Raw genomic sequence first — 57,671 nt, 5'->3', positions numbered from 1 at the left:
CGCTGAGCTCGGTCGACGCGTTTGAGAAGGTGATAAACCACGCGTGTTACGCGTGATTCGTTGCCAAAATCGAAGGAGCCGTGTTCATCACTGTCTAGTACAAGCGAGTCGCCCATATCAAGGAGCACATTGATGAACACCGGAATGTGCGTATCGGGGATGTCCTCTTCAACGTGATCCATGAGTCGTTCAAGTAGCGCTCGTGCTTTTGACAGACCATCAGGGCGTTTTTCGCTCGTGGCTTGAATCAGCGCGTCGCCCAATGCGGCAGGCGCTTCTGCCAAGCTCAAAAGCGCCAGCATTTCGCTGCGTCGGACAGCGCCAGGAGGAACGGTCATTCGAAAGTAAGTGGGAAACACGTCGGGGTGGCAGGCGCGCAAACTCCTCCGCCATTGCGCCAACCAATCGGCTCCGTAGCCCATTTGTCCAACTTTCGGGAAAATGCGCTCAAGTAGATCTCTTGTGCTGGATCGTAGCGGCTCTGGTAGTGCTTGTGCCCATTGTTCATGAAAGGCTGCTTTGGCCTTTTGATCACCGTCATACCTGCTCTCACGAGTATGGCCAGAAAACTGGTCCTGATTTGTGCGAATGACGCCATAAAGTCCGGGCAGGAAAACACGAAGTGCCTCAAGTGCAATGAAATCCACTGGATTAACCTCTCCACGTACCGCTGGATAGGTTACTGACAATGTATTCGTGAAACGGACGACATCACGCGGCACCTGAATCAGAGGATCAATGCCGTCGTGGAAGACATTCGTCCAATAGGACTGATCGAAAAGACCGTCTGGGGTGTCACCGAGAATCTCATCAAGGCGTTTGAACAAAGCGGCCCGTAGAGCCACTCGGTCGACTGGGGGTAACTCAAACGGTACCTGAATAATCTTCTCCAGATACCGCTCGCCAGGCATACCACTTTGTTGCTCAATAGCCTGCGCGGCGACTTCACGATCGAAGGCGAGCAGGTAGACTACATTGGGAAAGTCACCCAATGCCTTAATGACAGTAAATAGCTGACGGGTCTCTTCTGGAGTAAGACGGTCAATATCATCGACTACAACCAAAATTCGCCTCCCAGCCTCCCGCAATATTGAGCTGATTTTAGACTTAAGAGCGGGAACGTCTTTAGGCTTACTCCTGGTAACCATCCCGACCAGTTTTCCGATCTTACTTCCTGCGCCACCGGTCATGCCACTTAAGTCGATTAGTCCACCAACGCCCTCGGCAAAATCACCCAACAGTTCTCCCAGTTTTTTGAACTTCTCGCTTTTGGCGGGCAGTACAGCCTGTAGTTGACCAAGAAAAGCACGAGCGAGGTTTTCTTGTCCAGAGAACCACCAAGGATTGAAAGTCACAATTATGAGCTGTTCAGTCTCGGATCGATGCTCCAGGAAGTGTCGCACATAGCTCAGTACCGTGGACTTACCCGACCCCCAAGGACCATAGAGAGCCAGCACCAAGCCATCATTGCCCGGGTAGCGACAAATACTATTGGCAAGGCTTTCGGCAAAAGGAGCATGCCCAAATAGATCGTCTTGGGGATTGGAGCTCGGGCGGTCGGCAGACAGCGCGGTCATCCATTATCTCCGGAAAATAAATCCTTTTGAGGTACAGGTGATGCAGCTTTCGAACGGCGTCCGCGTTTGGCTGGACCAGGTGCAGCGGCCTGCGCCTGCGAAAATTTCTCAAAGCGCTGGCGGTTTAAAACCGTTAGACGATGCATCAGCTCAGCGGTTACGACTTCCGATAGTGCCCAACGCCAAGGATCATTAACAGAGCCTCCGGCAAATTCCCGAAAGTCATAGGTGATTTTAATATCCGTCCAGCCATAAGCCGCAGCAACTTGAGCATCAACGGTAGCCAGTAGATTCCTTAACTCAACAGCTATGGTGTCGATATTGGTGGGGGTATGCACCGCATTCATGACATCAGTAAGCCCGCATTTATTTTCGGAGCTGTACTGGACTGCCAACTTATTGAAGACAGCTGCGGCAGATTTCCCCTCATCCGAAACCTCAAGTGTCGGCAACGGATATTTGCTAACTGATTCGGTAATAGAAAGCCGAAGCCGTCCCTCAAGCTTCCCACCAGAGAATGCCTGGAGCCACCCCCTGAAGAAACTGCTTAGGCAGATTGTATAAATATCTGGCGACTCTCCTCAATTAGCAAGACCTGATTCGTGTAAATCCAATCAGAAGGCGCGGGCATGCATATCGGATACTTTGTAACCTTTGAGAACGCGACGAAGGTTTCCTGCCTGCGAAGTCGTCGCATCAACTCTGCACGGTGATTCCAGAATTGCCACCACCGATCAACTAGCCCTTTGTAGCTCTTGAGTGCCGCAATAGTGCGGGTTGGAAGACCTTCTTCCATCAAAAAGAGATAAGCCTCTGGCCAAGTGCTTCGAACTTCATCCAAATTGCGATCTGCAATGTCGAGAGCCCACCGTTCAATCCGGTTGAGGGCCGAGCTTGTGATGTCGTCCCCTGTTATGTATGGCCGAAGCAAGGAGTTGGTCTCGCTTCTCAAGCGCTCAAACCAAGGACTTTCGCTAGTTATTACAAATGCAAGTCCTTTGCTGTTATCGACCCCGGCGAATGAAAACATACCGTTCGGAAGCTTCTTTGGCTCCCACACGTCACCAAATTCCGGCTCAAGCCGTGAGCCGATGCGAGGGCAATCAGCGCCATCTGCATTTCGTACTCCGTTCCAGTCGCCCTTACGGAAACACACAATGGCAATGTCTACGGCAGCAGTTCCGGGCCATGGCATGGCTTTGCGGGCGAAGTAGATCTCACCTTGCTGTGCAACAACGCCAAGGCCTACCGTGATTGCACTGCCCTCAGCTATGTTGCTTGTGGCGAGTAAGCCGTAACAGCCCTCTTGACGAATCAGATCAACTGCTCGGCGATGGAAAACGACACACAAATCCACTTTCCCTGGCGGAGAACCAAGGATCATTTGACATTGCCATTGCAATTTATCGCCAAGCGTTCCTTTCCAGAGACGATTGCCGATAAATGGCGGGTTTCCCACGAACACATCGAAACCTGAGCGCTCACTTACGAACACCTCAGGGAATTCCAATGGCCAATGAAAAGGACGACGGCGTGACTGTTCAGGCGTCAAGTCGTTAAACAAAGTACGGCAAATACGATTCGCAATTGATTGAGTTGCTTCAATGCTTCCATCAACTGCCTGGCCTGCCAGAATGGTGAGCGACGCAAGATCGTTCTCGATTGCAGACACATTGCCCCCGGAAGCCAATACGTCTCCAATAAACGCATCGGCAATCCACTCGGGAACTTCAAGACGAGTACGGGATTCGGCATCCAGTCGTGCCATAGCTTCTACATCACGAATATCTCTGATCGGCACGGCACGTAACTGCTGTCGCAACTCAATCGCTGTTTTAACCGCATTCTCGATATTTTGCCCAAACAAACGCTGCTGACCTTTACCTGTTGGCGACATCGTGAGCTCAGTTAACTGATCCAGTCGATGAATCCCGAGTAAGCTGTCGCCGCAGCGCAAGTTATGATCAAGAAAGCCAAACGGACGGCCTTTGGCCAGCGTTATCAACCAGATCGAGAGTTTGGCGAGTTCGACCGCCAGCGGGTTCAGATCTACGCCGTACAGACAACGCTCGGCGATTAGTCGACGCGCGATCACCGTTCGGGCTTCGCTGTCGCAAGGCAGGGGTTCTTTGGCAGCTCCTGCTTCCAGAACTTCACCATCTACGCTCACGGTTTTGCCCGTAGCCTCGACCTGTGACCACGCTTCGACTAGGCGTTCAGACAGCCAGCGGCATACTTGCACCAGGAATGCACCCGAGCCCATGGCTGGGTCGCAAATCTTGAGGTCGAGTAGTTCGGCGGGTGATTTCAGTGCCCATTGCTCGCGTGGAGTTCCTTCAGCAGGACCAACATAAGCCACTGGCGTAAGCGTCTCTGTGACGATGGCTTCGGTCAGGGATTTCGGAGTGTAGTGGGTACCGGTTTCACGCCTGTCGGAACCGGTGGTGACGATAAAAGCACCAGTGGGATAGACCAGCGGGTAGCCCCATGGATCGGTCCGAAGTAGATGAGCGTAGGGTTTGACGTGGTCACGCAGCTTGGTATCGCCTTGGCAAGCGGTTAGCAGGCGATCCGCCAACGTGTCGTCGATAGTTTTATTTAAAGTGGTTTTGATCTTAGTTACTTTGCTTCCTGAACGCTCTTTCAATACCCCAGCCAACTGCTCAGCACCATCCAAACGAGCCGAATCTAACTCGGCCAGCTTGACCCAAGGTGATTTAGCCCCCTTGGTGGCATCCAGTTCCAGGGTAACGTCATCGGTACGTTTGACTGTGCGCTCAAGCAGACCTTCGTACACATAGCCGATCTGTTCAACATCCAGCGCACGATATGACAAAGTGCGCCCTTGGAATTGCTGAATAGCCTCCAACAGCAACAGCACAGTGCGATTGTCAATGGGCAGTGGTGTGGAAGCATCTATGCGCCAGTTCGAACCCTTGGCCCTTCCCTCAAGGAAGGCGAAGCGATCAGGGTCAAACAGTGAGCCGCCCAGCGCAGGCAGCCGGATATTTTCGTGCTCAATACCGCCGAATACGGCGCGGAAGATCGCCAGCAGGCGCGACCAGGCATCCCAGCGGCGCTCCAGAATTTCCTCGGACTCTTTACGCAACTGCATACGCAAGGTGGAGAGCGCGTAGTTGGCTTCGTAGCGCTCGTCGCCCATCAACAGCAGGCCTCGCTCCTCGGCAGAGAGCAGAAACACCAAGCGCATCATTACCGTCAGCGCGGCCTCATACAACTCAGTTTCTTTGACGTCGTGCAGCAGCTCTCGATTGCGGTCTTGGTCGGCTTTATCAAGGGTTTGAACCAAAACTTCGACGGCGCGGCGGACTTGCTCTCCAAGGGCGTCGGTGACCTCATCCTGAAACTTCAGGGAGCGATCGAACAGTTCGGGCAGTTGTTCGGATTCATCGACAAAGAAACGACGAATGCCGAGCAGGTGCACGAATGCCTGCAGGGTGATGGGCTCTTGGCTCCAGATGCGGGCATACCAACTGGCAAAAGTGGTGACGGCACCCACCGGGGCATCTACCAGCATCCAACGCTCGCCGTTGGTCACAAGGCCAAGTCGACAACCGAGTGAGCGGCACAACTGAACCATGCGATCGGCAGGCGTGGCGGCCCAGCCGTCTTGCTTTAGGGTGGCATCAAGATCGATATGCTGCGCATAGGTTTGGATCAGCAGCAATGGCTTGTTAGCGCGTTGCTCGTCGACTACTGCAAGATCAGGCGACAGAGTCACGCCGTGTTCGGGTAAGTTGGCTTTGAGGTTAGAGGCGCACCAGTCGGCGCGCTTGAGCACGTCACCTTTGCCATCTTCATCAAGCTCAAGGCCACGGGACAGCACCTCGTCGATCCAGGCCACGTGCAACTCAGCGAATTGTGCGTCTTCAAGCTCTAGCGCTTCGCGCCATTCCTCGTAGGCTTGGCGCAGACGTTTGCGCTTGGTGGCATCAAGTTCTTCCAGCCTTGTGGAAAGGCTTCTTTCAGAACGGGAACGGCGAGGAAAGGACCGGAGATTTCGATTAGCGATAGCCAATCGTGATAATTGTCGTAACTCATGCGGCACCCCCCTGAATAAAGAATTCTGGCACCAGAAAAATCACAGCAACCGGGAAAGTACGATCATTGAGTTTGGCGTAGCGAGTTTCGATTGCTTCAGCCTCCTGCTGGCGCTCTGCCGGAATACGAGCAAGGCGCGTTTCCAGTGCGACGGTATCTCGCCTAAGCTGCGCTCGCTCATCTTCTGAGAACAAGGAAAGCTGTGAGGGTTGTTGATCTTTATTCAGCTCGGTCCGGATAGCTTTTTCCAGCTCATCCAGAACAGCGCTGATATCTTGCACTTCCTGTTGCTTGCGTGACTGCAGAGTGTTGGTGAGAAACTTCAAGCGATCCTTCGATCGAGCATCAACCGTTTGCAAGATGGAGCTTTGCGCACGATCGAAACGCACACGGACGGCATCAAACATAGAGTCTTCAGCTTTAATTGGCTTGGCCTGATCAAGCCATTGCTGAACTTTGGTGACGCCATCTTCGCGGCGAAAAGATTTGTCGCCCAGATAACCGCCGGCCACCGTCAGTTCTTCATGAAGGCGATGATGATTACCACCGGTGACGACCAGTCGCGATATAACGACCACGGCAGGTCCGTCAATCAGCGCATCAGGCACCGAACGCACGGTGACGCGGTGCAGCTTCTTCACGTCGTCTTGTGCCCAGACCTCGGCGCGTAGCAAACGCAAGCACATCTGCACCAGTCGGTGGTTCAGGTGAACCAGCACCACGTCGTCACGCCCGGTGGCGACAGCGTGATCGAAGGTGATAGGCCGGATTTGCAGTGTGTGGGGGTGACGCAGTCCCTCAAGGCAGCGAGCCCACGAGCCCGACAACGCGGGCATCTTGAATACAGTTCCTGCTGGAACATCAGCCAAGTGAAAGGGCTCAAGCGGTGGTCGGCCTGCCAACACAAGGCCCGTCTTGACCGCCATCAAGATGTGCTCTGGTGTGAGGTGGAAATCCTGCTGTGTGGTCAGAAGTCGTTCGTGCAGCTTGGCGACCCGGTCTTTCAGTTCGCGCTCGGCGCGTACAAAGCGTCTAGCTTTGGCGATCTTGGCTTCGGCGAGACGGGTGTCGAGGTCTTTAAGTGAGCCTTCAATCAAACCCGACATTTGCGGCGCAATGACAGGGTTAACGCTACCCATGTCTGCCCGCATGGATTCGAGTTTGCGCAGCGCTCGGATGATGTCGTCGCCGTGGCCACCAACAGTTGCTTTACCCTGTTCGCCGCCGTCGACGGGGTGCCAAATCAATACTTCCTTTTGCCGCTGACCGTGACGGTCGATACGACCGTTGCGCTGCTCCATTACATTAGGATTGTAAGGGATTTCCAGATGGATGAGGCAGTTACAGTGGTTCTGCAAGTCGATACCTTCGGACGCGGCATCGGTGGCCAGCAGAATACGCACTGCTGAATCTTTGGGCGAAGTCTGGAAGGCCGCTTTGACCTTCTCGCGCGCGTCCTGCGGCATGCCACCATGGAGGATGGCCAATCGATCACCACCGAAACCGTGGCTGGCAAGGTTTTCGTGCATCCACTGATGGGTGGTGCGATACTCCGTGAACAATATGACCCTACGATCATTCCACTGGCCATCAGTCTTGAGATTGGTAGCGAGCCAATCAAGGACAGCCTTGGCTTTGGCATCGACCTGGTTCTTGGCCGTCTGTGCCCACGACCGCAGTTCGCTCAGCATTTGTTTCTGCTCCGCTGTCAGCGGTTGCGCACGGCGCGAAGCTTCTTCAACGGCTTCGGATTGGGCGTTTTCGACCTCGTGGTCATCTGCATAGTCTTCCTCAACCCGTAAGATGGCTTTGCGTAAAATACGCTCGGCCATTGCATCTTTATCTTTGCGTTGGCTGCCATTAGCCAGGCTGGCTATGTGCTTTTCCAATGTGGATGCGAACGCGGCGGGTGAAGAAAAGAGTCGCTTCTTGAGCAGCTGGTTAACGAATGATGTTCCGAACGCATTGCCAACCTTTTTGGCATCCTGCTCGCGGCTCGCGCAGTAGTCGTTCAGCTTTTGGTGAATAGCACGCTCTTGTGCAGAGTATGAGGCCAGCAGCGATTGCAACTTGCGCTGCGCATAGATCGGCTTACCTTCTGCATCGACCAGATCGCTTTTTAGGCGGCGGATCATCACCTGACTCAATTGCTTTTCATCCGGCAGGATGTTGCGGGCGAAACGCTGGTCGTCCAATAACTCCAACAGCGATGTGAAGGATTCGGTATAGCCGTTGTGGGGAGTGGCTGTAAGAAACAGGCGATGCTGAAAGTGTGGACTGATGGAGCGAATGAAGCGCGTGCGCTGGCTCTCCAGTGCGTAATTCGCCCCAGCGGCGGGCGCGATGTTGTGCGCTTCGTCGACGACCAGCATGTCGAACTTGCGCGGGTAGCTTGTATGCGCAGGCAGAACGTCGCGCATGGCGCGCAGCCCTTCACCGCTTTTGACCCAGTCCATGGAAGCGATCAAGCGCGGATGCGACGTCCATGGGCTGGCGTGGATTCCACGCTCTCGACGCAATTGCTTGATGTAGGCCGTGTCGACGACTCGGAACTCTAGGCCGAATTTTTCCAGCATCTCGACGCGCCACTTCTCTTGCAGCGACGCTGGGCAAATGATTAAAACGGTCCTCGCTCGATGGCGCAGGAGCATTTCCTGAATAACTAGACCCGCCTCAATGGTCTTACCCAAACCGACGTCGTCAGCGATAAGTAGGTTAACACGCGCCATATCAATGGCGCGCACAAGAGGATCAAGTTGAAAGTCCTCAATGCTGACTCCGCTCCGGAACGGCGCCTGCAGAAACCCTCGGTCAGCATTGGTGGCGGCACCCCATCGCACTGCATCCAGGAAGGCTTCAAGGGTATCCGAGTCATCCTGGCCTGTGATCGAAGGCAAGCCTGCACGCTCAATGATTTGAGCGCCGGGCTCAATCTCCCAGATAACCTCCAGCTCTTCCCCGAGACCATCCTCATCAATAGATGAGAGGGTAACCAAATTCTGTTGCATTGAAGTTGGTGTAAGTATAGATGAGACGACTTCTGCAACAACCCATTGACGCCTCCTGACTTCGACTAGTTGTCCGGGTTCAGGGCGGGCACGGTAGGCCTGAGTATTATGTGTATTGGGTATTTCCATATAGCGTACCGATATCCTCATCTGTAATTTTTAAGTATCCTTAAAAAGAACGCGCAATAGTTATTGATTTAATTATTGTATTTGTTTTATCTCAGTGATGTGTAATTTGATGCTGCGTGCTATAGCACGGCCAAGCTCAACAGGAACAGCGTTACCAATGAGGCGGCCCAGCATTCTGACACTTACTTCGCCGTTTTTTGGAACAAACACATAGTCACGCGGAAAGCTCTGAATAATCGCCGCTTCTCTCAAGGTGATCGCGCGGTCTTGTTCGGGGTGCCCAAATCGACCATTACCAAATCCATAACATTGAGTTGTCATAGTGGGAGCTGGCTTATCCCACTCCATGCGGCCATATACACTCGGATAGGACTTACCACTTGCTGCGCGATGACAATTAGCAACAAGGTGTTCCGGCCAATCACGCCAGGTCCCACCGGGTTTGGAAACTTTGATGCGCTGTAGGTTTATATCCGATAGGGTTGACGAAACATGCAGCTTATCTCTGGGAGCAGCTTCCCCCGCACTCAGAGAACGCAAGCGACCAATTGCCTGCCGTACTGTTTTGGGTTTTTTGACTGTAGGCTGTATCATTGCAATTTCGCCATGACGCGAAGCCAGTAGAACCATGCGTTTGCGAGTCTGTGGAACTCCGTATTGAGTGCTATCGACCACACCAAACCATACTTTGTAGCCATGTTGCTTTAGAGTATCCACGAAGTCATGAAAAACCTCGTGTTTGGCAACAGTTGGCACGTTCTCCATAGTGATAACATCTGGAAGGATGGCCTTTGCTAGACGGGAAAACTCATATAAAAGACCCCATTTTCCGTCTTTGCCATCAAGCTCATAACGTTGTGCGTAGGTGGAAAAAGGCTGACAAGGCGCACAACCAGCCAAAACCTTTAGGTCAGCATCTCCGAACAAGGCGCTTAAATCGGTTGCAGTAACTTTACTAATATCTTTTTCTACAAACTTGGCGCTGTTGTTAGCCTCATATGGGAAGCGGCAAGCTGGATCCATATCTATTCCAGCGACAACTGGCATGCCTTCAAGCACAAAACCATGTGTCAGCCCACCAGCCCCACAAAACAAATCAACGCAGGATATCTTATTCATTTCAAAAAGCCTTATTTAGTTTCAACCATTGAATAAAGCGATCAAAACTCGTCGTTAGCAAGCCCTTCATTCTTTGCCTCGACCACCATGTTTAGCTGCTCCACCCAACTTCACCTATTCATTAACATCATCAGATTTAACCTTCTAAAGCCGACCGAGTCGATGTGCTGGGATAGCATGATATTCATTTGAAAGAGGGAGATGGGGCAATTTACGAATGGTTACACGGTTTAAGTTCCCAGTAAACCTAAACAGCCATTTTTTAGAAGGAACGAGACAACCAGCCTGATTAAGTGCCACCTGAACTAAACTTAGATGCATTTAAAGCTGAGCTTTATATATTTTTACGAGCCAATCCCAACTCTAACGGAATCAGGACTGGCAACTCACTCATTCAGGCACGTCCTCCTTCCACCACACAGAGCGATTGAGCCGCTCGTGTCACAGCCGTGTACAACCAACGCAATCCAGTATCCTCGCACATCCTGACGCCGCTGATATCAATGATAACCTGATCCCATTCCCCGCCCTGGGCTTTATGGCAAGTTAAGGCATAACCAAACTTCACCTGCAGAGCATTGTAGTAAGGATCTTCCATCATTAGCTGGTGGTACTCATCGCTATCTGGATCTTGGTATGGGTAACGTTGGTGGAAATACCTTACCATAGCGGTCTGTTCATCATCGCTAAGATCGCGATTCTTTGCAAAAAGCAGGTTTTCCAGAATGAGACACTCAATGCCCTGCCCCAAAATCATGTCAGTCTGGAAAACGACCAGCCTAAATTTAAGCTCCACCTCTGTTCCGTCGGAAAGCACCACCACTTTTATGATGGGCTTCAAAGCAGCTGACTTCAGCATGATGATGTCACCATTGCTAACACCAAGCTTCGCAGAGTTTCTTGTCACCAGCAGCTGATCACCTGATTTAACAGCACGCCAACCATTACCCCACAGCCTGTGACGCACAGCCACATTGTACTTCAGCGCTTTTTCATTGCTGTAAACAACGGCTGCCGAGGATTGCAACATGTTAATATTACTTACAATGATACTCACAGCATCGATCTGATCCGCTACCAGGATGTCGTTATTGTTAGATTCAATGTTTATAGCGTTACCAGTTGGCTCAAATATTTCTTTTCGGATGCTATTTGCAAGATCAAGGATTCCGCTCTTCGCAGCCTGTCGCATGACCATCGTCAGCTCATAACGCTGCACGTTCATATTGAAGCGCTTCTGCAGGTACTCAGGCGATAATGCTGGTGAGTTCTCTGAACCCACAGGTGATAACTGCGCCAAGTCACCAACAAACATCAGCTTGATTGGACGCTGTCCTGGATTATTTTCCTGAACACGATTAAGAAAGTAGACCAAATCACTCAGCAGTCTTCCGGACCCAAAGCGCATGGTGTTTTGGGGTATTTTCATATCACCAACCATCGATGCTTCATCCACTATCACTAAGTCGAAGGAGTCACCCTGCTTCTTGATTGGGAAATGCATTTGTAGAGCACTTTGCCCATATTCAGCGCGTGTTTCATCCAAAGACATCTCTGCCAGGTAGTAAATGGCTCCATGCAAGGTACTAACAAGTAAAGGCCCCATATCGACCGGCAGCATCTTATTCAGCTTGCTTTGTAGTATTCGAGCTGCCCGGCCCGTCGGCGCTACCATCATGCAGCCTAAGCCCATTCCGCGTAAAAGCTCGATAATTTTAGCTACCAGAGTGGTCTTGCCAGTACCGGCACTGCCACACAAAATGAAGGCATCCTGCTCTGGATCTTTCATAAACTGTTTAATCGCATCAATAGCTGTTTTTTGGTCTGCATTCAGCTCAAAATCTTTACTCATCTGCTGTATTTCCTGTACGTAGCTAAACGCCAACCTTGGGTGTTGCTCCCCAATGCCACCGCTGTCATATTGATTAGTATTGGTGTAGTAGTGCTTCAATGAAGCACTACCTGATTTGAGATGCTCTACACAGGTCTTTCACATGTATCTGTGTGAGCTCAAATCTGACCGGAGTCGATCATTTCCAATAAGCCCTGTATGCCAAACCCTGAAACCTCTTTATTACGTGAGGTCCAGCGACCGGTTCCAGGCCAGAAATCGATTAACTGGTAATTCCCGGCAACCATTAGGTGAACGCCTTCATTGTGACTCCAGTAGGCAATTCCATGACGCTCCAATAGGTGGCGAGCATTATCACGATTAAAGTGACGCGCTCTTTTTTTAGCAGTAAGTTTTGGGGGGTGTTCGCTTTCGTTGAATAGATCGTCTGACATGGCACTTCTCCTGGGGATACTGGATTCTTTCCATGTATTGATGCGAACGTCCTTGTCCGTATCATGTGTCAGACCCGTAAAAAATTACTGCAATGACGGCTACCTCATGGGATGCGTAGGACCAAGCTTTAGCACTTCAACTTCTTTTTAGTGCACGGCTAGCTGACTTCAGCCGATCAGGACTATCCACCACCCAAATCAATAAGGTGCGTGCTGCACCACTAGGCCTTCGCTTCCCCTGCTCCCACTCACCCAGTGTTCGTGGACTAATATCCAGACACCTCGCAAATTTTGCCTGAGTCAGCCTAAGCGATTTGCGTATCTCTATGGCTGCAGCAACGACAGGATCAATATGGGGTTGATCAGCATGCTCATCGCATTGCCGTGATTGATCTGTCCAAAGATGCGCATTACCCTGCTTTTTCGACGGCTGTGACGGATTTTTTACAATGGGTGGCATAGTGAACTGTGTTGACTGTAATGCAGTCCTTCCGTTGTTCAGTAGCACCTCAGGATGATTTTGCTCGTACTCATGCTTCCAGCGGTCTGATATATATTGATATGCATCTGACATATTTATCACTCCTACTTAGTTTTTTATTCATGGCAAGTGCCATAGCATGTGTAGGAGTTGACCGATGGCTATTACAGGGGAACCTGAGAGCCGCCAAAGGTCTGAATACCTTGGCCGAAGCACTTAGTGTGCACTTTGCATAAATAGCTGCTTCTAAAAAACAAAGCCGGTAACGCAGCAAATTGTTCTTTTGCTTAAGCAAATAGACCGCATTCTTGGTACATGTACAACCCGGTGTGCAGATCAGCTGGAATCTTTAAGGCTGAATTCCAAGCACCCTGGATCATCTTCATCAAGCTGCCAGACTGTGCGTGATACTCACCCAGGCTGTGAAAGACATCCTGGTTGAATAGCAGGAGTAGATGAAAGTGCGGTACGCCAGAGGTCTTTTGCTCGCGTGCCCAAATCCACATCACTTTGCAGGGGTAGGTACGCTTGCTTTGAACTTTTCGCCGATTCAGGTATGCAGCAATACGTGCATCCAGGGCATCTTTAAAGTCCTGCATGATACGATTACTGTGAACGACTGAAGGCTTGTCAAATGGGCAATGCAGGTCAATACGCACAGCCATCACTCTGGGCGTGTGCTGGGTGTAATGCATGAGTACACTCCATAGCTTTTCCAGGTACTGCTTCACTAAAGGCTGATCGGTTGTGCATTGCACGTTCAACCCCTGATACTCTGATAATAGCCAGTAGTTGAGGTTGTGGTTTTCAGGGATGTACTTCAGGTGCATGGGGGGTACTCCTATTCGGTAGCTCCCTAACTGTGAGGCATAGCGACTCATTAGGTATCTTTTGATCCTATTTAATGCCTATAGTATGAAGAACTTGGCAGTGTTAAATGCCTAAGGAAGGGGGAAGGGTTTTATATTATTATACAGGCACGAAAAATCATCGTTTGACTGTACTTTGCCCTTACTTCCCGGCATTTCAGCTGCATCACAGCTAGGGTAATCTAGAAAAGTGTGACTGATAAAAAACTGCTGAAGCACTTCAGCAGATAGATGGGATGTTTAGATGGATGGCCTCTGCGGCAGCTCCCGCTCGTTGAAGCGTTGCTGAATCCACTGCTGCACCTCTTCTTCGCTCCAGGCTACGGATCGTTGACTGATGCGTATTGATTTTGGGAAGGATCCAGCATCAATTTTACGGTATAAGCTTGAGCGTGAAAGCCCGGTGGCATTGATAACAGCAGGTAGTCTTAATAGTTTCATGATTTTTGCTCCATCGCAGATTAACTCATGCCATGTCGCAACCCAGTAAGAAATTACTGTAGACGTCCTGGAATCTGATTTAAAAAAATTTCAGCCATATATCACTACCCTGAGAACAGCACTGACTGTCCTTGTGAGCATTATTGCTCGCTAACGCTGATAATTCAGGAGATAAATATATGTCTATCCAATGCCCGTCATGCGGGTCAACTCAGATTATGTCACGCCACCTGGGGCGTAAGGTTGCTGCAACGGCAGGGGGTGTTGCCGGAACGGCTAGTGGCGTCGCTGGCGCTGCCTCTGGAGCTAAGGCTGGTGCTGCTGTGGGTTTTGTTGGAGGACCGTTGGCGTCGCCTTAGGGTCGCTATCAGGTGCCATCATTGGGGGCTTGATCGGGTGTGTCACTGGCAGCTTAGCTGGCTCCAAAATTGGTGATAGCCTGGATGAGCGTGTGCTGGATAACTGCGTCTGTGCTGATTGTGGTGAAACCTTCCGTATAGAGTAGTCAACACCTACCCAGCTGATTCATCCTCATACCACCCTATTCATTTATTGCTTAACACCCTCACAAGTACAGCCTGGCATTAGCTGGGCTTTATACCGTCTGCTTAGGCGACCGTCCGCATTTAAACCCTCAAACCCCTAGATTTCATGGAGGCTCATCATGCTCAAAGGTCTAGCTATTACTCCGCCGATTCTCGGTCGCATCACCATTGGCAAGGTGGTCGAAAAAGACGGCAAACGCTTACCGCAAAAAGACGATCAGTTTACCCTGACATCCCAGATACAAACCCGCAACGGCTGGTTACCACATCCCTTGGATGAACAGCTGCGCGAAACCCAGCAAGGCAAACTGCGGCGTATCCCGATCCGGTTTTTATTCAATGATCCTAGTCTGAACCTGCGTGCTGAATATACGCTGTTTGATCGCAAAACGGCACGACCACTCTGTGTTGGAGATGGGGTGCAATGCCGTCGCCGATCAAAAGGTGAAATGCAAACCTTGCCCTGCCCTGGACCTGATGTGTGTGAGTTGGCTCAGGGTGGGCAATGTAAGCCCTATGCCCGCCTGAATGCACTGATTGGCACAGAAGATCCCCTTGGGACCTTTATTTTCAGAACAGCCGGGTTTAATTCTATTCGTACCCTAGCCGCACGACTAGCCTACTTTCAGGCCATATCAAATAACCAGTTGGCATGTCTGCCGCTGGAGTTACGCTTACGTGGCAAGTCCACACGTCAAAGCCATGGCACACCGATCTACTATGTCGATATCACCCTGCGTGAAGACATGGATCTGGAGGCTACCTTGGCAAGTGCTCAGCAAATGACCCAAGACCGTCAGGCGGTTGGATTTGACCAGGTGGCATTGGATAAGGCGGCTCAGCAAGGATTTGCCAATGGAGATTTTGAAGAGCAGGAAGAGGATGCCCCTGCCATCGTGGAAGAGTTCTATCCAGATCAAAGCGCAGCGTCTACTACTACGCAGGTATCAGGGGTTCGACATAAACGCAGTAATTCTACTAACACGCTGACTCAAAAACTCACCGACAAATCTAACCAGCTCAGCGTAACTCATACTTAAACCACCTCCACAAATTTTCCAATCAACAATCAACCTGAAAACAACGCCCCTGATGGATCTTTTCCACAGGGGCTTTTTTATGCCCTTTTCACCCAGGAGAAAGACACAGGGATGCATACTTTATCAAGAGAGCAACTTAACACCCTAGCGCCAGCTATTTTTGCTACTGCACCCGATCAAGCGGTATCAGATCGCTATGGCTTTGTGCCCACCTGTGCAGTCGTGGATGCCCTGCAAGGGGAAGGCTGGTTTCCGGTGCGTGCACAGCAAACCCGTGTCAGAGATCCCCAGCAACGCGATACAACTCGCCATATGGTCAGGTTTCGTCAAGATCCCGCCAGACAAATCCATGTCGGTGACAGCGTGGCTGAATTGGTATTAACCAACAGCCATAACCGAACAGCCGCCTATCAGCTGGATCTAGGTCTGTTCAGGTTGGTTTGCAGTAACGGCATGGTGACCCCTGTAGGCGATATGGGTGGTATCCGTGTACGCCATGGCAACAAGGTCGTCGATCAGATTCTCGAAGGTTCTTTGGCCTTGATTGATGAAGCCCCGTCTATCGCTGAAAGTGTTGAGCGGTTTCAAGCAATGCGCTTGACCGAAGCCGAATCCCAGCTATACGCACAATCAGCTCTGACCCTGCGCTACGGGGAAGACTGGAAGGAACTCAGCCCGGTGACACCGGAGGCCATTCTGCAAGCACGCAGGCCTGAAGACCGTGATGGCAATCTCTGGCGTGTGTTTAACCGGACCCAAGAAAACCTGATGAAAGGTGGACTATCTGGTCGCTCTGCAACAGGCCGTCATACCCGCACCCGTGCCATTCGCTCCGTTACCGAGGATGTGCGCCTTAACCGTGCCCTTTGGCAGCTGACTGAGCACTTTGCCCTACTCAAATCCGGGTCCATCGCCGCCTGATTAAGACCAGGCTCAGATCCTACCCACATTCCGTAAAAATAATGGAGCCATTCAATGAACATTACCAATTTACGTGCCGGTGAAATACCTGGCACTTACATCGTCACAGAACCCGTGACTGAAACTGAACTGATGCGCTTGGCTAAACTACTGGCTAAGCGTCGTTTAGCTCGCGGACGTAAAGTCGGCTCACCAGATGAAGTACACCGCTGCCTACAAACCCTGCTGATGGACTATGAGCATGAAGTGTTTGGGGTGTTGATGCTGGATAACCGTCACCGGATTATCCAGTTTGCCGAGATGTTTCGGGGCACCATCAATAGCGCCAGCGTCTACCCACGTGAAGTAGTGAAAGAGGCCTTAGCCAATAATGCTGCTGCCGTGATACTGGTGCACAACCACCCTTCGGGCGAACCTGAACCCAGCCAGGCAGACCGGCAGATTACCGATCGTATCAAGCTGGCGCTCGATACTGTTGATGTCAGAGTGCTGGATCATGTGGTGGTTGGGCATGAGGGGACTGTATCGTTTGCAGAGCGGGGTTGGGTTTAAAGTTGTGACACCTACAGTATGAATTATGAGCTCTCTACTGAAATGTAGGGGGCAAATTCAATTTTTTCGTATTAATCACCTGCGAGTCCTTTTCAACTACATCAATTGGGTTTAGTGGTTGGTATCCAACAAAAACAGGGTTGCCAAGGTTCCTAGCTTTTTGTTTTATCGCTTCATCAATGAAGCAAAATGAGCAGCGCAGATCTACAGTTAACTCCTCGTGTTCTTCATAGTAAATCCTATGATTTTTAGATACTTGTTCGATACATTTGTAGTTAGCTGAAGATTTACCAGTAGTGCTTGTAGGCAGAAGTTCAGCAGCAAACGCATATCTAGGCCTGCTGTAAATATAACCAACCGGAAGTACAACCAAGTCATAGTCACCGACATCTAGCTTATACTCTTCTAATATTTTCAGGATTCGCCTATAGATTTCTTTAGAGCGGAGTGTTGCTATGGATGCTATAGCCTTTAACCTTTCTTTGCACAGCTCTAGCGATTTATAGTCTGTAGTGGTCAAGTAAAACTGGCCACCGGTTTATAGTTAATCCAGTACTGTTCTTCTGCCTGATTCGGACTCACTCCATTATTATGCTGGTGTGGTCGAAGCTGGCTATAATACCCGATTAAATACTTCACTACGTGATGCTGAGCCTGAACGAATGAACGGTAGCCGTAGGTAGGCACCCATTCAATTTTCAAGCTTCTAAAAAAGCGCTCCATTGGAGCATTATCCCAGCAGTTACCGCGTCGGCTTAGGCTTTGCTTTATCTGGTACTTCCAGAGCGTCTGACGGAATTTACGGCTCGTATAATGGCTACCTTGGTCACTATGAAACATCACTCCTTTGGGTCGTCCACGGCTCTCATACGCCATTTTTAGTGCATTGCTGGTAAGCTCACTGTCTGGCGATAGCGACATCGCCCAGCCCACTGGCTTGCGTGCAAATAGGTCCATCACAACCGCTAAATAAGCCCAGCGACTGCCTGTCCATATGTACGTGACATCGCCACACCAGACATGGTTCGGCGCATCAACGTCAAACTGGCGGTCTAAATAATTTGGTATCTCAACATGTTCATTACCTGTTTTCTTATATGTATGACCGGGTACCTGGCAACTAGTAAGCCCAAGCTTTTTCATCAAGCGTCCGGCTCGATAGCGGCTTAGTGGCACGTTCTGATTGGTTGCCATTTCCGCAATGCTACGTGCACCCGCAGAGCCTTCGCTCGCGCGAAAGAGTTCTCTAACGACGGCCTGTTCTGCGGTCTTTTTCGCACATGCAGGCTTTTTTGAACATTGTCTCCAGTACTTGAAGCTGCTGCGGTGCACGCCAAACACCTCACACAGCTTCGTTACCGGATAGCTCGTCTTGAGTTTCTCGATTATCGAGAATTGTTCAGAGAGTCCGACATCAAGAGAGCGGTAGCCTTTTTTAATATATCTTTTTCCATTTCAACTTCGCGGATGCGTTTCTCAAGCTCGCGTATTCTTAGTTGATCTGGCGTCATGGGTGTTGCTTTTGGACTCTCACCACTACGTTCTTTCCGTAGCTGGCGAACCCATTTATCCATCGTCGAATGTCCGACATTCATGGCTTCAGCCGCATCTCTAATAGAGTAATTTTGGTCGACTACCAGCTGTGCTGATTCGAGTCTAAATTCAGGGCTGAAATTACGCTTTGGTCTTCTGGTCATGTTGTCACCTAATCATATCTTGGTGCATGATAGCACCTCTAATTAGGTGGCCAAATTAACTATGCCACTACAGTCATCATCTAACTCAACTGCTAAGCCTATTTGGATACTCTGGTACAAATTTATATCCGATAGTTCTAATGTATTGTTATTCAATTTAGTCCAGTGCTTATTAAGCACCTCTGTTGCTAATCTACTGATTAGACCTTCTAGGAATACAAAGTCTGCGCTTTGGTGTCTGATTCCTGTAAGGTTTGTTACCTTGAAAAAGTCGAGGCTCCTAACGCTTTCAAGGCTAGCCACCGGATTTTCAATTCTTGTTATTTTGTCTTGTGTACGCTGCAATCTCTCTATATCAGTTAGTTCATTGTAATGATCTATATCTAGATAGCGCATCAACAGCGTTAAGCCTGGAGGTCTAGCTGCTTTATAGTAGGGATGCATGATATTCAGGTGATAAGCAGGCCACTGGGTTCCCAGAAAATTTTTGTTTTTAGTACCAGGTGACACGCTATGCACAAAACCTAAACATTGTAGATGATTAAGCTGAGTTCTCAAACGAGTCCTTGTCATACCAGTGAGTGACATCAGTAGCGGATTACTCAGGCAATGCACAACTCCCAGGTCATCAGCAAACTCCAATAAAACACACAAAAGCCAGCGATTTGATCTTGAGAAGCCCCCACGCTTTTGCTTGTCTGCATTAAAGCCCTCCGCTGGCAATAGAATTTTTTTTTGCAAGGGTTGTAACTTGGGGACATGAAAAGATGGCTGACGTTGACGAAGCAGGTGCAGAAAATCTGAAGTTAACACTTTTGGGACGCGAGAGGCATGCGAGATCCTACCTATTGGGTTCGTAGCTATCAGTTCCCACAGCCTTAGTTTTTTTAGTAGACGAGCAACCGATGCGATGTTGGAGTCACTGAGCTGAGCAATTTGGTGAACAGACCACTCTACCGCATCTGAACCTTCAGCATGCAATTTGTACACAATGAGAAAAAGCACCAACCGCTCTTCCGGGGATAGAATGACCCCTTCGGGTAACTTTCGCACCACTGGCTGAGGAGCGGTATTTGAATGCAACTCTACATCATGCACAACAAATCGTAGCGTAGAAAATGGATCTATCTGCTCGTTTCCCATGTAATCAGCTACCCCAAATACAAAGATCGCCGAAGCTTAACATCATGCATACGGCATGACCATTTTCTGGATCAATTTTACTTTTTATTAAATATCCATCTAATGATAGCTTATCCAATTCACTATCAAATAAGAAAAAATCAATATGGAAAAGAACGGATTTTCCGGATTATTATTACAAATATTAGTATTATTTGTAATACGTTATAGTAACGTTACAATCTTAAACTCGAATGAAGCCTATTGTAAAAGTATTTTTATTAATTTTTTTATAACTAAATATCGAAACGTATGGTAACGTTACTATAACGTAACTAAAAAATAATTAACGATTGGCACCTCTGCGATGTAAAGCAATCCCTCCAGAGAATAGCAACGGGACCTGACATATGAACGACTCATTACCTGCGCGCCACCGTCACAAAATAAAGGAACTTTCAGCTCGGATCGATGACTGGTTTTTGCAACATAACGATGAAGCCAACCAAGGCAACTGGGCCCATGATTATTTAAAAAAACGCCCATTAAGGGATGCAGATTTACGGATTCTTGATTCAACAAAGCAAGGTGTTACTGCCTATCTAGCAAGCGCAAGGAATAAATCGGAGCTTGACGCTCTTGTAACCAAAATGAAGGGAGCCTGGAGAATTCACAAGCTCAGACAGAGGTATACTAATGTAAGCATTTTTATTTCAAAGCAAGACAACCAAATCCTCAGAAAAGCATGCAAAGACAGACAAAAATCCCCTTCTGATATCATTAGCGATCTTCTGACGGGCTTTCTTGACGATTACAAACAGATCAAACGTGAAGAAAAACTAAACCATGAAGAGCGCGAAACTAAACTTAGACTCAGGCTTGAACGCCAAATTAGTGATAAAGAATGTAAAATAAAATCCATTGAATTCAAACACAAATGGCAACTAGCAGAAGACCATAGGAAGCTAACAGCAGCTATTTTGGATCTACGCTCACTCGCCAATGACATTATCCAAACCCTCCCCACCAAAAATGCTTCAGATAGCGCAGTTGCTTCTAGTTACAAGGCGCGCGTCCAATTGTGTATAAAAGGTGTTAATAAGTATCTAGAGCCACCAGAAGAAGTAGAAACCGCAACAGGACATGAGCCCCACGCCAGCCTGACCAAGACTAGAAGGAACCAGTGAGTCTAATCTGCCCACTCCATATAGGCTTGAATAATTTCTAACAAGACCGGTAATAGACTGCTTTCAATTAGGCTCCGGAATCAGTAAAGCTTCATCAAATATGACTTCATTTTCCGTATGCTTACAGCACTCTCCTTCGTGCCGATAGTTCTTGCACCCCCAAAACTGACCATATCGTCCTTTCCGACGGACCATTTCTGCACCGCACTGAGGACAAACCGGGACCCAGCTTGAGCAATCAGGTTGATACAGATCTTGAAGCGCCCAGCACGCCACATTTGTGACCCACACAACTCACAACCTCGCTCCTTGTGAGTGCAGAGCGGGTATTTATTGCAGCTAAAAAAGCGTCCAAACTGGCCCTGCCTTGGAACCATGGTGCCAGTCTTACACTTCATGCATTTGAGCATATGAAGCAGTTGCTGGCTGAGCGAAGTCGAAAACTCGTTTAGATCGATATCATATTCACCTTTGAGCAGCTCCACAACAAAACCAGACGCTACAGCCATATCAGCGATCAGGTACACCCGACATCTGGCTCTTGTCAGAGCCACATACAACAAGCGCCTTTCTTCAGCGTGCGGGTAGCTCTCTAAGGGCGGGAGCAGTGCTTCCAGGAGAGGATGCGTAGTTTTTCCGGTAGGAAAACCAAACCTTCCTGTTTCCAGTCCAAGAACGACAACGTAGTCTGCCTCTTTGCCCTTGGACGCGTGTACTGTGTGACACTCCATCGCTATCGAAGGGTAACGAACTGCAAGCCGCTGCAATTCACTCCTATCTGGAAGGTTGAATCCATAACGCCCTAGCAGATAGACGCTACTGCCTGGCTCAGCAATATCAGCTATGCGAGAGATTACCTTCTCCAGACGACTGAGCTCGTCAGCACTCCGCAAGGGTCGGTTATCCTCCCGCAGAAGCGATACTGTAGGATGTTTAACTGTACTCAGGGTATTAAGCTGTTTTTTTAGCTGCACCGGATTTTGCAACACAAAGCGCGTTGCCACATCACTGATACCATTGTTGAAGCGGAAAGTAAGATCAAGGGCGATTATTTTTGTGGCACCGAATTTTTCCCGAAATGCTGTTGTGAAACTCAAATCACTGCCGGTAAAACGATAAACAGCCTGCCAATCGTCCCCGACACAAAACAGCGAGCACTCCTTTGCAGCATCTCGCAGGTATCGTATCAACCGAGCACGGGCTTCGGATATATCCTGAAACTCATCCACGAGAATATAGCGCCAGGGGCTGCGGAAACGCCCCTCACGAACATACTGAATAGCCTTGCCGATCATGTCATCAAAGTCTATCTGCTCTTCACGATCCAACAGTGCCTGATAGTCGTTCAAGATGGGTTGTAGAAGTCTCAGCGCTGCCGCCACCTGCTCCGGATTGCTAGCGTTAGCGATGGCAGCCTCTACTTGCCCTTGCTCGTAGCAATTGGCGCGATAGCGTTTCAGCATATCTGCCAGCAGAGTAGCAAAACTACTTATGGCGCCAAACTCACGCAAGGTCGCCAATACCGCTTCTGGCGGGAGTGGCTGGTACTCCACATTCAACGCGGCCAGTTGCGTATCAATAGCGTCAAACAGCCCGCCTTCTTGCAGCTCATAGTGATACAGCTCTATCAGGCGAGTACCTTTTTCGGCATGCAGCTGGCGCTTCCAGGCCATAGTTTCATGGTACCTTTCACGGTCCACATAGGGTGCAGTATGCCCTTCCCGGTCAATGCCATAATACTCTATGTATACCCTATGCTCAGGCAGGTAGAAATCCGGCTTATACTGCCGATAAATCGGACTGGCCGTTCTATGCTCATAGGTGGGCTCATACTGGTATTCAATGCCCTGCTTAAACAGATAGTTTGCGAGTAGACATTCGCCCAGGCTTTTAACCACCTCGCCTTTCAACGTGCGAATATCATTGGCCAGAATATAGTCGAAATACTCTCCCTCCGACTCAAAATCAAAGGGATTAACCACCGGGTAGAGATGGTGCTGAAAATATTTGATCGCCAGTTGCTGATAAGTTGACGTCTGCAGATGTTCCTCAAACCACTGGTTAACCTGCAAGGCCAACGCCTTATCATCTTCTGCCAGTGAGGTCAGGGAGGGCTGCTGCCCCTCAACTGAAGCAATGATCTCTTTACCTAGCTTATGGAAAGTACTGGCGGTAATACCACACTTCCCCAACCGGTGATTGATGCGCTCCTGCATTTCTGCCGCAGCCTTGTTGGCAAATGCCAGCATCAAAATCTCACTGGCCTTGGCCTGACCACTTTTGATTAGATAACCCGCACGGCCAACCATGACACTTGTCTTGCCCGTACCCGCACCGGCCAGCACCAGATTATTATCCTCATCCACTACGCAGGCTTCTCGCTGGCGCTCAGTAAGTGGCTTACTTTCCACTGCATCAAAAAAATCTGTGTAGCGTTGCAGTTGACGAGCAACATAGCTTTGCCGAAGTTGCTCAAGGTCCTCATCCTGCCATTGAGCGACAACCGCCACCCACTTGAAAGGTACGCCTTGGACATCCGAACACCACTCAGGCTCTGGAACTCGAACAAAACGCGACAACGCTTGCTGTGCAATTGCCCTGGCCATTTCCAACCGAGTCTGCCGGGGGTAGCCTCGGGTCAGCAAGGCACGGATGTCATCTGCTGTCTTTACCACTTCTGGTGCCAGCTGTCTGAGCCAGCTCACACGCAACCACCAGAACAGCGTTTGAGCATCTTTCTTTCGCAAACCGGTAAAGGTTTTAAGCCCGGTACTGGTTTGCAACTCTAACTTGGTGAAGAATACTCCCTCCCGAAGACTTTCCTCATTGGCCAGCGAATCCCCCAAGATCTGATAGTTATCATCATTCTTGGTCATTACCTGCAAGCCATCACGGGTCAACTGGAAAGTCGCAGACTCAGCGCCAAAGAAACGCATCAGCCAGTGAGGAGCAACATGTAGGGAAGCATTCTGTGGGTTCATATATCGTAAGGTATCATTACTTTGATTCACTCGTCACGACATCAAACTCATAAGAAGATAAGCTAATCTCAAACGGTCACAGAACGGGCACCAGAAAGGCCATAAACCCCAGAAAGCAAAAAATCGCCAAGCGGCGATTCATGTAAGTCTTTGAATTAATTGGTCGGGACGGCAGGATTTGAACCTGCGACCCCTTGCACCCCATGCAAGTGCGCTACCAGGCTGCGCTACGCCCCGACTAAGGCGGGATCAGTGTTGCACTGATCCGATTGAGGTTGCAAATAGTACACTAAGCTTTTGAATCTGTGAAGCAATTATTTAACCGATTTTAGCGCTTTTAGTATCTCTTCCAGCTCTTTTACGGTCTGGCGAAGTAGCTGTTGGTAGCGTGCGGTATCGTCATTGGCTTCATCACCACTGAGCCATTGCCTGGCACCTGTGATGGTAAAACCCTGTTCGTAAAGCAGGCTACGTATCTGACGGATCAGCAACAGGTCCTGACGCTGATAATAGCGGCGGTTATTCCGTTTGACCGGCTGTATCTGCTGGAATTCCTGTTCCCAATAACGCAACACATGCGGTTTGAGGTCGCAAAGTTTGGCGGCCTCACCGATGGTAAAATAGCGTTTGCTCGGAATGGGCTCCAGCTCAGGATTCTTCTCTCCGGCTGCCGGCATAGATGTCCACACGCTCCTTCAGTTTCTGGCCTGGCCTGAATGTAACTACCCGGCGCGCCGAAATAGGCACTTCCTCTCCGGTTTTCGGATTACGGCCAGGACGCTGGCGCTTGTCGCGCAGGTCAAAGTTGCCGAAGCCTGAGAGTTTCACCTGCTCATTGGATGCCAGACATTCTCGTATTTCGTTAAAAAAAGATTCAACCATCTCTTTAGCTTCACGCTTATTCAAACCCAGTTCGTCGAACAAACGCTCAGCCATCTCGGCTTTGGTCAAAGAGCCCATGACAATCACCCTGTCTTTAATCTCTTAACGATGCACCGCAATGTGTCGTCAGTGCTGCCACAACAGCTGATACGCTATTGTTTATTTCTTCATCAGTAAGAGTGCGCGAAGGATGCTGCCAGGTCAAGCCCAAAGCGAGACTTTTTCTACCTGCTTCAATGCCTTGTCCCTGGTAAAGGTCAAAAAGCGTGACCTTTTTCAGTGCATCACCCGCCGATTGGGTAACCACTTCACGGATAGCATCGTAGCTGACATGCTCATCCACCAGCAGTGACAGATCACGGCGCATCTCCGGGAATTTCGACAAAACGCTATAGCGTGGCAGGCGCCCTGCTGTAACAATATCCTGTTTTAATTCAAATAGATAAACAGGGCCATTCAGGTCGAGTTTTTTCAGCAATAAGGGATGTAGCGCACCGATGTAACCCAGTGTTTCACCCTCACGCTCGATTCTTGCTGACTGCCCAGGATGCAGTGCCGGGTGCTCTGCTGCGACAAAGCGGAAGCTCTCGGCACTACCACCCAGCGCCAGCAGGGTTTCAACATCGCCTTTGATGTCAAAAAAGTCGACTTTATCTTTACTGGCCATCCAGCTTCGGCATCACGCGTGCCGGTAATAACACCGGCAATGGCATTTTCCTGCACCAGGGTATCGCCCTGAGGTACAAAACGCTGCCCCGTCTCAAACATACGAATACGTGACTGCTGACGGTTTTGATTATACTGCACCGCTTTGATCAGACCCGGCCAGAGAGTGGTACGCATCACCGCCATTTCGGCTGAAATGGGGTTTGCCAGCGCCAGAGGCTGGGTATCCGGATCAAACAGGGCAGACAAACCGGCTTCAATGAAGCTATAGGTAACCGCTTCCTGATAGTTACGGCTGATCAGATGACGACGAATACGTGCCAGCTCAACCCGCGCTTCAGCAATAGGCGGCAGCGGTAACTGGGCAATGGGAATACGTACCGGTAAATTGTCATAACCGTACACCCGCGCTATCTCTTCAATCAGATCAACTTCCAGGGTGATATCGAAACGCCAGGACGGTACTTGCACATCCCAGGCGGCCTGCTCGGCTTTGCGAGTCAGGGTCATACCCAGACGCGTCAGGATATCTTCAACGGTAGCACTGGGCATTTCCATCGCCAGCATGGCGTTGATTTTGGCATCCCGCAGACGCACCACCGGTGTAACAGGTAAATCAGTTTCACTCACCGCTTCGGTCACAGGACCTGGCTCACCACCGACGATGTCGAGCAGCAAGGCGGTGGCACGCTCAATGGCCACACGCTGTAACTGCCAGTCTACGCCGCGCTCAAAGCGGTGCGAGGAATCTGTGTGCAGGCCGTAGTTGCGTGCTCTACCCACAATAGACAGGGGGTTGAAGTAGGCGCTTTCGAGGAAGATGTCACGGGTTTCAGCGGTCACACCACTGGCATCGCCACCCATGATTCCGGCCATGGCCAACGGACCTTTTGCATCGGTGATCAACAGGGTGTCTGCATTTAATGTTACTTCGGTCTCATCCAGCAGCACCAGGGTTTCACCCGCTTGCGCCATGCGCACTTCAATACCCTGGCTTAGCTTCTGCAGGTCGAAGGCATGCATCGGCTGCCCCAGCTCCAGCAGGATATAGTTGGTTACATCCACGACCGGATCAATACTGCGAATCCCGGAGCGGCGCAGTTTTTCCTGCATCCACAGTGGCGTTTTCGCACCGGGATTGATATTGCGAATCACCCGGCCAACATAACGTGGGCAGGCATCGGGGCAGTGAGCGTGACGGGGAAGGTAGCCTCACACACAGCTGCAACTGGCTGAATGCTGAGCTGATTAACCGGCACCTTATTCAACACACCCACTTCACGGGCCAGCCCGGCAATGCTCAGACAGTCGCCACGGTTCGGGGTCAGATCAACATCGATCAGGCTATCGTTCAGATTCAGGTAGTCACGCAGATCAGCACCGACAGGGGCATCAACCGCCAGTTCCATGATGCCGCCATGATCGTCAGACAAGCCCAGTTCATCTTCAGCACAGAGCATGCCCATAGACTCAACGCCACGTAACTTGGCACGCTTGATACGGAAATCACCCGGTAAGGTGGCTCCAACACGGGCAAAGGCGGTTTTCAGGCCTGCGCGGGCATTGGCTGCACCACACACGACCTGAAAGGTCTCGCTACCATCACTAACCTGACAGAGTTTGAGCTTATCGGCATCTGGATGCTGCTCCGCCGAAATGATTTCAGCCACGACCACACCGTTGAATTCACCTGCAACGCTACTGACGTCATCGACTTCCAAGCCAGCCAGGCTCAACTGATCGGCCAGCGCCTGTGTTGCCAGGGCGGGCTCTACCCATTCACGTAACCACTGTTCACTGAATTTCATTGTTCTTTCCTGTTAATCCTTAAAGCTGACGATGACGGCGACTTAGCGAAACTGACCTAAAAAACGCAGATCATTTTCGAAGAACAGACGCAGGTCGTTGACGCCGTAACGCAGCATCGCCAGACGCTCCACCCCCATACCAAAGGCAAAGCCGGTGTAGACTTCGGGGTCGATACCGGAATATTCGAATACTTTCGGGTGTACCATGCCGCAACCCAGAACTTCTAACCACTTGCCATCACCCCGGTCGATATCCACTTCGATAGACGGCTCGGTAAAGGGGAAATAAGAGGGGCGGAAGCGCACTTTGACATCTTCTTCAAAGAACTCACGCAGAAACTCTTCCAGCGTGCCTTTCAGATCGGCAAAACTGACATTTTTATCTATCAGCAACCCTTCTACCTGATGAAACATGGGTGAGTGAGTCTGGTCATAATCACAGCGGTACACACGGCCCGGACAGATGATCCGGATTGGTGGCTGCTTGGTTTCCATGGTACGCACCTGCACAGGTGAGGTATGCGTGCGCAACAAGGTGTGGGCATCAAAATAGAAGGTATCGTGCATGGCACGCGCCGGGTGATGCGCCGGAATATTCAGTGCTTCAAAGTTGTGGTAGTCATCTTCCACTTCCGGGCCTTCGGCGACACTGAAGCCGATGCTACCGAAAAAGGCCTCGATACGCTCCAGCGTGCGGGTGACTGGGTGCATGCCTCCCAGGCCCTGTCCACGACCCGGCAGGGTTACGTCGATCTGCTCAGCCGCGAGTTTTGCACTCAGCGCATCCGCTTCCAGCGCATCGCGACGTTGATCCAGTTCGGCCTGCAAGACGTCTTTAGCTTCGTTGATCTTTGCACCAGCCGCGGGACGGTCTTCTGCCGAGAGCTTACCCAGGCCTTTCAATAACTGGGTAAGCTCACCTTTCTTACCCAGGTACTGAACGCGCACCTCATCCAGCAGCCTGACATTATCAGCCTGCGCTACCGCTTGCTTGCCCTGTTCTAACAGTTGTGCAAGATTTTCCATTGTTTCAACTCCGCATAAAAAAGGGGAAGGTATACACCCCTCCCCTTATCTGTCAGTTTCTAACCTACCAATAGGTGGGTGTTGGCTTACGCCAGCGCTACTTTGGCCTTTTCAACCACGGCAGCGAAGGCATTCTGCTGATTCACAGCCAGATCAGCCAGCACTTTACGGTCGATTTCAATGTTGGCTTTTTTCAGACCAGCAATGAAACGGCTGTAAGACAGACCATTAATACGTGCGGCCGCATTGATACGAGCGATCCACAGAGCACGGAACTGACGCTTACGTTGACGACGGTCACGGTAAGCATACTGACCGGCTTTGATAACCGCCTGTTTGGCTACACGGAATACACGGCTACGGGCACCATAGTAACCCTTGGCCAGTTTCAGAATTTTCTTATGACGACGACGCGCCACAACACCACGTTTTACGCGAGGCATAACATTTCCTTCCTATAAAATTTCAGTCTTGACTCAAGTAACACTTAAAGTGTCGGGAGCATACGTTTAACAAGTTTCACATCACTCTCGTGAACCTGCATCATCGGGCGCAGCTGACGCTTACGCTTGGTGCTCTTCTTGGTCAGAATGTGGCTTTTAAAGGACTGCTTGTGCTTGATGCCATTCGCAGTTTTTTTGAAACGCTTTGCCGCACCGCGGACAGTTTTAATCTTTGGCATTACTTTCACTCCACGCATTCGTTTATTAATCAGTCACACGCGAAACAACAAAACCCGCCCGCCACTCAGATGACTGTGTGGCGGGCGGGTCTGCAGCCTGGATGACTATTTCTTCTTCGGAGCAACAACCATGACCATTTGACGACCTTCCATTTTCGGATGCTGTTCTACAATGCCGAATTCAGACAGATCAGCTTCGATCCGCTGCAACAATTGCATACCCAGCTCCTGGTGAGCCATCTCACGACCACGAAACCTAAGGGTTACCTTGGTTTTGTCTCCGCTTTCAAGGAAACGTATCAGGTTGCGCAGTTTTACCTGATAATCCCCTTCATCCGTACCGGGACGGAATTTCACTTCCTTGACCTGCATCTGAGTCTGTTTTTTCTTAGCCTCATTTGCTTTTTTCTTCAGTTCATACTGATGCTTACCATAGTCCATGATCTTACAGACGATGGGATCAGAATCAGAGATCTGAACCAGGTCAAGTTCAGACGCGAGAGCGAGCTCAAGCGCCTGATCAATCGTTACGATACCAACCTGTGCACCGTCTGCGGCAATTAAGCGCAGTTCGGTTGCACGGATATTTTCATTAATGGGTGGCAACGGCGCACGGCCACCTCTTTTGTTATCACGCCTGATAGCACTATCTCCTGACGAATTCTTTATTCTTGAGCCGACTTGCGGCTGATGTCTGATTTCAGTAGTTCGATCAGCGCATCAACGGGAAGACTGCCTAGATCCTGACCGGAGCGCGTACGCACTGCTACGGTTCCGGATTCCACTTCTTTATCGCCCATTACCAAGAGGTAAGGGACTTTCTGCAAAGTGTGCTCGCGGATTTTAAAGCCGATCTTCTCGTTTCTCAAGTCTATCTGTGAACGTATTCCTGCTTCTTGCAGTTTTTCGTTCACTTTCTGGCAAAAATCTGCCTGTTTATCGGTAATATTCAACAACACCGCTTGAACAGGACTCAACCAAACTGGCAAAGCACCTGCATAGTGTTCGATCAGAATACCGATAAACCGCTCGAAGGAGCCTAGGATAGCACGATGTAACATAACAGGCACTTCTCTATCGCCTACTTCGTTAACAAATTGTGCTCCAAGGCGCCCTGGCATGGAGAAATCCACCTGAATCGTGCCACATTGCCACACACGCCCCAGGCAATCCTTGAGCGAAAATTCGATTTTCGGTCCGTAAAAAGCACCTTCACCAGGTAACTCATCCCAATCCAGACCGGCCGCATTCAGCGCATCTGCCAGAGCCTTTTCAGCTTTATCCCAGCTTTCATCCGAACCCACACGTTTTTCCGGACGGGTGGATAGCTTATAGATGACATTGGTGAAGCCAAAATCGTTATAGACTTCATGCAGGAAATTGATGAAATCGGCCACTTCTTTCTGAATGGTGTTTTCCGCACAGAAAATATGCGCGTCATCCTGCACAAATCCCCGTACACGCATAATGCCATGCAGCGCACCGGAGGGTTCATTACGATGACAGGAACCAAACTCAGCCAAACGCAGCGGCAGATCACGATACGAACGCAGCCCCTGATTGAACACCTGCACATGGCAGGGACAGTTCATTGGCTTGATGGCAAAGTCGCGACTTTCGGAATGCGTGGTGAACATTTCTTCGTGGAATTTATCCCAGTGTCCGGATTTTTCCCATAGGGAACGCTCAACCACCATCGGCGTTTTGATTTCCTGATAGCCATGTTTGATCTGCTTGGCACGCATGTACTGTTCAATCTGCTGATACACTGTCCAGCCATGCGGATGCCAAAACACCATACCCGGCGCTTCTTCCTGCATATGGAACAGATGCAGTGACTTACCCAGCTTGCGGTGGTCACGCTTCTCCGCTTCTTCTAACCGGAACAGGTAGTCTTTCAGATCTTTCTTATCGCCCCAGGCGGTACCATAAATACGCTGCAGCATTTCATTGTCAGAATTACCACGCCAGTAGGCACCCGCAACCTTCATCAGCTTGAAGACTTTAATGTGACCGGTTGAAGGCACGTGTGGACCACGACACAGGTCGAGGAATTCACCCTGCTTATAGAAGGACAGCGGCTGGTCTGAAGGGATATCACTGATGATCTCAACCTTGTAGGACTCGCCCATCTCTTCAAACAGTGCCACCGCTTCATCACGGCTCATCAAGGAACGTTCGACCGGCAGATTCTGCTTCGACAGCGCATGCATGCGCGCTTCGATTTTCTCCAGATCTTCCGGGGTAAACGGACGTTCATAGGCAAAGTCATAGTAGAAGCCGTTGTCGATCACCGGACCGATGGTGACCTGGGCACCCGGAAACAGATCCTGTACTGCCATAGCCATCAAGTGGGCACACGAATGGCGGATAACATCCACGCCCTCTTCGTCTCGTGCCGTGACGATGGCCAATTGAACATCTGTGTCGATGGTATAACTGGTATCAACCAATTCACCATTAACCTTACCGGCCAAGGCGGCTTTGGCCAGACCTGCGCCAATATCAGCGGCGACATCAAATACAGAAACGGGGTGATCGAACTGGCGCGAACTGCCGTCCGGAAGCGTAATTACGGGCATGTTTAGTCCTTATCTTAGTGGTGACCCCTACGACAGGCCACATAAGCATGTGAATGCTGGAAAATAAAAAGCCGTACAAACCAAGTACAGCGGGTGAATATTATACAGATTTTGGGCTGATTTTCTAGCGTTGGTGGTGCGGATGCAGTAAATCCGTATGGAATCTCGGTTGTGGTACGGGTGCGCTACTCACTATGTCTGACACGCTTTTCGTCATCCCTGACCGCTTGGCTGCTGCCGTCCTGGCAGCAGACAGTCAGACATAGCGAGCAGCACACCCTCCCAAGGATCTCGTGCCAACGGCTAAACAAAAGCTAAGCCATTATTTGAACTGGGTGCCATCAGTGTTTTCCTTAGGCACCGCGCTATCAAGCGGGGCGGTGTGATGGGTTTTGCCTGACCTCTGCCGCCAGGGATGGCGGCAGTGAGCCCTCAGGGATGAGTTTATGGCGTGTCAGGCAAAACCCGTCATACTGCCCCGCTCTACTACTAAGACAGCTACCTAATATAATGCAACGGCACCGCCGTAGTATCGACCACCTTACGCATGATGAAAGATGATTTAACCCCACTCACTCCAGTGATGCGGGTGATTTTCCCCAGCAGGATATCGTGGTAGCTGTCCATATCGGCGACGGCGACTTTGAGCTGGTAGTCGGCATCATGACCGGTGATCAGGTAGCATTCCATCACCTCAGGAATATCGGCAATGGCGGCTTCGAAGGCTTCAAAGCGCTCAGGGATATGCTTATCCATAATGATATGCAGCATTGCAATCAGATTCAGCCCCACTTTACGCTCGTTCACCCGCACTACCTGACGCTCGATCACACCACTATCCAGCAGCTGCTTGACCCGCCGGGAACAGGGTGCGGCGGTGAGTCCAATGCGGTCAGCCAGCTCCTGATTGGAGATAGAGGCATCAACCTGCAACCACTGCAATATTTTTATATCAAAACGATCCAGTTCAACATTCATACATCACCCAAAAACCAGTTAGCGCAATAATTTATAACCCTAATAGTAATACTCAACACTATAATTGCGCAAACTCAGCAAACAAACCTGATTTAGCAACCCTATTGCGCTGACAAGCGCGTAAACTTGGCTCTGTACTCAGTTAATCCGATTCTAAGGACTTCAGCATGTTTGATCATCGCAAATACCGTGCATTTACACCGATTCGCTTAACCGATCGCACCTGGCCCGATCAGCAGATCACCCAGGCGCCTCACTGGTGCAGCGTTGATCTACGCGACGGTAATCAGGCGCTGATCAATCCGATGAATGTGGATCAAAAGACGCGCATGTTTGAACTGCTGGTCAAACTGGGTTTTAAGGAAATTGAGGTGGGCTTTCCATCTGCGTCTCAGCCGGACTTTGATTTTGTACGCAAACTGATTACCGAAGACTTGATTCCTGCTGATGTCACCATTCAGGTACTCACTCAGGCACGTGAAGATCTGATCGCGCGCTCCTATGAAGCGTTGGAAGGTGCGAAACAGGCGATAGTGCATGTGTACAACTCAACCTCCACCGTACAGCGCGAACAGGTGTTTAGACTGGATCGTGATGGCATCAAAGCGATTGCTGTTCAGGGTGCGCGCTGGGTGCGTGATTATGCCGCCAGGTATCCGCAAACCGATTGGGCTTTTCAATATTCACCAGAAAGCTTTACCGGTACTGAGCTGGACTATGCCATTGAGGTTTGTGACGCGGTGATTGCTGAATGGCAACCGGAAAACGGACGTAAGGTGATTATCAATTTGCCGGCAACAGTTGAGATGTCGACGCCCAATGTGTTTGCTGACCAGATAGAGTATTTCTGCCGCCATCTACCCAGACGCTCACAGGTTATCATCAGCTTGCATACCCACAATGATCGCGGCTGTGGTGTCGCGGCGGCAGAGCTGGGCATTATGGCCGGTGCCGACAGGATTGAGGGCACCCTGTTAGGTAATGGTGAGCGTACCGGCAATATGGATATCGTCACCCTGGGGATGAACCTTTATTCTCAGGGCGTGGATCCTCAGCTGAATTTTTCCAATATCAAGGAGATTATCCAGGTGGTTGAGTACTGCACTGAGACTGCCAGTAGCGGCGCGTCACCCCTGGGCGGGCGAGCTGGTGTATACCGCATTCTCCGGCAGCCATCAGGATGCCATCCGTAAATCCATCAACTACCACGAGAGCCATCAGCTTCCCCATTGGGAGGTCGCCTATCTACCCATCGATCCGCGCGACATAGGGCGTGAATACGAAGCGGTGGTACGCATCAACAGCCAGAGTGGCAAAGGCGGTATCGCACTGGTACTGGAGCGCGACTATGGTATTGCGTTACCCAAATGGATGCACAGTGAAATCAGCCGTGTGGTGCAAAAAGCTTCGGAACAGACCGGTGCAGAAATCACTTCATTACAGATCAAATCCTTGTTTGATGAATGTTTCAACACCACGCATAAAGACTGGGCGTTAATCGACTATGATCTGCATGCTGAACAAGGCGTGGTGAAGGGCAGCTTTAAGGTAACCACACAATTACCCGTATTCCAGGGACAGGGTAGCGGGGCCGTTGATGCACTGGTCAATGCGTTGGAAAAACGTTTTGGTGTAGGCATTGAGATACTGCAGTTCGATGAACGGGCTCTGACCGAAGGTACCCATGCCCAGGCACAGGCCTGTGTGGCGCTGAAGGTCGATGGGGTAACCTATGCCGCGGTGACTGTGGCCGAGGACACATCGGCAGCAACACTTCAAGCGGTATTAAATGCCTTCTCCCGAAGCCAGTTAGCGCTGGCCATCGAAAAGAAAATTGCCTAACCATATCAGGCAAGGCTAGGCTTTTTCCAACAAACGGCGCGTATACAGAATATGCTCTCGGGCTTGTGTACGCGCCTGCTCCGCATTACGCGCCTGGATCGCGCGGTGTATTTTGTCATGCTGCTGCCCTATACCCTCCGGATAACGCCCATAACGCTTCAGCGTGGTCGATAGTGCTGATGTATGGCATTAAAATAGCGCGCATAAAATAGCTGACTGAAACTCACTACCAGCAAGTGATGACTCGATTCGGCAATCATCATATGAAAGGTTAAGTCTTCCTTGGCTTTATGCAGAGTGGATTTGCCCTGATTACGCCGCTGCATGGCCTGATACTCGGTCGCCAATGCCGCCAGCTGCGCATCGCTGGCACGTAAAGCACAATAATAGGCCGCCTCGCCTTCCAACAAGGCCCGCACCTCCATTACCTCAAGCTGCAGGGCACGACTGTCGGCACCCGACTGGGCAGATCCAGATGCGCTTGCAGCAAATTAAAGCAGCGACTCCCCCCACCATGACGGGTTTCTATCAAATCCTGCCCCTGCAACGCCTGCAGCGCCTGACGCACACTCGCACGCGACACGCTATGCGCCGCAGCCAGTGTCCGCTCAGATGGCAGCCGGGCACCAGGAATCAACTCACCCGTGGCGATAAGCCGGTGAGTTGCTGCAGCAGCGCATTTTGAGTACTTAGGGGTTCATTGCGTTTCAAGCCGCCACCTTGGTCAGACCACTTTAGGGGTTAGTGTTTATTTTACGCGCTCCCTCGCCTATCTTGTAGTGATGTACGGCGGTTTACCGCTTTTTGTTCTACGGTTCTCTGAGGAATGCGTGTGAAAGATAATAAGAGTCAACCTGTTGTCGGCCTGTTTGTCACCTGCCTGACTGATCTCTACCGCCCTGAAGTGGGCTTCGCCACCATCAAACTGCTGGAAATGGCCGGATGCCGGGTCGAAGTCCCGCAGCAACAAACCTGCTGCGGCCAACCCGCTTTTAACAGCGGCGACTTCAATACCTCAGCCGACATTGCCCGCCAGACTATTGCGGCGCTGGATGGCTACGAATATGTCGTCGCCCCTTCGGGTTCCTGCATCAGCATGCTGCACCACTATCCGGAGCTGTTCAGTGATGCAGATCCCTGGAAAGCCCGCGCCATCGCCCTTAAAGCACGTGCCTTCGAAATCACCGCCTTTCTGGTAGATATTCTGAAATTTGATCAGTTCAGCAGTCAGTTCAACGGCAGCGTCACTTATCATGACTCCTGCTCAGGACTGCGTGAGCTGGGTATTAAGCAGCAACCACGCCAGCTACTGGCTCAGTTGGACGGGGTTGAGCTGAAAGATATGGAAGAGAGCGAAACCTGCTGTGGTTTCGGCGGCACCTTCTGTGTCAAATATCCGGAAATTTCTAATCGCATGGTCGGCAACAAAACCGACAACATCAGCCAGTCGGGTGCACAAACCCTGCTGGGTGGCGATCTGGGATGTCTGCTGAATATGGCTGGCAAACTGCAGCGTGAAGGCAAACCCGTAGCCGTGCGCCACATAGTGGAAGTACTGGCAGACATGACCTCACAACCGGCACTGGGCGAGTCCGCCTATGCCCTTGGCAAATCGCTGTAACAGGAGCCGGACATGCAAATTACAAGCCCCGATTTTAAAGCCAACGCACGCATAGCTTTGCAGGATGTCGGCCTGCAGAAAGCCCTGGGTAACGTTAAAACCGGTTTTCCACACAAACGCGCGGCGGCCATGGCGCGCCTGCCGGAATTTGATCAGTTGCGCGATGATGCGCGTGATCTGAAGAACCATATTATCGAACACCTGGATATCTACCTGGAAACCTTTGAAGCCAAGGTAATAGAAAATGGTGGGCATGTGCACTGGTGCCGCACTGCCGAAGAGGCGCGCGAAACCATTCTGAAAATCTGTAAAGACAAAGACGCCAAAACCGTGACCAAGGGTAAATCCATGGTTACCGAAGAGATAAACCTGAATGATTATCTCCAGGCCAACGGTGTCACTCCAGTGGAAACGGATTTGGGTGAATACATCCTGCAATTGCGCGGTGAACACCCCAGCCATATCATCGCCCCAGCGATCCATTTAAACCTGGAAGATGTATCGGAAACCTTCCATCAGCATCATCACAAACCCAAGTCCATGGACCCGGCGGTGCTGATGCAGGAAGCACGCGAAGAGTTACGCACCAAGTTTGTTGCCGCTGATGTCGGCATTACTGGTGCCAACTTTCTGATTGCCGAAACCGGCTCCAGCATTATTGTCACCAACGAAGGCAACGGCGATCTGACCCAGACCCTGCCAAAAACCCATATTGTTGTGACCTCTATTGAGAAGGTAGTGCCCACGCTAGAAGATATGACCCTGTTTCTACGTCTGCTGGCACGCTCAGCCACAGGGCAGGAATTTACCGTCTACAACACCCTCTCCACCGGCCCACGTCGCCCAGGCGATCAGGATGGTCCGGAAGAGTTTCATGTGGTACTGGTCGATAACGGTCGTAGCGATATGGTTGGCACGGAGTTACAGGAGATGCTGCGCTGTATCCGTTGTGCCGCCTGCATGAACCATTGCCCTGTGTATGGCGCCATAGGGGGTCACAGCTATGGCTGGGTTTACCCTGGCCCGATGGGCTCCGTACTAACCCCGCAGATGATCGGCATAGAGAACGCCGCGCTGCTGCCAAATGCATCGACCTTCTGCGGCAAGTGCGAATCGGTTTGCCCGGTACGTATCCCCCTGCCCAAACTGATGCGGCACTGGCGCAAAAATGAGTTTGAAAAACACCTGACACCCCGCACGGCACGCTGGGGCCTGGGGATTTGGGGTTATCTGGCCAAACGCCCGGCCCTGTACCGCACAGTAACCTCCCTGAGCAGTCGTGCACTGCGGCTGATGGCGGGCAAAAAAGGCCGTATCAGTAAACTGCCCCTGGCAGGTGGCTGGACTGATGGTCGGGAGATGCCTGCACCGAGTGGTAAAACCTTTATGCAGCAGTGGCAGGAAAAACAGAAAGCGGGGAAATCATCATGAGTAAAGCAGAAATTCTGGGTAATATTCGCCGCGGTTTAGGCCGTACGCAAGCGACTGAAGCCGAAAAGACACGCGTGGCAACACGCATCGCTACCCATGCCGCCAACCTGATACCCGCGCGCGCACAACTACCTGAGGCACAAACTCAGGCACTATTTATTGAAATGGCCCGCGAAGCCGCAGCTGAAGTGATTGAGTTAAAACAGGCCAGCGCATTGCCTGCCGCCGTAGCCGAATGGCTCGATGCAACAGGAATTGACGAGCTGGTGATGGCAACAGATGCATCACTCAAGTCGCTGCGCCAGCAACTGCCCGACAGCCTGAAAGTACGTGACGGTGTAGCCCTGGCCGGTGACCTGGCCAGCCTGACAAGTGCGTTTCTCGGTATAGCCGAAACCGGCACACTCATGCTTTACTCCCGCCCGGATAGCCCTACCACGCTGAATTTTCTGCCGGATAACCATCTGGTGGTGCTACAGCGTAAAGATATTGTCGGGGTGTATGAACAGGCCTGGGCTCGCTTGCGCGAACAGCAGGCCGGTCTGCCACGCACAGTGAATATGATCACCGGCCCTTCACGCAGTGCCGATATTGAACAGAAACTGCAGATGGGTGCGCATGGACCGCGTCGACTGGTGATTTTCTTAGTGGGGTGATACTTGGATTGTGCCACGCCGGGTGGTGGTATCGCTTTGGGGTGACACGCTTTTCGTCATCCCTGACCGCTCCACTGCCGCCGTCCGGGCGGCAGAGGGTCACCCCAAAGCGATACCACCACCCTGCTCAAATCCCTGTGCCAAATTCAATCGCATACGGATTGCTGCACGACAGTAAAGGTCATCGTTTATACCGACTCCAGAAGGCTTGGGGGTTTTAGACTTTACGCTGGCACCCAAGTTTGAGAGGGCTGATGGGATTGGAGCTGGCTGACCCTGTGCGCCAGGGATGGCGCGCTGGAGCCCCCAGGGATGGGTTTATGGCGTGTCAGACAGATCCGATCCCATTAGCCCTAGCCCTCTACCTAGCCCTATAAAAGCCCTAAGCCCTACTAAAAAAGCCCTGCTAGCCCTAACCCCGAATCCTTTAAAGCTGATCCGCAAATGGATGATCTTCCGCAACCAGCGCTTCCTGATAGCTTTCCACCCGATCCGCTACCAGATCAGTACGATGAAACTGAGCGATGTGAATAAGGGCATCGCCTTCATTCACCAGTGGCAGTTTCAACAGCCCTATCACGATGCCGCTTAAGGGTGACCAGATCTCTTCTTCCGACTCGCCAAAAGGATCAGCGACGATACCCAGTAGCGTCTGATCCTTAGTGACCCTTTCACCCTCTTTGACATTGGCACGAAAGATACCGCTTTGCGGTGCCCGCACCCAGCTACTCGAGCGGGCCACTAAGGGCTCTTTAAAGCCAGCTTTGCGCGACTTGGGTAGCATCTCTAATGCACGCATCACACTCAGAATGCCATTCACACCACCACGGATGGAGACCTCATCAAAACGTAGTGCTTCACCGGCTTCGTACACCAGCATCGGCGTTTTTTTCTCGTAGGCGGTCTGGCGTAGTGAACCCTCACGTAAGGGAGCATTGAGAATCACCGGGGTGGCGAAGGCTTTGGCCAGTGCCAGGGTTTCAGGGTCGTCCAGGTTGGCGCGAATCTGTGGCAGGTTGGAGCGGTTGATAGCGCCTGTGTGCAGGTCGATGCCATGGGTGGCCTTGCTTACCACTTCATTCATAAACAGGCGTGCGGTGCGTGCCGCCAGGGAACCTTTGGCCGAACCGGGAAAGCTGCGGTTCAGATCGCGTCGATCGGGCAGATAACGGCTCTGGTTGATAAAGCCATACAGGTTGACGACCGGCACGGCCATCAGTGTGCCTTTCATGCGCCGCAGGGCTGGAAGACGTAGCAGACGGCGGATAATTTCTACACCGTTGATCTCATCACCATGCAGGGCGGCACAGATAAACAGCACGGGACCTGTCTGGCGGCCGCAGATCACCTGTACCGGCATAATCGCCTCGGTATGGGTGTAGAGTTTACCCACTTCCAGATCGACCGTGCGTCGCTCACCCGGTTGCAGCGTTTCACCACCAACAGTGATCGGCTGATTGGGTTTGAAGCCTGCGCCCATGCTTACCCCTGCCCTTTGGTCTGGGTGCGGTTAGGTTTTGCATTTTTTTCAATAAAATCAATTATCTGATCAGCAATATCCTTACCGGATGCCGCTTCAATGCCTTCCAGTCCCGGCGAGGAATTCACTTCCATCACCACAGAGCCATGATTGGAGCGTAACAGGTCAACACCACAGACATTCAGCCCCATAACTTTGGCGGCACGAAGCGCCGTTGTGCGTTCTTCTGGTGTTATACGACAAAGTACCGCCGAGCCGCCGCGGTGCAGGTTGGAACGGAACTCACCCTCTTTGGCCTGACGCTTCATTGCCGCGACCACTTTGCCACCGACAACAAAGGCACGGATATCAGCGCCTTTGGCTTCCTTGATAAACTCCTGCACCAGAATATGCTGTTTCAGTCCCATAAACGCCTGGATAACGCTCTCAGCGGCTTGATTGGTTTCTGCCAAGACCACGCCAACGCCCTGAGTGCCTTCGAGCAGCTTGATCACCGCCGGTGCGCCACCGACAATACCGAGCAGGTCTTCTATATCATCAGGAGAGTGGGCAAAGCTGGTCACTGGCAAGCCTATACCCCGGCGTGACAACAGCTGCAAACTGCGCAGCTTGTCGCGTGAACGGGAAATAGCCACCGATTCATTCAACGGATAGACATTCATCATTTCAAACTGACGCAGTACGGCGGTACCGTAGAAGGTAATCGATGCACCGATACGCGGAATGACTGCATCAAAGTTTTCCAGCACTTCACCACGGTAGTGAATCTGCGGGTTGTGTGAGGCGATGTTCATATAGCAACGCAAGGCATCGATCACCCGTACTTCATGTCCACGATTTTTAGCCGCTTCGACCAGACGACGAGTAGAGTAAAGTTTGGGGTTTCGCGAAAGAATAGCAATTTTCATACTGGGGCTCCGCCGTCGGCGATCTGATAGGCTTTAAGGATTCAAGCAACTGGGTTTAAGTTTATCAGTGATCACTGATGCGTATATTACAGACTAGATGATAGTGAACGATCCTGAACAGGTTTGGCAATTGTAGCGTGTAATCGCCCTGTGAGAATAGTGTTTTTATCAGCCTTAGAATAAGGGTAGCTGCGGCCGGGTCAGATCATCAAATTGTAAACCGACAAAGGGTAGAATGCTGTCGGCAACAGGGCGCAACTGTTTATCAATGTAGTGTTGATAGTCGATGGCGGAGGTCTGTATTTCAGCGGCTTCCGGGCCATTCACGCTCATTACATAAGTGATGGTATCACCCTGTTGCAGGGGTGCGGGCAAGCCCTGATCACGGTACCACTGACACAATTGCCGCGCCGCCCGCACATGCGGTGGTACATTGCGCTGATAACTGTCCAGCGGGCGACGCAAGCGCCGATGATAAACCAGTTCAGCATCACGTTCACCCGCGAGCAATTCCGCCACACGGGATTGAATCAGCGCTTCGCAGTTGATCGGCAAAAATCTGCGCAAACAGGGTCTGCTGGAAATCTTTAGCCAGACGCGTCCAGTCACTACGTACCTGCTCCAGGCCCTTAAATACCAGTGTACTACTGCCATCTGGCGCCTGCCTGAGTCCGGCATAGCGCTTTTTACTGCCCAGTTCCGAATCACGCATACGCGGCATCAGAAAGCGCAGATAACAGGCTTCATACTGCAACTCCAATGCCGAAGTCAGTCCATAGGTCTTCTGTATCCTCTCCTGCCACCAGTGATTTAATGCCCCGGCTAATTTGGGCCCTGAGCATCAGCTTGCTGGACCGACAAGTCGTTGCCCAGCCAGACAAATACTGAATCTGTATCACCATAAATCACCTTGAAACCAAACTCGGCTTCGATCTGGACAGCGGTTTCGGTGAGTATCTCATGGCCACGCATAGTGATAGAGGCAGACAAACGCTGGTCATAAAAACGGCATACATCGGAACCCAGCACACCATAACAGGCATTCATTTGGATTTTGATCGCTTGTGACAGCGCCGCATTACCGTCTTGCTTGGCCTGGTCACGGGCCTGCCAGAGGTGCTCAATAATACCTGGCAGTATCGCTTGATCACGACTGAATAGCGCGCCTAAAAATCCCGGTACGGTGTGATTCTCTCCAGCATCTTGCTGCCTTAGCCCAAGGGTAAGTCCTAGCGGGTCAATCTGGAAGGTACGAATAATGCTGGGGTACAGGCTTTTGAAATCCAACACCAGTACATTGCGATACAAGCCAGGCACAGATTCCATCACATGACCACCGGGTACATGGTCGCCGGTTTGCCCTGAGGCATATTCGGGGGCAACAAAACCGGCGCGATGCAGTGTGGGCAGATAGAGATTATCAAACGCCTGTGAAGAACCCCCTACCTTGTCCAGCGCCAAGCCGGTCAGGCGGGTACGTTCTGTCAGGTAATCAATCAACCCGGCTTTGGCAAAGATTTCGCTGACCAGACGGCAATCTTCAAGATTGTAGTGTGCCAGGCTGATTGATCTTCAGCAAACAGGCGCTGAATTTCCTGGCCACGGTCATTGACTGAATCGATCGCTTTACCGCGACCCAGTAGCGCCTGGGCGACAAACTCCAGATTGTAGCGCTCGAACTGCCAGGTTGCGCCTTTCAGGGTATCGATACCATCCAGCACCACCCGACCCGCCAGGCGCGCATAGTGGCGGTTTTGGCCATAACTGCTACGCGCAGCACCTGACGGTCACGCCCCAGTTGCATGCGTACCCCTAACGCTTCAGCCCGACGTTGCAAAACCCGCAGATCAAAGCCGATAACATTCCAGCCAATCAGAATATCCGCATCGAACTCCTGAACTGCAGCGACAAATTGCTGCAACAGGCGCTTTTCATCTGCACAGTAGGTAATAAGGGGATGCGACTTTTTCGGCCCCATTTCTGGCGCCAATTCCGACCCCACCATCATCACGCGCTCGTACCCCTCCGACTGCAAGGCAATGGACAGAATACGATCGGCTTTCATGGTGGTTTCAATATCCAGCGACAATACCCGGAAGACTGGCTTAATATCGATGGGAGTCAGACGGCTTTTGGCTCCTGCTTCGGTCCAGGCGGCTCCGGCAAAAATAAAGCGCTCCATTAAATACCTGTCGGCCGGACGGATATCTTCTTCCATCATGGCGATACCCGAAGCTTTCAGACGCTCAATCACTGTGTGCCAACTGGCCAGTGTACGGCAGTAGAGTGCGGCCACCGGTTGTTCCAGGAGGTTTTTCAGTGCCAGACTTTGCCAGCGCCAGCCATTCAAACCCTGTAGCTGTTGCGCTATCGCGGCCTGATCCTGCTGACGCACAAATAATACCGCTTCCTGACCCGGCAGGCTGACGAGTTTTGCACCCTGCGCAGACACCAGCCAGTAACTTAACTCAATACCTTCAGATGTATCGCGCTGATGGCGGGTTAATGGAAAACCCTGTAGGACATCAGACATCACCAAATGGCTGGATCACTTCCATATCCGGGAACTGGCGCATCACCTCAGCCAGTGTGCCCGACTCAAACAGCAACTTCAGATTCGGTCCGGCATCCATGGTGAAATAAATAGGCAGGCCATCCTGACGCAGTTTCCAGATTTTATGCATCATTTTCAGTGAATCCGGCTGCCAGTACACCAGCGGTGGCCAGGATGCCAGCATGGTGGCATGCATCGACAGGGCATTGTGTTCAGCTGTACGGCCCAGACTTTCAAAATTCTGCTCGGCGATAGCCTGCTTCAGTAACTGCAGATCAGCTGCCGCCTGTAACGGCCAGCTCTGATAAAGATGCGCTGTTTCCACAGTACGCTGCATACCACTGCGTGAATCTGTGGCTTTAACAGAAGCATCGACCTTGATCAGACCGATACACAAACCCGGCCAATCACTTTGCATGGCAATAGCATGGCTGTCGCGGCCATCATCCCGCTGCCCCATTTGCCACTCAACAAAACCAGAGTATATAGACCGGCAGGCACTGCCACTGCCAAGACGCGCCACAACTGATAACTGTTCTTTACTGAGCTGCAGGCCAAAACTATCAGTTAACCGCCTGAGCGAGGGCGGCAAAGCCCGAAGCCGATGAGGCCAGTCCGGCGGCTGTTGGAATGGAATTACGGGTGGTGACACGGAAATGATTTTGTTCCGCGTCACGAAACAGATCCAAAAAAGCACTGATACGCTGGCAAAAAGGCGCTGAAGGCACAAGTTTTTCGCCATTGAGCCAGATTTCATCAGCTGAATAGTCAATCGGTACCAAACGGGTATGTGTGCCCAGATGGCCCAGCGACACAGACAAGGATGCATTAACCGGCAGATTTAACTGCTGATCACGCTTTCCCCAGTATTTACACAAGGCGATATTACTGGGTGCAAAATGTTCGTCTGACGCTGTGGTTATTACGCCAGGCGCTAACCAGCCAGCCAGGGTGGCACGTTTATCCATGTAGTCCTCAGATATTGTTGGTGAAGCAGTAGCGATTTTTACCCTGCTCCTTGGCAAGGTACATGGCGGCATCTGCTGCAATAATATAGTCTTCCGGCTTTTTCAGTGGCTGTCCGCGAATAAAGCACGCACCAATACTCACCGTGACTTCCAGGGCAATACCACACCAGTCTATTGGTTCACGCGCTGTGGCCACCAAACGTTGCAGTACCTGCTCCGTGGACTGCTGATCCACTTGCCCCTGCAGCAGTAATAAAAACTCATCACCACCCAAGCGCGCTAAGGTATCATCTTCGCGCAAGCAAGCCTTCATTTTCTCAGACAGCGCTTCTAATAAAAAAGTCACCCGCCGCATGTCCGTGGGTATCATTAACAGCTTTAAAGCCATCCAGATCCAGAAAAGCCAGCGTCAAGGGGCTTTGGGTGCGCCTTACAGACACCAGTGCCTGCTGAAAGCGGTCCATAAACAGGGTGCGATTGGGCAGATTGGTCAGAGCATCATGGTAAGCCAGATAGTTAACCTTGTCCTGTGCCGCTTTTTTCTGGGTAATATCGGAGAACAACGCCACATACTGCACGACCTGCCCCAATGCATCATGCACAGCACTGATATTCATAGTTTCAACCACCAGACTGCCATCTTTGCGGCGGTTCCATATTTCACCTTCCCAACTCCCCTTTGAAGCCAAAGTAGCAAACATCTGATCAAAAAAATCGGCACTATGGTGACCCGAGTTAAGAATCGCAGGTGTACACCCGATCACATCATCAGCACTATAGCCAGTGATCTCACTAAAGGCGGCATTCACCTGGAGAATCTGTTGCTCGGCATCAGTGATCATGATCGCTTCACGTGCATGCCGGAATACAGCCATGGCCAGACGCTCGGATGCATCGCGTTCATGCCGGAGGATTGCATAGCGGATCGCTTTACGAATCCAACGCCCTTCTGAGCCCTTACTCAGATAATCTTCCGCACCGGCTTCAATTGCCGCTTCTGTAGCCGCCTGATCATCCAAACCGGTCAATACCACTACTGGCACATCCGGAAACAGCTGATAGCATCGCCGAACAGTGGCGACACCGGTCGAGTCCGGCAGGTTAAGATCAAGCAGGATCGCATTCGGCACCAACTTGTGCTGCTTGACCTGCGTCTCGGCATCTTTCAGTGATACGGCCAACACGATTTGATAGGCTTGGGCGCCCTGCTCTTCAAGCTGCAGTCTGATAAGCTGTGCATCTCCCGGCTCATCTTCTATCACCAGTATTAATGGCACTGGACTTTCAGCGTCTACCACTGCTTGTTTCATACAAACTCGTACCTAATCAGGAAAATCTCAACCTTGCTTTTGCGGATGGCGCACCAGTGCAACCCAGTAGTCTTCAAGCGTTTGCACCTGACGAATAAAATCATCAATATCGACCGGTTTGACAACATAGCCTGCGGCGCCCAGGTTATAGGACGTGAGGATATCACTCTCAGAATCTGAAGTGGTCAAAACCACCACAGGAATATGACGCAGAGCGCCATCCTGCTTTATTTTTTCCAAAAACTGCCGACCACTCATGCGCGGCATATTCAGATCCAGGAGAATCAGATCTGGCTGCACTTCATCGGCATAGCCGGACTCACGCCGCAAAAAACTGAATGCTTCAACACCATCCTTCACATGGCTCAGGTTAACCAGTACTTTGTTTTCTTCAAAGGCGAGACGAATCAGGTGTGCATCGGCAGGCTCATCTTCAATCAGCAGTACACGGAACAGCGAGTCAGAGTCTATCATAGAGTTGGATCCGGTATTGAAAACTCAATCATCAAGCCAGTCTCCATGCCATCATAGACATGCACCCAGCCACCTTTTTTTTTCCACCATTTTACGTAACACTGTCAGACCCATGCCGGTACTTGTACCAGAACCTAAGTCTGGATCATTAACGATACGGGAAAACATTTCAAATATCTGTTCGCGGTATTCTGGCTCAATACCGCGACCATTGTCGATAAACTGAATCAGTGTATAGCCAGCCTGCTTCAGGGATTTCACCTCAATCTGTAACGGTTTATCTGCACAGGCATTATTCAGACTGTTATCCAGTAATATTCTGAAAATTTGTTGCATATAGCTTTTCGGAAAATATACTTTGGCGACAGCAAAGTTCAGCTCGACACTGACGTTGATCAGGCGATCACTGAATTCTGCTTCACGCATCTGTTGCTCAATAATTGCCGATAGCTCGATGAGTCGAGATGGCGGATCGACCTGATCCAGTGCCAGATAGCGCTGAATATCGCGCACTAAATAACTTAAACGCAACGCCTGCTGATGGATAAAATCGACTGAGACTCGCACATCCTGATCTGTCTCGACCAAGCCTTTTTGATACAAACGCTGGGCAAAACTCACCAGACGACGTGCCGGTTCCTGGAAATGATGCGCCATGATTTCATTCAGACGCAGCAACTCCCGGTTATATTTTTCTTGCTGACGTAGCAGATAGGTACGTTCTTTCTGCGAACGAAACAGCCTGAGAGACAACCAGATCAACAAGAGAATAGCCAACATCTGCAAAATGACTGCCGTAAATAATAGGCGCTGACGGCTGGCTTTTTCTAGCTCCAGCGCTTGCAGCTGCAGATCAACCATCTCTTCCAAACGCTCCTGATAGTGCCAGATTGCCTGATCAGCATGGCGTCCCGGAGTGATATCATTGATTACCGACAGCAAGCGTACCTGCCATCAAACTGATAGGGATGACTACGCACTTCTACAGTGCGTATATCGCCATCGGCCAGTACATGACGAAACACAAAGTAGTTACGCCCTTGTCTGGCCGCCATCTGCATCTCTTCAGCCACCTGTGCCGGGGTCAGTGTATTCAATGAATGAATGGAGAGCGTCTGCAATGTATCACGGCTGTAGCCATAAAAAGCTTCTGCGGCCGGGTTGACATCGTTTATCTCACCGGTCGACGGATCAATCAATAACATGACTGAATCATGGCGCTGGAAGAACTCATACAGGCTGGCATCAGGATGGTCATCTGCCTGAGAGCTCAAGGCAAACAACACTATTACCCAGCCCAGTATGCTCTGCTTTAGTCTACGCATGACGTATCCGCTAGCCGCTCATCTGCGGCTGTTTCGGGCAAACTGAAGTAAAACGTAGCACCCTGACCTTCACCGTCCGAGGTCACCCAGATACGTCCGCCATGACGCTGTACTATTTTTTTACACAGTGCTAAGCCAACGCCCTGACCTGGATAAACGTTACGATGCTGTAAACGCTGAAACACTTTAAACAGCCGCTCAAACTGCGCTGGATCTATGCCTATACCCTGATCAGTCAGAGCGCATTGCCAGCCTGATATTGTACGTGTAAAGGTTATGCAAATCTGTGGTGCTTGCCTGGGTTTGGCATATTTGATCGCGTTGGCTAGCAGGTTTTGAAACAGTCGCGTCAGCTCATCCGCATTGGCAGTGATCACGGGCCAGGCACTTTCAGGTATATCTATCTGTGCGCCACTGGCAAGAATTTCTGAGTGTAAAAAGCGGCAGGCTTCATCAAAGCAGTGCTTAAGATCCACGGTCTGCATGGATTGGTTAATCCGTCCCACACGCGAGTATTCCAGCAAAGACACCATCATTTCATCCAAACGCTCAGCACCATCAACAGCAAAGTCTAACATCTGCCGGTTATCATCGCTGAGATCATCCCCTAAGCGTCGTTCCAGTAGTTGCAGATAGCTTTTGATCATCCGTAAGGGTTGACGCAGATCATGGGAGGTCACATAAGCAAACTGCTCCAGTTCTGCATTGGAGGCATGCAAGGCTTTATGCTGTTCACGCAAAGACAGTTCGGTTTGCTTCAGTTGAGTCACATCATTGTGAGTACCCAACATACGTATTGGAGTAGCATCCGCATCCCGAATCATCACCCCGCGACAGCGTATCCAGACAGTAGAGCCATTTTTGTGGCGATAACGCAAAATCTGATCGAACGTTTCATCCGGGTTTTCCAGATGCCGTTGTATGGCCTGCTGCGCAATCGCCAGATCATCTTTATCTACCAGTGCCTGCCAGGCGTCTGAGCTATGCGGCATTTCAGCCGGATCGTATCCCAGTATTTGCCAGAAACGCTCACTCATCCATTCATGCTCGGGCTGCTGTATGTCCCAGTACCAGAGTCCATCAAGCGAGGTTTGCTGGATAAAATCAAACAACTCATCACTTTGGCGCAGTTTCTCGTAGAGTTCCTTCTTGAGATAGTGTGTTTTAAAATTATTATCACTGGGCATTACATATAATCCGTAGATCTAATGCTCTAAATTAAACATATTTAGTATCAAGAAGCGAGCAGAACCGGATGATGGACTGATCTGGATCATCTGACCAGTCACCTTTGGACTAAGAGGGAGACAGAACTGCTAAAGGCTAATCTTGCTGTAACAATACAGCGCCTTGATCGGCTGGTGAAATGGAAAACTGAATGAACACCGGTAAGCTTTTCGGTGTGCTTGTGCCTAACGTCAGCACACAGTCACCCAGTCCTGAACCGGATATTTTGGCTCCCAGCACGGCTGGATCCTGACGCAGCTCGGCGAGCATTTTTGCCAGCGTGGCATCATTAACACCCAATGCATCCATCAGCCCCTGATAGACATGCATAAGCCGCCCCAATGTTGTCAGATCGGCGGCTTTCAGTGCCTGTGCCGCTGCCAGACTGGTTTCACCCATTATGCGGTAGAGCTGCTGAAGCAATTGAGGTTCCTGCTGCCAGCGAGCTTCGACATAGCGCAGCACTTCAGGAGTTTTCATTTTGTAACCAGAGTAAAACAGCGACAGGATTAACCCATCAGGGCACTGCAGGGGTTCGATCAACAAGGGTGATGGAGAGAAGCACACTATACCGCCAGTCAGACTGGCTGCAAGATCGGCACCAGAGCCTCGCCCTTCCTGCACCGAATGAATAATCCGCAAACCACTGTGAAAGCGCTCCAAAGGTGTGGATTCAATAGCCGCGAAATGCTCCAGCGCTACAACCATGGCAGCCGTAACCGCCGCCGACGAACCCAGTCCGACCGTGGAGGAAAAACCTGACTCAATGATCAGATCAAAACCCGATGGTAGCTGCTTACGGTAGGCTAACACGGCAGCCAGTACAAAGCTGAGTGCTGGTTGCGGTGTGAGCTTATCAAGGTCAGCCTGATACTGACATAAGCTGCTGTCTATGTGCACCTGTCGATCAGAGCGAGGCTGTAATGTCACTTCAATACGTGCATCAACGGCACACACCAGCGCCACCTCACCCTGTAAAACAGCATGTTCACCCATAAGCATGGTGCTGCCTGGGGCTGAGACCTTAAAGCCGGAAACTAATGGCACCCTTTTCCTCCTGCTCCAATACCCCCCAGCGCATCGACTCTGGTAAATTTAATGCCGCCGGGTCACAGTCTGGCAACCAGGCCAGCAGCAGGCCAGCCGGCTCTCCCCGAATACTGCCAGCGCCGGAAATCTTCGCTGCACCACCCAGCCCTTCAATCTGTTGAATCAAGCCTTGTATCCTGCGAGGCACAACACCCAGTTGGCATAATAAGCGATGATTTTCACGTACCAGCAGCGCACGCTGATGATCTATCGCCTGATGCCATTGCTGCGCTATAGCGGTAAAGGCCTGCCAGATATCTGAGCCAGTGAATGCATGTCGTACTTTGTCGACACACTCACCGGTTGTCGACAGGGGAGTTCCGGTAAAGATCCAATACCAACCGCTACCAAGCGCGGCTGATGCCAAGGGTTTGTAGCCCCCACCCTGCACCTGGATACATCCACCGAAGCTGACAGTAGCAGCATCTATATAACTGCCTTTGCCATGCTGCAAACGTTCACAGAAGTGTACCTGGTGCATAAGTTCTTCAGCAGGCAGCACAGTAGGGGAAAATAAACGCAGAAGTACGGCAATAAACGCCGCGGAAGAGCCCATACCTGCACCGATGGGCAAGTCAGAACGCCAGGTCAGATCACCACCAGGCAAGACGCTACCCTGCAAAGCCTGAACAACGCTATACACCAGTAAATCAGCGGGTGATGGCAGGATAGTATTAACCGGTATATGTCCCTGCTGCCAGGACTCATAGCGCAGTGCCAATAGCTCAGAACGTTGCTGGAGTTGTGTATGGTTATAACTGATCAGCCGACCACTGAAAGGATCTTTCCAACGCAGCACACCGCTATCGTCTTCAAGCAGCAGCGCATGGATATGGCGATTAACCGCCATGGCGATGGCCGGCACACCATGCACCACGGCATGCTCTCCTGTAAGGATGACTTTACCGGGTGCAGTAGCGGCACGCATCAGCAGGGAATATATTCACGCTTATGTTGCGTGATAGCAGCCAAGCGAAACTGCCCCTTGGTGGAGTGAGGCATTTCCACACTTTCACCCTGCTGTGGATCAGCGTAATGATACAACGACAGGTATTCGTCATAATCAACTTCCTGACGCTGCGCCAGCATAGCCTGATGTCGCTCAGTATGCAGACACTCCCGATAGCCCGGCTGAATCTGACCGACAAAAAACTCCGCCACACAGCCAGAACCATAGCTGAAAAAAGCGATATTTTTGCCACTGAGATCGTCCTGAAGATTATCCAGCAGCGAACACAGACCAATGTAGATAGAGGCTGTGTAACTGTTACCTATGGCCTGATTGTAACGCAGGGTATCGGCTATCTGCAGTTCGATCTGCTCGGCTGTTAACGCACAACGATTCAGCTTGGCCAAATGCTGATGCGCTTTTTGCGCCATACGACTGAAAGGCAAATGGTAGCAAAAATAGCTTAAGTCATTGAACTGCAAGGGACTGACGGCGGTAAAATTCTCCCAGGTTTTTTTCAGTGCCCGTAGATAAATTTTAGTGGAGTACTTGCCATCAACCAGTGCCGTATTGCGGTAGTTGGGGCGCCAGAAGTCCATCACGTCGTCGGTATAGTTACCCACATCCGCCGACACACTGAGAATACGTGGATTGTGTGTAATCAGCATAGCGACCGCACCACAGCCTTGAGTGGCTTCACCCGGTGTATTCAGATCATAACGGGCAATATCGGAAGCGATGACTAACACTTTGCTTTGCGGACGACGTGCAACCAACGCACAGGCCATTTGCAGGGCCGCCGTGGCACTGTAACAAGCCTGTTTAAGCTCAACAACACGGCAGTTAGCCTGCATACCGAGTAAACGGTGCACATAAACACCCGCCGATTTTGACTGATCTATACCGGTTTCAGTGGCAAATAGCAGAGTGTCCACCGCATCTGGTCCAATACGGTCAATAATAGGCAACGCGGCATTGGCCGCCATGGTGACAATATCTTCATCCGGTGCGGCCATGCCCATCTTTTCCTGACCGATACCGGCATAGTACTTCTCAGGATCAGTCTGCTGTTTTTCAGCCAACGCCCTCAAATCCAGAAAATAGCTGGACGTATAAAAACTGATTTCGTCTATACCTACTGACATAGTCGGCTTCGTTCCTTAACGCTCTTCGACAATAAGCGCTTTGTTCCTGAACAGTGCAGCAGTATTCGGAATACCGAGCAGAAACATCGCTGTAACATATTCACGACGCAATTTTTGAATAGCTGCGACGACGGCATCAGCCGATTCCATCGCAGGCTGCAACAGGGGCGCTGCCACCCCACAAAGCGAGGCGCCGAGTATAACAGATTTCACCATATCAATCCCATCTCTGATACCACCACTGGCAATCAGTGTTGCGCTGTCCAGAAAGGGTTCAGCCTGACGCAATGCAAGTGGCGTCGGCAGCCCCCAGTCCTGAAATTTGAGACCAATATCGGCATCCGGATCGAGTCGACGATGATGCTCTATGCGACTCCAGGAAGTGCCGCCGGAACCAGCCAGATCAAAAAAACGGATTTTTTGTTCCAGACCCGCCTGAATATCGGCACAGGACAGGCCCGCACCGACCTCTTTAAGAATGATGGGAACCTGTAAGCGCGACTGTAACAGGCCAATTGACTCAGTCAAACCGCTGAAGTTGGTATCCCCTTCAGGTTGAACGGCCTCTTGCAAGGGATTCAGGTGCAGAAACAGGGCATCCGCTTCCAGCACATTAATGGCTTGCTGTATCTGCGTGTGGGTCATGCCATAATTGAGCTGTACAGCACCAATATTGGCAATAAGCACAGTCGTCGGCGCGAAACGACGCAGCGCAAAACTCTCACGCGCTTCAGGCGAGCTAAACATAACCCGCTGTGAACCCACCCCCATCGCAACCTGGCAACGTTCAGCCGCCTCTGCCAAATTCTGGTTTATACAACGCACCAGTTCATGATCACCACCCGTCATCGAGGAGATCAATAATGGAAAGCTCAGGCTTTTTCCCAAAAAATGACAACTGCTATCAATTTGGTTAAGGGCTAGTTCGGGCAAGGCTCTGTGTGTCAAACGGATACGATCAAACCAATTACCCTGCCGATCAGTCAGTGCGTCTTGCTCAATGGCACGGATATGTTCAATTTTACGTGCGTTGGTCTGATCACTCATGGACGTTCCAGCCGGATATGCGCTTCCATCAACTCACCTGGATTGGTCTGCGCACTCAGCAGCGACAATTCGCCACAAAGCACAGTAGCTGCACAAATAGCCGCTAAACGACGTGCGTTTTCACCCGCCACACGGTCTTCACGACAACCCAGCTTGCGCAGATTTTCTTCCACAAAATCGATTCCTTTACCGTTACCAACACTACCCACGATCAGATTAGGCAAGGTGCAGGAAAAATACAGTGCATCCCCTCGCACCTCGGCATGCACTACGCCCTGAGACCCTTCAATGATATTGGCCGCATCCTGTCCGGTCGCCAGATAAAAGCCCAGAAGCATGTTGGCATAATGGGCATTGGCGCTGCGTATTCCGCCTGCTATCAAGGTTCCTATGAGGTTTTTGCGCACATTCAGCTCCACGACCTTTTCCGGTGTGGTATTCAGCTTACGCTCACACAGTTCTCTTGAGATCAGTATTTCACTAACGACATACTTGCCCCGACCCAGAATGCCATTAACGGCTGTGGCTTTTTTATCAGAGCAATAGTTGGCAGAAATAGATGCGTAACGCAGCATTGGATAATGTTGCAGGATCCAGGGAATTAGACGGTCAGCGGCATTGGTCACCATGTTGTGGCCTGAGGCATCGCCGGTGGTGAATTCAAGGCGCAGATAGATGAGATTACCGACTATCTGACTATGCATATCAATCAACTGAGCAAAACGACTGGTGGTGGTAACCACCTGATTCATCTCCGGCTTACGCTGCAACAGAGACTGTAACGCCTGGTGCGCAACCATGGCATTATCGGCTTCCAGAAGAATAGAGCGGGTCATACGCTCATCTATGACCGTAGTGAGTATGCCGTCGGTCAGCACGGACACGCGCGCGCCGCGACCCACCGAATGCCACAGAGGGGTTTCATAGGTTGCCAGCGGCACACTGATTTTTTCATCCAGAGTCTGGCCGGTGATTTTCAGGGGGCCTACCCAACGCATGGGAATGGGGGCCTGTAGAATTTTATGAGACTTCATAGATTCCCGAACCAAAGAAACGCGGAATTTTAGCCACCTGACTCAGGTTATGCAATCTCTGCATCTCTGATCAGGTCACTGAAACGTTCACTCAGCCGCTGATAGCGCTGCTGTTGTTTGTTACTTAATGCACCATATTGCAACTCCATCACAATTTCGGTGCAGCGTTTAAGCACTGCTAATTGACGCATATCCTTGCGTAACGTTTCAATACCTGTTTGCAATAGATTCAGGCCCACACCAGGATTTCCGGGATCGGAGCACCAGGCAGATTCAAACGCATCAAAGGCTTCTGGCAGGGCTTTTTGACGAAACGATAGCATGCCTTTGAGGTTGTTTTTTCCCCAGTCAACTGACGACATCAAGCGTGAAACCTCCTGTTTCAGCTCTGCCGCCTGAGCGGCAAAGCGGGTAGATTCAAGACCATCAGCCAGCAGATCTGCGACACTCAACTGTGCCGCTATAGGAATCTTACGAAATTGCGCCAGTGCATCACCCGCTGCAAAATCGGCATTTTGATGCTCCCCATTCTGCCGATAGATATCGGCTGCAATCAAACGTGCACGAAAGCGTATTTGCGGGTCATCCATGCAGTCGTGCACTACTGACTCCAGCACACGGATAGCCTCGCCTATAAATTCAGCCGTTCGACCCGGTTTATCCGCAATCTGCTGCTGTATTACCCGGACCAAACCAAAGTAATACTCTGGATTTTGCATAGCGGTATGGCGGGCATGCAGCACTGCTTGACGAAAACCATCAATAGCCACATTTAATTCTTCGGAAAAGCCCGCCCGATTACCTAACTCACCCTGCAGCAAGGATACTGAGGGTTGCAGCATCACCGACTTACGTAACAGGGTCACACATTGGCTACGCTCACCTTTGAGCCAATGGATACGGGCCAAAACCACAAAGGCTTCCTGACACACCTGTTGAGCATCTATAACCTGGGTCATTTCAACTCGGGCACGCTGGTAATCGGCCATATCATATGCCGTTAACCCAAGCGCAACACGAACCCAGGCTTATCATGCGCCTGACGTATACGCTCAAACACGGCCAAGGCCTTCTGATACTGCTGCTGCTCCAGGTAGATCAACCCTTTAATGCGAAAAATCAGCACACCTAATGCTGGAAACTGCTTGTGTAACTTCTCGCATTCAGCCAAGGCCTGTTCCCATTCACGTCGATCACGCAAGGCTTCGACCTGTGCAATACAGCGCTTGATGCGTAACTGCTTTTCCAGTTGCGCTCTCAGCTTGAGTTGATCGTAGGGTTTTGCCAGATAACCATCGGCAGAGAGTTCAGGAGAGCCCATAAGCAGGCTGACTTTTTGTGGGTCAACCACCAGTAGAAAACAGGTAGAATAACTGGGGCGCCCGGCAGCCTGAGCCCTTGAAGCACCTGCAAGCCGTTTTTTTCATCACGACCCAGGTCATATACCAGCATACACAGGTCGACTTGTATTTCGCTAAGCAGCTAACGGCCATATTAACCGAAGACGCCACCTCAATTCGGCGAAAGCCCATAGCAGTCAAAATCTGTCTTAGCTGCTCCAGCTCTTCCAGATTTTTTTCAACGATAAGTACTGTCTGATCAGAGAAAAGTGCTGCCATGGCCCAGACTTCTAAATAACTATCTGAAAAGTAGCATGAAAATCGGCTTGATTACCACTAATTAGCCTTTTCAACAAAGCAGCTTGGTAAAAACACACTGGTAGAAACGTGTTTGCAAGCAAGATGGCAACTGACTGGAGTAAGAAGACGCCAGGCAGAATGTACATCTGTACAACCTGCCTGGCAGCTGATGCTGATAACAGATCAGAACTTTCTGCCTTTACTGGCCGCAATGCGCATACGCAAAGCATTCAGCTTAATAAAGCCTTCAGCATCTTTCTGATCATAGGAACCAGCATCATCTTCAAAGGTAGCAATGCTTTCATCAAACAGACTGTCAGGCGAGCGACGCCCCACGACACTGACGCTGCCTTTATACAATTTCACCCGCACATCACCGTTTACGTGACGCTGAGAGTAATCGATCATTTCCTGCAGCATCTTGCGCTCTTCCGACCACCAGAAACCGTTATAAATAACCTTGGCATAGCGCGGCATCAACTCATCTTTCAGATGTGCTGCTTCACGATCCAGCGTCAGGGATTCGATGGCACGGTGCGCCTTAAGCATGATGGTGCCACCCGGTGTTTCATAACAACCCCGTGACTTCATACCAACAAAACGGTTTTCGACAATATCCAGACGACCGATACCGTTATCACCACCAATTTTATTCAGAGTTTCAAGCACAGTAGCTGGACTCATGGGCTGACCATCGATCGCAACGATATCACCCTTTTCATAAGTCAACTCAAGGTAAGTCGGCTGATCCGGTGCAGCTTCAGGGCTGACACTCCAACGCCACATATCATCTTCAGCTTCTGCCCAAGGATCTTCAAGAATGCCACCTTCATAGGAGATGTGCAGCAAGTTGGCGTCCATGGAGTAAGGGGATTTCTTTTTCTTGCTGCTGAAGTCGACCGGAATATTGCGCTCTTCACAGTACTTCATCAGGGTTTCACGGGAGGTTAGATCCCATTCACGCCAGGGCGCAATAACCCTAACGCCTGGTTTGAGCGCATAGGCACCCAGCTCGAAACGCACCTGATCATTACCCTTGCCAGTGGCACCATGGGAGATCGCATCAGCACCGGTTTCATTGGCAATCTCTATCAGTCGCTTGGCAATCAAGGGACGCGCGATAGAGGTACCCAGCAGGTATTCGCCTTCATAAATTGTATTGGCTCGGAACATCGGGAAGACGAAGTCACGCACAAACTCTTCACGCAAATCTTCGATATAAATCTCTTTCACACCCAGCGCCTGGGCTTTGCTGCGCGCAGGCTCAACTTCTTCACCCTGACCCAGGTCAGCAGTAAACGTAACAACTTCGCACTGATAGGTATCTTGCAACCAGCGCACTATCACAGAGGTATCCAGACCACCGGAGTAAGCCAGAACAACCTTCTTGACGTCGGACATATTGATGCTCCCGATTTAACCAACTCCGGCTGTCTTGACCGGAGTCTGGCGACTAATAGATAAAACCCGATAATAACAGATTGCCGCAGGGCTTGCCTGCCAATCAGGACAGATGCGCTTTAAACGCTCAGTCTTTTTCGAGACGAATGGTCACGCGGCGGTTACGGGTACGGTTTTCAGGGGTGTCGTTGGCGACCACCGGATAACGGTCCCCGTGAAAGCGGGTAATAATAGCATCTTCACTGACGCCACGGGAGACAAGATAGCGGGTCACTTCTTCTGCACGACGCTTGGACAAATCGCGCAATAACAGGCGTCGACCATCATTGTCGGTATGTCCGTCAACAAAGATCTGCTGCACTGTATCATCAGTCAGTACATACTGAGCGATCAGATCCAGGCGTTCGCGGGTTGCATCAGACAACTGGTGTTCCGCGGTTGGAAAGAGTACCGCCGTTCTGGCAATCTGTCGGTAATTAACCGGCAGGAGCCCAGTCAAGCATCCCAGATAATCCTGATAAGCTGAATTAAAGTTCACCGACATAATACCCACAGACACAGACTCGGACGCACCGTACCAGCGATCAGCACTAAACGTCGGTACCAGTCCTTCATGCAAGGCAGCTAACATCTGCGTCGCTTGATTACCACGCACATTAATCTGCCCCTGGCGAACATCCATATCACCGATATGCCTTGGCACAGCACCTGGCAACCAGGGGGCGGCCTCAGCAACTAACCGGGCTCGCCCGGAGAGTTGCTGTGTCTGCGCTGGCAACAGATAAAACTCCAAACCCTCACCGGCTTCCTGTTCAAACACAGCCTCTCCGAAAGCAGGAATAGACTGAGACAAACGACAAGCAAAGGGCGATGCCTCTATATCCCAGCGCACCCCATCGACTGGTGCACTGAAAGTCACAGCCTGGAGG

Annotated in this window: 57 protein-coding genes, 1 tRNA gene and 3 pseudogenes (1 of these 61 running past the window's edge); 9 read left to right on the top strand and 52 right to left on the bottom strand. The window is 50.9% G+C overall.

Annotated features, from left to right (window positions below; all coding sequences use genetic code 11):
* The 10 genes from LH51_RS01075 to LH51_RS01030 all read right to left on the bottom strand — a co-directional run.
* Positions 1 to 1,577: the 5' portion of a KAP family P-loop NTPase fold protein gene (locus tag LH51_RS01075; protein WP_200881822.1), read on the bottom strand. It extends 307 nt beyond the left edge of the window; only the first 1,577 of its 1,884 coding nucleotides appear in the window; its start codon is at positions 1,575 to 1,577; its stop codon lies beyond the left edge, outside the window.
* Positions 1,574 to 2,029 (bottom strand): hypothetical protein, encoded by a 456-nt coding sequence (locus LH51_RS01070; RefSeq protein ID WP_036518957.1) that lies wholly within the window; start codon positions 2,027 to 2,029, stop codon positions 1,574 to 1,576. Before LH51_RS01070 ends, LH51_RS01075 begins: the two co-directional genes overlap by 4 nt.
* A gap of 95 nt (positions 2,030 to 2,124) precedes the next feature.
* A complete protein-coding gene (locus LH51_RS01065) occupies positions 2,125 to 5,616 on the bottom strand; it encodes an Eco57I restriction-modification methylase domain-containing protein (RefSeq protein ID WP_200881821.1) in 3,492 nt (1,163 codons plus the stop codon).
* Positions 5,617 to 5,635: 19 nt separating this feature from the next.
* Positions 5,636 to 8,776: a DISARM system SNF2-like helicase DrmD gene (gene drmD, locus LH51_RS01060; RefSeq protein ID WP_036519056.1), complete on the bottom strand. Its 3,141-nt coding sequence runs from the start codon at positions 8,774 to 8,776 to the stop codon at positions 5,636 to 5,638.
* 72 nt (positions 8,777 to 8,848) lie between these two features.
* Positions 8,849 to 9,895, bottom strand: coding sequence for a DNA cytosine methyltransferase (locus tag LH51_RS01055; RefSeq protein ID WP_036518955.1), 1,047 nt, complete (start codon positions 9,893 to 9,895; stop codon positions 8,849 to 8,851).
* Positions 9,896 to 10,289: 394 nt separating this feature from the next.
* Positions 10,290 to 11,747 carry an ATP-dependent DNA helicase gene (locus tag LH51_RS01050; RefSeq protein WP_036518953.1) on the bottom strand — a complete coding sequence of 486 codons (1,458 nt, stop codon included), beginning with the start codon at positions 11,745 to 11,747 and terminating at the stop codon, positions 10,290 to 10,292.
* 158 nt (positions 11,748 to 11,905) lie between these two features.
* On the bottom strand, positions 11,906 to 12,181 hold the full coding sequence (locus LH51_RS01045; protein ID WP_036518951.1) for a hypothetical protein: 276 nt from the start codon (positions 12,179 to 12,181) through the stop codon (positions 11,906 to 11,908).
* Between the two features lie 136 nt (positions 12,182 to 12,317).
* The gene (locus LH51_RS18640) at positions 12,318 to 12,755 is read right to left on the bottom strand and encodes a helix-turn-helix domain-containing protein (protein ID WP_052063328.1); all 438 of its coding nucleotides are present in this window, start codon (positions 12,753 to 12,755) and stop codon (positions 12,318 to 12,320) included.
* 194 nt (positions 12,756 to 12,949) lie between these two features.
* Positions 12,950 to 13,492, bottom strand: a complete 543-nt coding sequence (locus tag LH51_RS01035; RefSeq protein WP_036518948.1) for a YagK/YfjJ domain-containing protein — start codon at positions 13,490 to 13,492, stop codon at positions 12,950 to 12,952.
* Positions 13,493 to 13,771: 279 nt separating this feature from the next.
* Positions 13,772 to 13,972 (bottom strand): helix-turn-helix transcriptional regulator, encoded by a 201-nt coding sequence (locus LH51_RS01030; RefSeq protein ID WP_036518945.1) that lies wholly within the window; start codon positions 13,970 to 13,972, stop codon positions 13,772 to 13,774.
* A gap of 179 nt (positions 13,973 to 14,151) precedes the next feature.
* On the opposite strand from LH51_RS01030, the gene LH51_RS21880 reads away from it, so the two are divergent.
* From LH51_RS21880 to radC, 4 genes are all read left to right on the top strand, one after another.
* Complete coding sequence (locus LH51_RS21880) at positions 14,152 to 14,331, top strand: hypothetical protein (RefSeq protein WP_235263383.1); 180 nt, start codon at positions 14,152 to 14,154, stop codon at positions 14,329 to 14,331.
* 305 nt (positions 14,332 to 14,636) lie between these two features.
* Complete coding sequence (locus LH51_RS01020; RefSeq protein ID WP_036518942.1) at positions 14,637 to 15,557, top strand: recombination directionality factor; 921 nt, start codon at positions 14,637 to 14,639, stop codon at positions 15,555 to 15,557.
* A 111-nt stretch (positions 15,558 to 15,668) separates the two neighbouring features.
* Positions 15,669 to 16,478, top strand: a complete 810-nt coding sequence (locus LH51_RS01015) for a DUF932 domain-containing protein (RefSeq protein WP_036518938.1) — start codon at positions 15,669 to 15,671, stop codon at positions 16,476 to 16,478.
* Positions 16,479 to 16,532: 54 nt separating this feature from the next.
* Positions 16,533 to 17,030 carry a RadC family protein gene (gene radC / locus LH51_RS01010; protein ID WP_036518935.1) on the top strand — a complete coding sequence of 166 codons (498 nt, stop codon included), beginning with the start codon at positions 16,533 to 16,535 and terminating at the stop codon, positions 17,028 to 17,030.
* A gap of 34 nt (positions 17,031 to 17,064) precedes the next feature.
* On the opposite strand, the gene LH51_RS01005 is transcribed toward radC, so the two are convergent.
* From LH51_RS01005 to LH51_RS00990, 3 genes are all read right to left on the bottom strand, one after another.
* Entirely contained in the window at positions 17,065 to 17,550 is a 486-nt protein-coding gene (locus tag LH51_RS01005) for a hypothetical protein (protein WP_036518932.1), read from the bottom strand.
* Positions 17,547 to 18,727 (bottom strand): IS3 family transposase gene (locus LH51_RS01000; RefSeq protein ID WP_144244126.1). Its coding sequence is split into 2 segments (ribosomal slippage): positions 17,547 to 18,460 and positions 18,460 to 18,727, totalling 1,182 coding nucleotides; the frame shifts between segments, so codons are not numbered across the junction. Before LH51_RS01000 ends, LH51_RS01005 begins: the two co-directional genes overlap by 4 nt.
* A 42-nt stretch (positions 18,728 to 18,769) precedes the next feature.
* A complete protein-coding gene (locus LH51_RS00990) occupies positions 18,770 to 19,870 on the bottom strand; it encodes a hypothetical protein (RefSeq protein WP_036518923.1) in 1,101 nt (366 codons plus the stop codon).
* 389 nt (positions 19,871 to 20,259) lie between these two features.
* Here LH51_RS00990 and LH51_RS00985 point away from each other — a divergent pair, with 389 nt between their 5' ends.
* Complete coding sequence (locus LH51_RS00985) at positions 20,260 to 21,036, top strand: hypothetical protein (protein WP_036518920.1); 777 nt, start codon at positions 20,260 to 20,262, stop codon at positions 21,034 to 21,036.
* 63 nt (positions 21,037 to 21,099) lie between these two features.
* Here LH51_RS00985 and LH51_RS24565 read toward each other — a convergent pair whose 3' ends face one another.
* The 12 genes and pseudogenes from LH51_RS24565 to LH51_RS00930 all read right to left on the bottom strand — a co-directional run bounded on the left by LH51_RS24565 (position 21,100) and on the right by LH51_RS00930 (position 32,641).
* Entirely contained in the window at positions 21,100 to 21,231 is a 132-nt protein-coding gene (locus tag LH51_RS24565; RefSeq protein ID WP_442934797.1) for a hypothetical protein, read from the bottom strand.
* A 332-nt stretch (positions 21,232 to 21,563) separates the two neighbouring features.
* A pseudogene (locus tag LH51_RS00980) lies at positions 21,564 to 23,642 on the bottom strand (UvrD-helicase domain-containing protein); the annotation flags it as partial.
* Between the two features lie 535 nt (positions 23,643 to 24,177).
* A tRNA-Pro gene (locus tag LH51_RS00975) sits at positions 24,178 to 24,254 on the bottom strand.
* 77 nt (positions 24,255 to 24,331) lie between these two features.
* Complete coding sequence (locus LH51_RS00970; protein ID WP_036518917.1) at positions 24,332 to 24,694, bottom strand: MerR family transcriptional regulator; 363 nt, start codon at positions 24,692 to 24,694, stop codon at positions 24,332 to 24,334.
* On the bottom strand, positions 24,666 to 24,977 hold the full coding sequence (gene ihfA / locus LH51_RS00965) for an integration host factor subunit alpha (protein ID WP_036518915.1): 312 nt from the start codon (positions 24,975 to 24,977) through the stop codon (positions 24,666 to 24,668). Before ihfA ends, LH51_RS00970 begins: the two co-directional genes overlap by 29 nt.
* Before the next feature lie 16 nt (positions 24,978 to 24,993).
* A pseudogene (gene pheT / locus LH51_RS00960) lies at positions 24,994 to 27,373 on the bottom strand (phenylalanine--tRNA ligase subunit beta).
* 42 nt (positions 27,374 to 27,415) lie between these two features.
* A complete protein-coding gene (pheS, locus tag LH51_RS00955) occupies positions 27,416 to 28,399 on the bottom strand; it encodes a phenylalanine--tRNA ligase subunit alpha (RefSeq protein WP_036518912.1) in 984 nt (327 codons plus the stop codon).
* Between the two features lie 86 nt (positions 28,400 to 28,485).
* Positions 28,486 to 28,842, bottom strand: a complete 357-nt coding sequence (gene rplT, locus LH51_RS00950; RefSeq protein WP_036518910.1) for a 50S ribosomal protein L20 — start codon at positions 28,840 to 28,842, stop codon at positions 28,486 to 28,488.
* 44 nt (positions 28,843 to 28,886) lie between these two features.
* Positions 28,887 to 29,081 carry a 50S ribosomal protein L35 gene (rpmI, locus tag LH51_RS00945; RefSeq protein WP_036518908.1) on the bottom strand — a complete coding sequence of 65 codons (195 nt, stop codon included), beginning with the start codon at positions 29,079 to 29,081 and terminating at the stop codon, positions 28,887 to 28,889.
* Between the two features lie 105 nt (positions 29,082 to 29,186).
* Entirely contained in the window at positions 29,187 to 29,687 is a 501-nt protein-coding gene (gene infC / locus LH51_RS00940) for a translation initiation factor IF-3 (RefSeq protein WP_235263381.1), read from the bottom strand.
* A 59-nt stretch (positions 29,688 to 29,746) separates the two neighbouring features.
* Entirely contained in the window at positions 29,747 to 31,663 is a 1,917-nt protein-coding gene (gene thrS / locus LH51_RS00935; RefSeq protein ID WP_036518904.1) for a threonine--tRNA ligase, read from the bottom strand.
* 498 nt (positions 31,664 to 32,161) lie between these two features.
* Positions 32,162 to 32,641, bottom strand: a complete 480-nt coding sequence (locus LH51_RS00930; RefSeq protein WP_036518902.1) for an Lrp/AsnC family transcriptional regulator — start codon at positions 32,639 to 32,641, stop codon at positions 32,162 to 32,164.
* Positions 32,642 to 32,808: 167 nt separating this feature from the next.
* Between LH51_RS00930 and leuA the strand changes: the two are divergent.
* A pseudogene (gene leuA, locus LH51_RS00925) lies at positions 32,809 to 34,483 on the top strand (2-isopropylmalate synthase).
* A gap of 158 nt (positions 34,484 to 34,641) precedes the next feature.
* Here the strand turns inward: leuA and LH51_RS21875 are convergent.
* Complete coding sequence (locus LH51_RS21875) at positions 34,642 to 34,902, bottom strand: FCD domain-containing protein (protein WP_235263379.1); 261 nt, start codon at positions 34,900 to 34,902, stop codon at positions 34,642 to 34,644.
* Positions 34,903 to 34,907: 5 nt separating this feature from the next.
* The gene (locus LH51_RS21870) at positions 34,908 to 35,120 is read right to left on the bottom strand and encodes a FadR/GntR family transcriptional regulator (RefSeq protein WP_052063325.1); all 213 of its coding nucleotides are present in this window, start codon (positions 35,118 to 35,120) and stop codon (positions 34,908 to 34,910) included.
* A 195-nt stretch (positions 35,121 to 35,315) separates the two neighbouring features.
* Between LH51_RS21870 and LH51_RS00915 the strand changes: the two genes are divergently transcribed.
* The 3 genes from LH51_RS00915 to LH51_RS00905 are packed head-to-tail and all read left to right on the top strand — an operon-like array spanning position 35,316 to position 38,191.
* Positions 35,316 to 36,104: a (Fe-S)-binding protein gene (locus tag LH51_RS00915; protein ID WP_235263378.1), complete on the top strand. Its 789-nt coding sequence runs from the start codon at positions 35,316 to 35,318 to the stop codon at positions 36,102 to 36,104.
* Positions 36,105 to 36,116: 12 nt separating this feature from the next.
* Positions 36,117 to 37,535: a LutB/LldF family L-lactate oxidation iron-sulfur protein gene (locus LH51_RS00910; RefSeq protein ID WP_036518896.1), complete on the top strand. Its 1,419-nt coding sequence runs from the start codon at positions 36,117 to 36,119 to the stop codon at positions 37,533 to 37,535.
* A complete protein-coding gene (locus LH51_RS00905) occupies positions 37,532 to 38,191 on the top strand; it encodes a LutC/YkgG family protein (protein WP_036518893.1) in 660 nt (219 codons plus the stop codon). The genes LH51_RS00910 and LH51_RS00905 overlap by 4 nt, the downstream gene beginning before the upstream one ends.
* A 427-nt stretch (positions 38,192 to 38,618) precedes the next feature.
* Here the strand turns inward: LH51_RS00905 and LH51_RS00900 are convergent, their stop codons facing one another.
* The 25 genes from LH51_RS00900 to LH51_RS00810 form a co-directional block, all read right to left on the bottom strand.
* Complete coding sequence (locus LH51_RS00900) at positions 38,619 to 39,671, bottom strand: succinylglutamate desuccinylase/aspartoacylase family protein (RefSeq protein WP_036518891.1); 1,053 nt, start codon at positions 39,669 to 39,671, stop codon at positions 38,619 to 38,621.
* 2 nt (positions 39,672 to 39,673) lie between these two features.
* Positions 39,674 to 40,579 (bottom strand): 30S ribosomal protein S6--L-glutamate ligase, encoded by a 906-nt coding sequence (gene rimK / locus LH51_RS00895; protein ID WP_036518889.1) that lies wholly within the window; start codon positions 40,577 to 40,579, stop codon positions 39,674 to 39,676.
* A gap of 174 nt (positions 40,580 to 40,753) precedes the next feature.
* A complete protein-coding gene (locus tag LH51_RS21865; protein ID WP_235263400.1) occupies positions 40,754 to 41,146 on the bottom strand; it encodes a hypothetical protein in 393 nt (130 codons plus the stop codon).
* Entirely contained in the window at positions 41,076 to 41,333 is a 258-nt protein-coding gene (locus tag LH51_RS23290) for a DNA polymerase domain-containing protein (RefSeq protein WP_268746503.1), read from the bottom strand. The genes LH51_RS21865 and LH51_RS23290 overlap by 71 nt, the downstream gene beginning before the upstream one ends.
* A 68-nt stretch (positions 41,334 to 41,401) precedes the next feature.
* The gene (locus LH51_RS21860; RefSeq protein WP_268746502.1) at positions 41,402 to 42,079 is read right to left on the bottom strand and encodes a DNA polymerase domain-containing protein; all 678 of its coding nucleotides are present in this window, start codon (positions 42,077 to 42,079) and stop codon (positions 41,402 to 41,404) included.
* Positions 42,076 to 42,300, bottom strand: coding sequence for a hypothetical protein (locus LH51_RS21855; RefSeq protein WP_235263376.1), 225 nt, complete (start codon positions 42,298 to 42,300; stop codon positions 42,076 to 42,078). The genes LH51_RS21860 and LH51_RS21855 overlap by 4 nt, the downstream gene beginning before the upstream one ends.
* Entirely contained in the window at positions 42,276 to 43,112 is an 837-nt protein-coding gene (locus tag LH51_RS21850) for a 3'-5' exonuclease (protein WP_235263375.1), read from the bottom strand. The genes LH51_RS21855 and LH51_RS21850 overlap by 25 nt, the downstream gene beginning before the upstream one ends.
* Positions 43,105 to 43,725 carry a diphosphomevalonate decarboxylase gene (gene mvaD, locus LH51_RS21845; RefSeq protein ID WP_235263374.1) on the bottom strand — a complete coding sequence of 207 codons (621 nt, stop codon included), beginning with the start codon at positions 43,723 to 43,725 and terminating at the stop codon, positions 43,105 to 43,107. The genes LH51_RS21850 and mvaD overlap by 8 nt, the downstream gene beginning before the upstream one ends.
* Positions 43,697 to 44,101: a GHMP family kinase ATP-binding protein gene (locus tag LH51_RS21840; protein WP_235263373.1), complete on the bottom strand. Its 405-nt coding sequence runs from the start codon at positions 44,099 to 44,101 to the stop codon at positions 43,697 to 43,699. The genes mvaD and LH51_RS21840 overlap by 29 nt, the downstream gene beginning before the upstream one ends.
* A 7-nt stretch (positions 44,102 to 44,108) precedes the next feature.
* Entirely contained in the window at positions 44,109 to 44,447 is a 339-nt protein-coding gene (locus LH51_RS18630; protein ID WP_160173661.1) for a diguanylate cyclase domain-containing protein, read from the bottom strand.
* Positions 44,419 to 45,411, bottom strand: a complete 993-nt coding sequence (locus tag LH51_RS00880) for a PAS domain S-box protein (RefSeq protein ID WP_052063323.1) — start codon at positions 45,409 to 45,411, stop codon at positions 44,419 to 44,421. The genes LH51_RS18630 and LH51_RS00880 overlap by 29 nt, the downstream gene beginning before the upstream one ends.
* A 27-nt stretch (positions 45,412 to 45,438) precedes the next feature.
* The gene (locus tag LH51_RS00875; protein WP_036518886.1) at positions 45,439 to 45,885 is read right to left on the bottom strand and encodes a response regulator; all 447 of its coding nucleotides are present in this window, start codon (positions 45,883 to 45,885) and stop codon (positions 45,439 to 45,441) included.
* A 51-nt stretch (positions 45,886 to 45,936) separates the two neighbouring features.
* A complete protein-coding gene (locus LH51_RS21050) occupies positions 45,937 to 46,827 on the bottom strand; it encodes a sensor histidine kinase (RefSeq protein WP_036518884.1) in 891 nt (296 codons plus the stop codon).
* Positions 46,815 to 47,210 (bottom strand): PAS domain S-box protein, encoded by a 396-nt coding sequence (locus tag LH51_RS00865; RefSeq protein WP_036518882.1) that lies wholly within the window; start codon positions 47,208 to 47,210, stop codon positions 46,815 to 46,817. The genes LH51_RS21050 and LH51_RS00865 overlap by 13 nt, the downstream gene beginning before the upstream one ends.
* Positions 47,198 to 48,397 carry a sensor histidine kinase gene (locus LH51_RS00860; protein WP_052063322.1) on the bottom strand — a complete coding sequence of 400 codons (1,200 nt, stop codon included), beginning with the start codon at positions 48,395 to 48,397 and terminating at the stop codon, positions 47,198 to 47,200. The genes LH51_RS00865 and LH51_RS00860 overlap by 13 nt, the downstream gene beginning before the upstream one ends.
* Positions 48,398 to 48,533: 136 nt before the next feature.
* The gene (locus LH51_RS00855) at positions 48,534 to 49,484 is read right to left on the bottom strand and encodes a mevalonate kinase family protein (protein WP_036518880.1); all 951 of its coding nucleotides are present in this window, start codon (positions 49,482 to 49,484) and stop codon (positions 48,534 to 48,536) included.
* A complete protein-coding gene (locus LH51_RS00850) occupies positions 49,462 to 50,454 on the bottom strand; it encodes a mevalonate kinase family protein (protein WP_036519051.1) in 993 nt (330 codons plus the stop codon). Before LH51_RS00850 ends, LH51_RS00855 begins: the two co-directional genes overlap by 23 nt.
* Positions 50,454 to 51,620, bottom strand: coding sequence for a hydroxymethylglutaryl-CoA synthase (locus LH51_RS00845; protein WP_052063321.1), 1,167 nt, complete (start codon positions 51,618 to 51,620; stop codon positions 50,454 to 50,456). Before LH51_RS00845 ends, LH51_RS00850 begins: the two co-directional genes overlap by 1 nt.
* Positions 51,621 to 51,635: 15 nt before the next feature.
* On the bottom strand, positions 51,636 to 52,667 hold the full coding sequence (gene fni / locus LH51_RS00840) for a type 2 isopentenyl-diphosphate Delta-isomerase (RefSeq protein ID WP_036518877.1): 1,032 nt from the start codon (positions 52,665 to 52,667) through the stop codon (positions 51,636 to 51,638).
* Complete coding sequence (locus LH51_RS00835) at positions 52,664 to 53,701, bottom strand: hydroxymethylglutaryl-CoA reductase (RefSeq protein WP_036518876.1); 1,038 nt, start codon at positions 53,699 to 53,701, stop codon at positions 52,664 to 52,666. Before LH51_RS00835 ends, fni begins: the two co-directional genes overlap by 4 nt.
* A 47-nt stretch (positions 53,702 to 53,748) precedes the next feature.
* Positions 53,749 to 54,690: a hypothetical protein gene (locus LH51_RS00830; RefSeq protein ID WP_036518875.1), complete on the bottom strand. Its 942-nt coding sequence runs from the start codon at positions 54,688 to 54,690 to the stop codon at positions 53,749 to 53,751.
* Positions 54,691 to 54,701: 11 nt separating this feature from the next.
* Positions 54,702 to 55,052 carry a hypothetical protein gene (locus LH51_RS00825; protein ID WP_036518873.1) on the bottom strand — a complete coding sequence of 117 codons (351 nt, stop codon included), beginning with the start codon at positions 55,050 to 55,052 and terminating at the stop codon, positions 54,702 to 54,704.
* On the bottom strand, positions 55,045 to 55,320 hold the full coding sequence (locus tag LH51_RS00820; RefSeq protein WP_036518868.1) for a response regulator: 276 nt from the start codon (positions 55,318 to 55,320) through the stop codon (positions 55,045 to 55,047). The genes LH51_RS00825 and LH51_RS00820 overlap by 8 nt, the downstream gene beginning before the upstream one ends.
* Positions 55,321 to 55,524: 204 nt before the next feature.
* Positions 55,525 to 56,742, bottom strand: coding sequence for an argininosuccinate synthase (locus LH51_RS00815; RefSeq protein WP_036518866.1), 1,218 nt, complete (start codon positions 56,740 to 56,742; stop codon positions 55,525 to 55,527).
* A 127-nt stretch (positions 56,743 to 56,869) separates the two neighbouring features.
* On the bottom strand, positions 56,870 to 57,671 hold an 802-nt coding region (locus LH51_RS00810), incomplete at its 5' end, for a flagellar protein MotY (protein WP_036518864.1).

It is taken from the genome of Nitrincola sp. A-D6 (assembly GCF_000764495.1).
Taxonomy (GTDB): domain Bacteria; phylum Pseudomonadota; class Gammaproteobacteria; order Pseudomonadales; family Balneatricaceae; genus Nitrincola.
The sequence above is the reverse complement of the archived record's forward strand: the minus strand, read 5'-3'. Positions and strand labels throughout refer to the sequence as shown.

Excerpts from the sequence above, each read along its gene's own strand:
- drmD (WP_036519056.1), bottom strand. The coding sequence starts at position 8,776 with ATGGAAATACCCAATACACATAATACTCAGGCCTACCGTGCCCGCCCT.
- LH51_RS01055 (WP_036518955.1), bottom strand. The coding sequence starts at position 9,895 with ATGAATAAGATATCCTGCGTTGATTTGTTTTGTGGGGCTGGTGGGCTG.
- LH51_RS01050 (WP_036518953.1), bottom strand. The coding sequence starts at position 11,747 with ATGAGTAAAGATTTTGAGCTGAATGCAGACCAAAAAACAGCTATTGAT.
- LH51_RS01045 (WP_036518951.1), bottom strand. The coding sequence starts at position 12,181 with ATGTCAGACGATCTATTCAACGAAAGCGAACACCCCCCAAAACTTACT.
- LH51_RS18640 (WP_052063328.1), bottom strand. The coding sequence starts at position 12,755 with ATGTCAGATGCATATCAATATATATCAGACCGCTGGAAGCATGAGTAC.
- LH51_RS01035 (WP_036518948.1), bottom strand. The coding sequence starts at position 13,492 with ATGCACCTGAAGTACATCCCTGAAAACCACAACCTCAACTACTGGCTA.
- LH51_RS01030 (WP_036518945.1), bottom strand. The coding sequence starts at position 13,972 with ATGAAACTATTAAGACTACCTGCTGTTATCAATGCCACCGGGCTTTCA.
- LH51_RS21880 (WP_235263383.1), top strand. The coding sequence starts at position 14,152 with ATGTCTATCCAATGCCCGTCATGCGGGTCAACTCAGATTATGTCACGC.
- LH51_RS01020 (WP_036518942.1), top strand. The coding sequence starts at position 14,637 with ATGCTCAAAGGTCTAGCTATTACTCCGCCGATTCTCGGTCGCATCACC.
- LH51_RS01015 (WP_036518938.1), top strand. The coding sequence starts at position 15,669 with ATGCATACTTTATCAAGAGAGCAACTTAACACCCTAGCGCCAGCTATT.
- radC (WP_036518935.1), top strand. The coding sequence starts at position 16,533 with ATGAACATTACCAATTTACGTGCCGGTGAAATACCTGGCACTTACATC.
- LH51_RS00990 (WP_036518923.1), bottom strand. The coding sequence starts at position 19,870 with ATGGGAAACGAGCAGATAGATCCATTTTCTACGCTACGATTTGTTGTG.
- LH51_RS00985 (WP_036518920.1), top strand. The coding sequence starts at position 20,260 with ATGAACGACTCATTACCTGCGCGCCACCGTCACAAAATAAAGGAACTT.
- LH51_RS24565 (WP_442934797.1), bottom strand. The coding sequence starts at position 21,231 with ATGGTCCGTCGGAAAGGACGATATGGTCAGTTTTGGGGGTGCAAGAAC.
- LH51_RS00970 (WP_036518917.1), bottom strand. The coding sequence starts at position 24,694 with ATGCCGGCAGCCGGAGAGAAGAATCCTGAGCTGGAGCCCATTCCGAGC.
- ihfA (WP_036518915.1), bottom strand. The coding sequence starts at position 24,977 with ATGGGCTCTTTGACCAAAGCCGAGATGGCTGAGCGTTTGTTCGACGAA.
- pheS (WP_036518912.1), bottom strand. The coding sequence starts at position 28,399 with ATGGAAAATCTTGCACAACTGTTAGAACAGGGCAAGCAAGCGGTAGCG.
- rplT (WP_036518910.1), bottom strand. The coding sequence starts at position 28,842 with ATGCCTCGCGTAAAACGTGGTGTTGTGGCGCGTCGTCGTCATAAGAAA.
- rpmI (WP_036518908.1), bottom strand. The coding sequence starts at position 29,081 with ATGCCAAAGATTAAAACTGTCCGCGGTGCGGCAAAGCGTTTCAAAAAA.
- thrS (WP_036518904.1), bottom strand. The coding sequence starts at position 31,663 with ATGCCCGTAATTACGCTTCCGGACGGCAGTTCGCGCCAGTTCGATCAC.
- LH51_RS00930 (WP_036518902.1), bottom strand. The coding sequence starts at position 32,641 with ATGAATGTTGAACTGGATCGTTTTGATATAAAAATATTGCAGTGGTTG.
- LH51_RS00910 (WP_036518896.1), top strand. The coding sequence starts at position 36,117 with ATGCAAATTACAAGCCCCGATTTTAAAGCCAACGCACGCATAGCTTTG.
- LH51_RS00905 (WP_036518893.1), top strand. The coding sequence starts at position 37,532 with ATGAGTAAAGCAGAAATTCTGGGTAATATTCGCCGCGGTTTAGGCCGT.
- LH51_RS00900 (WP_036518891.1), bottom strand. The coding sequence starts at position 39,671 with ATGGGCGCAGGCTTCAAACCCAATCAGCCGATCACTGTTGGTGGTGAA.
- rimK (WP_036518889.1), bottom strand. The coding sequence starts at position 40,579 with ATGAAAATTGCTATTCTTTCGCGAAACCCCAAACTTTACTCTACTCGT.
- LH51_RS21850 (WP_235263375.1), bottom strand. The coding sequence starts at position 43,112 with ATGTCTGATGTCCTACAGGGTTTTCCATTAACCCGCCATCAGCGCGAT.
- LH51_RS21840 (WP_235263373.1), bottom strand. The coding sequence starts at position 44,101 with ATGGATAAACGTGCCACCCTGGCTGGCTGGTTAGCGCCTGGCGTAATA.
- LH51_RS00880 (WP_052063323.1), bottom strand. The coding sequence starts at position 45,411 with ATGAAACAAGCAGTGGTAGACGCTGAAAGTCCAGTGCCATTAATACTG.
- LH51_RS00875 (WP_036518886.1), bottom strand. The coding sequence starts at position 45,885 with ATGATAGACTCTGACTCGCTGTTCCGTGTACTGCTGATTGAAGATGAG.
- LH51_RS00865 (WP_036518882.1), bottom strand. The coding sequence starts at position 47,210 with ATGCGTAGACTAAAGCAGAGCATACTGGGCTGGGTAATAGTGTTGTTT.
- LH51_RS00860 (WP_052063322.1), bottom strand. The coding sequence starts at position 48,397 with ATGCCCAGTGATAATAATTTTAAAACACACTATCTCAAGAAGGAACTC.
- LH51_RS00850 (WP_036519051.1), bottom strand. The coding sequence starts at position 50,454 with ATGCGTGCCGCTACTGCACCCGGTAAAGTCATCCTTACAGGAGAGCAT.
- LH51_RS00845 (WP_052063321.1), bottom strand. The coding sequence starts at position 51,620 with ATGTCAGTAGGTATAGACGAAATCAGTTTTTATACGTCCAGCTATTTT.
- fni (WP_036518877.1), bottom strand. The coding sequence starts at position 52,667 with ATGAGTGATCAGACCAACGCACGTAAAATTGAACATATCCGTGCCATT.
- LH51_RS00835 (WP_036518876.1), bottom strand. The coding sequence starts at position 53,701 with ATGAAGTCTCATAAAATTCTACAGGCCCCCATTCCCATGCGTTGGGTA.
- LH51_RS00830 (WP_036518875.1), bottom strand. The coding sequence starts at position 54,690 with ATGGCCGATTACCAGCGTGCCCGAGTTGAAATGACCCAGGTTATAGAT.
- LH51_RS00820 (WP_036518868.1), bottom strand. The coding sequence starts at position 55,320 with ATGGCAGCACTTTTCTCTGATCAGACAGTACTTATCGTTGAAAAAAAT.
- LH51_RS00815 (WP_036518866.1), bottom strand. The coding sequence starts at position 56,742 with ATGTCCGACGTCAAGAAGGTTGTTCTGGCTTACTCCGGTGGTCTGGAT.